The sequence below is a fragment of the Burkholderia sp. BCC1985 genome (assembly GCF_905339915.1).
Classification (GTDB): Bacteria; Pseudomonadota; Gammaproteobacteria; order Burkholderiales; family Burkholderiaceae; genus Burkholderia.
The window spans coordinates 1-47,790 of the sequence record NZ_CAJPGY010000051.1; the positions used below are offsets into that span (position 1 = coordinate 1).

The 47,790-nt window shown below is 67.4% G+C and carries 38 protein-coding genes and 1 riboswitch; of the genes, 19 read left to right on the forward strand and 19 right to left on the reverse strand.

Annotation, left to right across the window (positions count from 1 at the left end; genetic code table 11):
* Window positions 1–100 precede the first annotated feature (100 nt).
* Window positions 101–472, reverse strand: a complete 372-nt coding sequence (locus tag U4Z31_RS32005; protein WP_321812446.1) for a nuclear transport factor 2 family protein — start codon at window positions 470–472, stop codon at window positions 101–103.
* Between the two features lie 191 nt (window positions 473–663).
* A complete protein-coding gene (locus tag U4Z31_RS32010; protein WP_321812447.1) occupies window positions 664–1,683 on the reverse strand; it encodes an AraC family transcriptional regulator in 1,020 nt (339 codons plus the stop codon).
* A gap of 136 nt (window positions 1,684–1,819) precedes the next feature.
* Here U4Z31_RS32010 and U4Z31_RS32015 point away from each other — a divergent pair, with 136 nt between their 5' ends.
* The 3 genes from U4Z31_RS32015 to U4Z31_RS32025 are packed head-to-tail and all read left to right on the forward strand — an operon-like array spanning window position 1,820 to window position 5,497.
* Complete coding sequence (locus U4Z31_RS32015) at window positions 1,820–3,493, forward strand: acyl-CoA synthetase (RefSeq protein ID WP_321812448.1); 1,674 nt, start codon at window positions 1,820–1,822, stop codon at window positions 3,491–3,493.
* A gap of 27 nt (window positions 3,494–3,520) precedes the next feature.
* Window positions 3,521–4,288 (forward strand): 3-hydroxyacyl-CoA dehydrogenase, encoded by a 768-nt coding sequence (locus U4Z31_RS32020; RefSeq protein WP_321812449.1) that lies wholly within the window; start codon window positions 3,521–3,523, stop codon window positions 4,286–4,288.
* 18 nt (window positions 4,289–4,306) lie between these two features.
* On the forward strand, window positions 4,307–5,497 hold the full coding sequence (locus U4Z31_RS32025; RefSeq protein WP_321812450.1) for an acetyl-CoA C-acetyltransferase: 1,191 nt from the start codon (window positions 4,307–4,309) through the stop codon (window positions 5,495–5,497).
* Between the two features lie 88 nt (window positions 5,498–5,585).
* On the opposite strand, the gene lipA is transcribed toward U4Z31_RS32025, so the two are convergent.
* The 6 genes from lipA to U4Z31_RS32055 all read right to left on the reverse strand — a co-directional run bounded on the left by lipA (window position 5,586) and on the right by U4Z31_RS32055 (window position 13,877).
* Window positions 5,586–6,560 (reverse strand): lipoyl synthase, encoded by a 975-nt coding sequence (gene lipA, locus U4Z31_RS32030; RefSeq protein WP_415750317.1) that lies wholly within the window; start codon window positions 6,558–6,560, stop codon window positions 5,586–5,588.
* A 3-nt stretch (window positions 6,561–6,563) separates the two neighbouring features.
* Complete coding sequence (gene gcvT, locus U4Z31_RS32035; protein WP_124523610.1) at window positions 6,564–7,682, reverse strand: glycine cleavage system aminomethyltransferase GcvT; 1,119 nt, start codon at window positions 7,680–7,682, stop codon at window positions 6,564–6,566.
* A gap of 162 nt (window positions 7,683–7,844) precedes the next feature.
* Window positions 7,845–9,101: a serine hydroxymethyltransferase gene (gene glyA / locus U4Z31_RS32040; RefSeq protein WP_321812451.1), complete on the reverse strand. Its 1,257-nt coding sequence runs from the start codon at window positions 9,099–9,101 to the stop codon at window positions 7,845–7,847.
* Between the two features lie 93 nt (window positions 9,102–9,194).
* A complete protein-coding gene (gcvP, locus tag U4Z31_RS32045; protein WP_321812452.1) occupies window positions 9,195–12,059 on the reverse strand; it encodes an aminomethyl-transferring glycine dehydrogenase in 2,865 nt (954 codons plus the stop codon).
* An 11-nt stretch (window positions 12,060–12,070) separates the two neighbouring features.
* Window positions 12,071–12,445, reverse strand: a complete 375-nt coding sequence (gene gcvH, locus U4Z31_RS32050; protein WP_321812453.1) for a glycine cleavage system protein GcvH — start codon at window positions 12,443–12,445, stop codon at window positions 12,071–12,073.
* 229 nt (window positions 12,446–12,674) lie between these two features.
* Window positions 12,675–12,761, reverse strand: a riboswitch (glycine riboswitch).
* Between the two features lie 192 nt (window positions 12,762–12,953).
* Window positions 12,954–13,877: a LysR family transcriptional regulator gene (locus U4Z31_RS32055; protein WP_059534474.1), complete on the reverse strand. Its 924-nt coding sequence runs from the start codon at window positions 13,875–13,877 to the stop codon at window positions 12,954–12,956.
* Between the two features lie 50 nt (window positions 13,878–13,927).
* Between U4Z31_RS32055 and U4Z31_RS32060 the strand changes: the two genes are divergently transcribed.
* The 5 genes from U4Z31_RS32060 (at window position 13,928) to betA (ending at window position 20,028) form a co-directional block, all read left to right on the forward strand.
* Window positions 13,928–14,056: a hypothetical protein gene (locus tag U4Z31_RS32060; RefSeq protein ID WP_260427325.1), complete on the forward strand. Its 129-nt coding sequence runs from the start codon at window positions 13,928–13,930 to the stop codon at window positions 14,054–14,056.
* Entirely contained in the window at window positions 14,037–15,014 is a 978-nt protein-coding gene (speB, locus tag U4Z31_RS32065) for an agmatinase (RefSeq protein ID WP_321812454.1), read from the forward strand. The genes U4Z31_RS32060 and speB overlap by 20 nt, the downstream gene beginning before the upstream one ends.
* Window positions 15,015–15,127: 113 nt before the next feature.
* Window positions 15,128–16,636, forward strand: coding sequence for an aldehyde dehydrogenase family protein (locus tag U4Z31_RS32070; RefSeq protein ID WP_321812455.1), 1,509 nt, complete (start codon window positions 15,128–15,130; stop codon window positions 16,634–16,636).
* Window positions 16,637–16,796: 160 nt separating this feature from the next.
* Entirely contained in the window at window positions 16,797–18,302 is a 1,506-nt protein-coding gene (locus U4Z31_RS32075; protein ID WP_221622576.1) for a purine-cytosine permease family protein, read from the forward strand.
* 40 nt (window positions 18,303–18,342) lie between these two features.
* The gene (gene betA / locus U4Z31_RS32080) at window positions 18,343–20,028 is read left to right on the forward strand and encodes a choline dehydrogenase (protein ID WP_321812456.1); all 1,686 of its coding nucleotides are present in this window, start codon (window positions 18,343–18,345) and stop codon (window positions 20,026–20,028) included.
* A 35-nt stretch (window positions 20,029–20,063) separates the two neighbouring features.
* Here betA and U4Z31_RS32085 read toward each other — a convergent pair whose 3' ends face one another.
* Both U4Z31_RS32085 and U4Z31_RS32090 read right to left on the reverse strand, forming a co-directional pair.
* Window positions 20,064–20,762 carry a TetR/AcrR family transcriptional regulator gene (locus U4Z31_RS32085; RefSeq protein WP_321812457.1) on the reverse strand — a complete coding sequence of 233 codons (699 nt, stop codon included), beginning with the start codon at window positions 20,760–20,762 and terminating at the stop codon, window positions 20,064–20,066.
* A 131-nt stretch (window positions 20,763–20,893) separates the two neighbouring features.
* A complete protein-coding gene (locus tag U4Z31_RS32090; protein ID WP_185640908.1) occupies window positions 20,894–21,100 on the reverse strand; it encodes a hypothetical protein in 207 nt (68 codons plus the stop codon).
* A gap of 25 nt (window positions 21,101–21,125) precedes the next feature.
* On the opposite strand from U4Z31_RS32090, the gene U4Z31_RS32095 reads away from it, so the two are divergent.
* The 5 genes from U4Z31_RS32095 to hydA all read left to right on the forward strand — a co-directional run bounded on the left by U4Z31_RS32095 (window position 21,126) and on the right by hydA (window position 28,375).
* Window positions 21,126–22,406: a Zn-dependent hydrolase gene (locus U4Z31_RS32095; RefSeq protein WP_321812458.1), complete on the forward strand. Its 1,281-nt coding sequence runs from the start codon at window positions 21,126–21,128 to the stop codon at window positions 22,404–22,406.
* Window positions 22,407–22,535: 129 nt separating this feature from the next.
* The gene (locus U4Z31_RS32100; protein ID WP_321812459.1) at window positions 22,536–23,873 is read left to right on the forward strand and encodes an NAD(P)-dependent oxidoreductase; all 1,338 of its coding nucleotides are present in this window, start codon (window positions 22,536–22,538) and stop codon (window positions 23,871–23,873) included.
* Window positions 23,874–23,946: 73 nt separating this feature from the next.
* Window positions 23,947–25,263: an NAD-dependent dihydropyrimidine dehydrogenase subunit PreA gene (gene preA, locus U4Z31_RS32105; RefSeq protein WP_124921618.1), complete on the forward strand. Its 1,317-nt coding sequence runs from the start codon at window positions 23,947–23,949 to the stop codon at window positions 25,261–25,263.
* A gap of 99 nt (window positions 25,264–25,362) precedes the next feature.
* Window positions 25,363–26,871: an NCS1 family nucleobase:cation symporter-1 gene (locus U4Z31_RS32110; protein WP_044847211.1), complete on the forward strand. Its 1,509-nt coding sequence runs from the start codon at window positions 25,363–25,365 to the stop codon at window positions 26,869–26,871.
* Window positions 26,872–26,917: 46 nt separating this feature from the next.
* Window positions 26,918–28,375 (forward strand): dihydropyrimidinase, encoded by a 1,458-nt coding sequence (hydA, locus tag U4Z31_RS32115; protein ID WP_257775808.1) that lies wholly within the window; start codon window positions 26,918–26,920, stop codon window positions 28,373–28,375.
* A 98-nt stretch (window positions 28,376–28,473) separates the two neighbouring features.
* Here hydA and U4Z31_RS32120 read toward each other — a convergent pair whose 3' ends face one another.
* The 4 genes from U4Z31_RS32120 to msrB form a co-directional block, all read right to left on the reverse strand.
* Window positions 28,474–29,595 carry an aromatic ring-hydroxylating dioxygenase subunit alpha gene (locus U4Z31_RS32120; protein ID WP_321804222.1) on the reverse strand — a complete coding sequence of 374 codons (1,122 nt, stop codon included), beginning with the start codon at window positions 29,593–29,595 and terminating at the stop codon, window positions 28,474–28,476.
* Between the two features lie 221 nt (window positions 29,596–29,816).
* Window positions 29,817–30,560, reverse strand: a complete 744-nt coding sequence (msrA, locus tag U4Z31_RS32125; RefSeq protein ID WP_044847214.1) for a peptide-methionine (S)-S-oxide reductase MsrA — start codon at window positions 30,558–30,560, stop codon at window positions 29,817–29,819.
* Window positions 30,561–30,652: 92 nt separating this feature from the next.
* Window positions 30,653–32,524 (reverse strand): cytochrome c biogenesis protein DipZ, encoded by a 1,872-nt coding sequence (locus U4Z31_RS32130; RefSeq protein WP_321812460.1) that lies wholly within the window; start codon window positions 32,522–32,524, stop codon window positions 30,653–30,655.
* Between the two features lie 37 nt (window positions 32,525–32,561).
* Entirely contained in the window at window positions 32,562–33,092 is a 531-nt protein-coding gene (gene msrB, locus U4Z31_RS32135) for a peptide-methionine (R)-S-oxide reductase MsrB (RefSeq protein WP_321812461.1), read from the reverse strand.
* Between the two features lie 354 nt (window positions 33,093–33,446).
* Between msrB and U4Z31_RS32140 the strand changes: the two genes are divergently transcribed.
* From U4Z31_RS32140 to U4Z31_RS32165, 6 genes are all read left to right on the forward strand, one after another.
* Window positions 33,447–34,577, forward strand: a complete 1,131-nt coding sequence (locus tag U4Z31_RS32140; RefSeq protein WP_321812462.1) for an IS110 family transposase — start codon at window positions 33,447–33,449, stop codon at window positions 34,575–34,577.
* A 626-nt stretch (window positions 34,578–35,203) separates the two neighbouring features.
* Window positions 35,204–36,700: a HAMP domain-containing sensor histidine kinase gene (locus U4Z31_RS32145; RefSeq protein WP_321812463.1), complete on the forward strand. Its 1,497-nt coding sequence runs from the start codon at window positions 35,204–35,206 to the stop codon at window positions 36,698–36,700.
* Window positions 36,685–38,082 carry a sigma-54 dependent transcriptional regulator gene (locus U4Z31_RS32150; RefSeq protein WP_321812464.1) on the forward strand — a complete coding sequence of 466 codons (1,398 nt, stop codon included), beginning with the start codon at window positions 36,685–36,687 and terminating at the stop codon, window positions 38,080–38,082. The genes U4Z31_RS32145 and U4Z31_RS32150 overlap by 16 nt, the downstream gene beginning before the upstream one ends.
* Window positions 38,083–38,487: 405 nt before the next feature.
* Window positions 38,488–39,027, forward strand: coding sequence for a hypothetical protein (locus tag U4Z31_RS32155; protein ID WP_321812465.1), 540 nt, complete (start codon window positions 38,488–38,490; stop codon window positions 39,025–39,027).
* Window positions 39,028–39,068: 41 nt separating this feature from the next.
* Window positions 39,069–39,614, forward strand: coding sequence for a hypothetical protein (locus U4Z31_RS32160; protein ID WP_321812466.1), 546 nt, complete (start codon window positions 39,069–39,071; stop codon window positions 39,612–39,614).
* A 13-nt stretch (window positions 39,615–39,627) separates the two neighbouring features.
* Window positions 39,628–40,905, forward strand: coding sequence for an MFS transporter (locus tag U4Z31_RS32165; protein WP_321812467.1), 1,278 nt, complete (start codon window positions 39,628–39,630; stop codon window positions 40,903–40,905).
* A 249-nt stretch (window positions 40,906–41,154) separates the two neighbouring features.
* On the opposite strand, the gene U4Z31_RS32170 is transcribed toward U4Z31_RS32165, so the two are convergent.
* The 5 genes from U4Z31_RS32170 to pgi form a co-directional block, all read right to left on the reverse strand.
* Complete coding sequence (locus U4Z31_RS32170) at window positions 41,155–42,258, reverse strand: porin (RefSeq protein WP_321812468.1); 1,104 nt, start codon at window positions 42,256–42,258, stop codon at window positions 41,155–41,157.
* A gap of 348 nt (window positions 42,259–42,606) precedes the next feature.
* A complete protein-coding gene (locus U4Z31_RS32175; RefSeq protein WP_321812469.1) occupies window positions 42,607–43,638 on the reverse strand; it encodes a hypothetical protein in 1,032 nt (343 codons plus the stop codon).
* A gap of 62 nt (window positions 43,639–43,700) precedes the next feature.
* Entirely contained in the window at window positions 43,701–45,173 is a 1,473-nt protein-coding gene (gene zwf, locus U4Z31_RS32180) for a glucose-6-phosphate dehydrogenase (protein WP_124571993.1), read from the reverse strand.
* On the reverse strand, window positions 45,170–46,102 hold the full coding sequence (locus U4Z31_RS32185) for a carbohydrate kinase (RefSeq protein WP_321812470.1): 933 nt from the start codon (window positions 46,100–46,102) through the stop codon (window positions 45,170–45,172). Before U4Z31_RS32185 ends, zwf begins: the two co-directional genes overlap by 4 nt.
* 16 nt (window positions 46,103–46,118) lie before the next feature.
* Window positions 46,119–47,717 carry a glucose-6-phosphate isomerase gene (pgi, locus tag U4Z31_RS32190; RefSeq protein WP_321812471.1) on the reverse strand — a complete coding sequence of 533 codons (1,599 nt, stop codon included), beginning with the start codon at window positions 47,715–47,717 and terminating at the stop codon, window positions 46,119–46,121.
* Window positions 47,718–47,790 lie beyond the last annotated feature (73 nt).

The window sequence follows — 47,790 nt, forward strand, 5'->3', positions numbered from 1 at the left end:
GGCGCAGAAATGCGCGATCTCAGTGAATGTCAGGACGGCCGAACGATCAGATCGCAATCCCGGAGTCCTGCAGTTTGTCGATTTGCAGGCATGTCGCAGTTCAACCGATCTGCGATCCATGTCCTGCGACGACACGCCAGCCGCTGCCCGATCGGCGCCACAGGCGCGTGTAGGCGAACGTGCCGTTGAATGCGGTGCCGTCGAAACAACCGGCAAGCATGGCCTTCGTCGTGGTGAGGATCATCTCGCCGATCGCTTTTGCCTGCGTTTCCCCAATATCGAGTGTGTCGAGACGCAGCAGTTTCGCGCGATGGGCGGTCAGATCGTCGTGCTTCGAGATGACCTGTCCACTCCGAACGGTGAAGACCAGCTCGTCATCCAGCAACGTGTCCAGTGCGTCGACGTCGTTGGCGAGCATTGCCGCTCGAAGTGCGGTTTCATAGGGTTCGATGACTGCACGAACGGTATCCATATCGGGGCCTCGCATCAGCTCGAAGGATCAGGATTCCAAGCATGGTCGGCGGGCGTGCCGCGCTGCCGACAAACAGTACGGTGGTTGCGGGTTCGCAGCCCAATCGACTGCATGGCCGTCGAACGAGCAACAATCGCCTCCTCAAGCAGAGGAACACGGTTCTTCCATACCTTGCATGACGGCCTTACCCGTCAGCGCGCTCGCATCGAGCGTGGCGCCTGCGCCCCATTGACCTCCCGCCGAAACGCCCCCGGGCTCGTCCCCGTCCATTTCCGGAACGCACGATGAAACGCACTGGGCTCGGTAAAACCGAGTTCCGCCGCGATTTCCGCGACGCTGAGCGTTTGTCCGCGCAGCAGCGACTGGGCCAGCGCGCCGCGCAGTTCGTCCTTGATCAACGCGAAGCTCTGCCCCTCGCTGCGCAGGCGTCGCCGCAGCGTCGCGGGCGTCGTGCCGAGGCGCACGGCCAGCGTGTCGAAGTCCGGCCACTCGCTGGCCGGCAGCGCCTTCAGTCGTGCGCGCGTCTTCGCCACCCAGCCGGTGTCGTGCCGATAGCGCACGAGCAGGTTGCCGGGCGCGCCGCGCAGGAAGGTCTTCAGCGCCTGCCCGGAGCGGATCGTCGGCAGCGCGAGGTACATGGCGTTGAACGCGAGCCGGCTGTCGGGACGGTCGAAATGCACGGGCACACCGAAGAACTGGTGGTAGTCACCGCGCTGGTCGGGGCTCGGGCACGCGAAATCGATGCGCTGCAGCGGAATGCGCCGGCCGATCAGCCAGCAGGCGACGCCGAGCAGGATCAGCCAGAACGTCCGGTAAGCGAACGCCGAATACGGTGCGCCTGCCTGCGTGAGGACGATCTGCGCCTGGCCGTCGGCGACCACGAGCTCGCCGTGCGGTTCGTCGAGCACGACACGCAGGAACTGCAGCGCACGCCGCAGCGCCTTCTCGAGCGTGCCCGCGTGCAGCACGGCATGGCACAGCAGCGTGAAGCTGCCGCGCCGCATCGGGCGGGCCGCGAGCCCGAAGAATTCGTCATCGATCGCGCTGGCGATCGCCAGCCACAACCGGCCGTACTGCTGCGGCGTGACGGGCTCGCGCACGGCGGCCGGCAGGCCGGCGGCACGCAGCACGGCCTCGGTCGGCATCCGCCGACGGCGCAGGCTCTCGAGCGCATCCTCGACGAAACCCGGCGAGATCATCTGCGGCCCCATTTTTTCATGTCCTCCAGACATGGCAAAAGCGATCACGATTCTAGATTCTGTTTGTCATTGATTGCAATGTGACGGCTGTCTACCATCATCGATATACCCCCGGTTCGCCGGCGGTCATAACGAACAGGAGACACGCATGCGTGATGGAGCAACCGCCCGGGTGGTGCCGGCCTACGCCGACGCCGTGGCCGGCTTCCGTATCGAGACCGCCGCCGCACATCTGCACGGCGACCTGGAGCAGGGCCTGAACGCCTGCGTCGAATGCTGCGACCGGCATGCGGCGGCGGATCCGGATGCGATCGCGCTCGACTGGATCGACGTCGGCGGCCGGCACCGCAGCTTCACGTTCGCGCAGATGCAGGCGCTGTCGGCGCGGGTCGCGAACCTGCTGGTCGAGGAGGGCGTGAAGCCGGGCGACGTGGTCGCCGGCCTGTTGCCGCGTACGCCGGAACTCGTCGCGACGATTCTCGGCACGTGGCGCGCAGGCGCCGTCTATCAGCCGCTCTTCACCGCGTTCGGACCGAAGGCGATCGAGCACCGGCTGCGCATGAGCGATGCGCGTCTGGTCGTCACCAACATCGCGAATCGCGCGAAGCTCGACGAGATCGTGGATTGCCCGCGGGTCGCGACGGTGCGCGAGGCGGGCGACGCGCTGCCGGCGCGCGACATCGATTTCCGTGCGGCGCTCGACGTGCAGTCCGCGCTATTCGAACCGGTGCCGCGCAAGGGCACCGACCTGTTCATGATGATGTCGACGTCGGGTACGACGGGCCTGCCGAAGGGCGTGCCGGTGCCGCTGCGCGCGCTGCTCGCGTTCGGCGCATACATGCGCGACGCGGTGGACCTGCGCGCCGGCGATCGTTTCTGGAACATCGCCGATCCGGGCTGGGCATACGGCCTCTACTACGCGATCACGGGCCCGCTGCTGCTCGGCCACGCCACGACGCTGTACGAGGGCGGCTTCACGGTCGACAGCACCTACGACGTGATCGAACGGCTCGGCATCACGAGCCTCGCCGGTTCGCCGACCGCGTACCGGATGCTGATGGCGGCCGGCACGGAAGCGGCATCGCGCCTGAAAGGGCAGCTGCGGGTCGTCAGCAGCGCGGGCGAACCGCTGAATCCGGAAGTCGTGCGCTGGTTCCACGCGGCGCTCGGCGCACCGATCTACGATCACTACGGCCAGACCGAGCTCGGCATGGTCGTGAACAATCATCACGGGCTCACGCACGTCGTCCATGCCGGTTCGGCCGGCCTCGCGATGCCCGGCTATCGCGTCGCGGTGCTCGACGACACCGGTCGCGAACTCGGCCCCGGCGAGCCCGGCAACCTCGCGATCGACATCGCGCGCTCGCCGCTGCTGTGGTTCTCCGGCTACTGGCAGCAGGACACGCCGGCGATCGCGGGCGGCTACTACCGGACCGGCGACAACGTCGAGCTCGAGCCGGACGGCACCGTGAGCTTCATCGGCCGCGCGGACGACGTGATCACCTCGTCCGGCTACCGGATCGGCCCGTTCGACGTGGAAAGCGCGTTGATCGAGCATCCGGCCGTCAGCGAGGCCGCGGTGATCGGCGTGCCGGACCCGGAGCGCACGGAGATCGTCAAGGCGTTCGTCGTGCTGTCGAAGGGCTTCGACGGCACGCCGGCGCTGGCCGACGAACTCAGCCAGCACGTGAAGCGACGGCTGTCGGCCCACGCCTATCCGCGCGCGATCGAGTTCGTCGACGCGCTGCCGAAAACCCCGAGCGGCAAGATCCAGCGCTTCGTGCTGCGCAAGATGGAAGCCGAGAAGGTCGCTCAATCCTGACTATCGAATACTGACTACGGACTGCGAATGAACATCAAGGATCGCGTTTTTCTGATTACGGGCGCCGGTTCGGGCCTCGGTGCCGCGGTGGCGCGCATGGTGGTCGCCGAAGGCGGCAACGCCGTGCTGCTGGACGTCAACGAAGACGCCGGCGCGAGCCTCGCGCACGAACTCGGCACATCCGCACGCTTCGTGAAGACCGACGTGACGAGCGAAGCCGACGGGCAGGCCGCCGTTGCCGCCGCGCGCGCCGCGTTCGGCCGCATCGATGCGCTCGTGAATTGCGCGGGCGTCGCACCGGGCGAGAAGGTGGTCGGCCGCGAAGGCCCGCATTCGCTCGATCGCTTCGCACGTGCGGTATCGATCAACCTGGTCGGCACGTTCAACATGATCCGGTTGGCGGCGGATGCGATGTCGAAACAGGACGCCGACGCGGAAGGCGAGCGTGGCGTGATCGTCAACACCGCGTCGGTCGCGGCGTTCGACGGACAGATCGGGCAGGCCGCGTATGCGGCATCGAAGAGCGGCGTGGTGGGCATGACGCTGCCGATCGCGCGCGAACTCGCGCGGTTCGGCATTCGCGTGGTGACGATCGCGCCGGGCATCTTCGCGACGCCGATGATGGCCGGCATGCCGCAGGACGTGCAGGACGCGCTCGGCAAGAGCGTGCCGTTCCCGCCGCGGCTCGGCCGCCCCGAAGAATTCGCGGCGCTGGTGCGCCACGTCGCCGAGAATACGATGCTGAACGGCGAAGTCATCCGTCTCGATGGCGCGCTGCGCATGGCACCGCGCTGACACTGGAGGAATGCAATCATGACGACACAGGATCCGATCGTAATCGTCGGCGCGGCGCGCACGCCGATGGGTGGTTTTCAGGGCGACCTGGCCGCGGCCAGCGCGAGCGAGCTCGGCGCGGTGGCGATCCGCGCGGCGCTCGAGCGCGCGAACGTGCCCGCGGAGCGCATCGACGAAATCGTGTTCGGCTGCGTGCTGCCGGCCGGCCAAGGTCAGGCGCCGGCGCGGCAGGCCGCGCTGAAGGCCGGCTTGCCGCTGGGTACGGGCGCGACCACGGTCAACAAGATGTGCGGCTCCGGGATGAAAGCCGCGATGTTCGTGCACGACCTGCTGCTGGCCGGATCGGCGGACGTGGCGGTCGCGGGCGGGATGGAGAGCATGACGAATGCGCCGTACCTGCTGCCGAAGGCGCGCGCGGGAATGCGCATGGGGCACGGCCAGGTGCTCGACCACATGTTCCTCGACGGGCTCGAGGATGCGTACGACAAGGGCCGGCTGATGGGCACGTTCGCGGAGGATTGCGCGCAGGCTTACCAGTTCACGCGCGAGGAGCAGGACGCGTTCGCGATCGCGTCGCTGACGCGCGCGCAACGCGCGATCGCGGAAGGGCGCTTCGTGTCGGAGATCGCGCCGGTGACGGTGAAGTCCGGCAAGACGGAAGCCGTCGTGTCGATCGACGAGCAGCCGGGCAAAGCGAAGCTCGACAAGATTCCGACGCTCAAGCCGGCGTTCCGCGAAGGCGGCACGGTGACGGCCGCCAATTCGTCGTCGATTTCCGACGGTGCGGCCGCGCTCGTGATGATGCGCCGCTCGGAAGCAGACCGGCTCGGCCTTGCGCCGAAGGCGGTGATCGTCGGGCATTCGACCTACGCGAACAAGCCGGGCCTGTTCGCGACGGCGCCGATCGGCGCGATCCGCAAGCTGTCGGAGAAAACCGGCTGGAACCTGCGCGACGTCGACCTGTTCGAGATCAACGAAGCGTTCGCGGTGGTTGCGATGGCCGCGATGCGCGATCTCGACCTGTCGCACGACAAGGTGAACGTGCACGGCGGCGCGTGCGCGCTCGGCCATCCGATCGGCGCATCGGGCGCACGCGTGATGGTGACGCTGCTGGCCGCGCTCGAAGCGTATGGGCTCAAGCGCGGCGTCGCGTCGCTGTGCATCGGCGGCGGCGAGGCGACGGCGATCGCGATCGAGCGCGTCGCGTAACGCGCGCCGGGAGGACGCAGGCGGTCTGGCCCGGGGCCATACCGCCGCATCGGCGAAGCGCGTCACGTGCGCTTCGCCGAATTCGCCGTCATTCGACCGTTTCGCCTTTCGCCTGCAGGTCGGCGTGATAGGACGAGCGCACCATCGGCCCCGATGCGACCTGGCTGAACCCGAGCGCAAGCGCGCGCTGCCGCAACTGTGCGAATTCCGCGGGTGGAACGAAGCGCTTCACCGGCAGGTGGTGGCGGGTCGGCTGCAGATATTGGCCGAGGGTCAGCATGTCGACACCATGCGCGCGCAAGTCGCGCATCACCTGTTCGACCTCGTCGATCTCTTCGCCGAGGCCCAGCATCAGGCCCGACTTGGTCGGCACGTTCGGCGCAGCGGACCTGAATGCCTGCAGCAGGCCCAGCGAGTGCAGGTAGTCGGCGCCCGGCCGCGCCTCGCGATACAAGCGCGGCACGGTTTCCAGATTATGGTTGAACACATCCGGCGGGGATGCCGCGAGCAGGTTCAGCGCAACCTCGTGCCTGCCGCGAAAATCCGGCGTCAGCGCCTCGATCCGGAGTGCCGGGTCGATCCCGCGTGCGGCGCCGATGCAGGCCGCAAAGTGTGCGGCGCCGCCGTCGCGCAGGTCGTCGCGATCGACCGACGTGATCACCACGTACTTGAGCCTCATCGCTGCGATCGTTTCGGCGAGTCGTGCCGGCTCGTCCGGATCGAGCGGAAGCGGGCGGCCGTGCCCGACATCGCAGAACGGACAACGCCGTGTACAGATGGCGCCCATGATCATGAAGGTCGCCGTGCCGTGAGCGAAGCACTCGCCGAGATTCGGGCAACCGGCTTCCTCGCATACCGTATGCAGCTTCTGCTCGCGCAGGACCTTCTTGAGCGCCATCACCTCGCGCGAGCCGGGAAAGGCGGCACGAATCCATTCAGGCTTGCGCGGCATGTCGGCCGGTTCGGTCGCGACGATCCTCACGGGGATGCGAGCCATTTTTTCGGCGGCGGAGAGCCGGGTTCCGGCGGCCATCGGCGTGTTGCGGATATTCGTGTTCGCCATGGCTTACCCGCGGTAGTAGCGTTGCGCGACGAACGGGGTTCTCGCGACTTCCATCGGAACCGGTTTGCCGCGGACGATCGCATGCAGTGCCGTGCCCGGTGTCGCGAATTCGGCCGCGACATGGCCGATGGCCACCGGGCCGCCGTACGTCGGACCGAAGCCGCCGCTCGTCACCGTGCCGATCGAGCGCCCGTCGGCGTCGACGATGTCGGCGCCCTCGCGCACCGGCACCCGGTCTTTCACGACGAAGCCGACGCGTCTTCTTTTCACGCCCTCGGCGATCTGCCGCGCGACGACATCCGCGCCGGGATAGCCGCCGGCGCGTGCACCGCCAGGGCGTCGCACTTTCGAGAGGGCCCACAGCAGCCCGCCTTCGATCGGCGTGGTGCCGGTGTCGATGTCGTGGCCGTACAGGCACAGGCCGGCTTCGAGACGCAGCGAATCGCGCGCGCCGAGACCGATCGGCTCGACGGCAGGGTCGGCCAGCAGCAGGCGTGCGAGCGCTTCCGCCCGATCGGCCGGCACGGAGATCTCGTAGCCGTCCTCGCCGGTGTAGCCGGAGCGGCTGACCATGCACGCCGCGCCGGCCAGCTCGACACGCGTGCTTTGCATGAAGACCAGTTCGGCCAGGCGGGGCGCCAGGCGCGCCAGAATCGACGCGGCGGCCGGCCCTTGCAGGGCGAGCAGCGCGCGGTCGGCCAGCTCGACGACGTTACAGCGGTGGCCGATCCGTTCCCTCAGATGGCGGAGGTCGCGGTCCTTGCACGCGGCGTTGACGACCGCGATCAGCTCGGCGTCGCCGAGGCGGGTGATCATCAGGTCGTCGAGAATGCCGCCTTGCTCGTTCGTGAACAACGCGTAGCGCTGCATGCCCGGCGGGAGGTCGATCACGTCGACCGGCACCAGCGTTTCGAGCGCGGCGGCGGCATCCGGGCCCGACAGCAGCACCTGTCCCATGTGCGAGACATCGAACAGCCCGGCCTGCTCGCGCGTGTGAAGATGCTCTTTGAGTATGCCGAGCGGGTACTGGACGGGCATTTCGTACCCGGCGAACGGAACCATCTTCGCGCCGAGCTCGACGTGAAGGTCGTGAAGTGGAGTACGAGAAAGTGGGATCGTCATCGTTGTTCCGGATCAACAGGATTTTAGGAGATCGCGCGCGGCACAGCTTCGGAGTACGGAATGAACGACTGGAACGATCCCGTATCCGGAGGCGTGTCCCGTTCTCCGGAGCGACGTCGAAGTCGCTCCCGAAGAACGGTCGGGCAACGGCCCGAGCGGCCGTTACTTGCCGTATACCGGGAATGCGCCGCACAGTTCGGCGACGTGTCGCCGAACGCGGTCGATGACCGACGGGTTCTCGATATCGGCCAGGATGTCGCAGATCCAGCCGGCCACCGCGCGCGCTTCCGCTTCCCTGAAACCGCGGCTCGTCACGGCAGGCGTGCCGATGCGAATGCCGCTGGTGACGAACGGGCTCTGCGGGTCGTCGGGCACCGCGTTCTTGTTCACGGTGATGTGCGCGCGGCCCAGCGCCGCATCGGCCGCCTTGCCGGTCAGCCCCTGGCGGATCAGGCTGACGAGGAACAGGTGATTGTCCGTTCCGCCGGAGACGATGTCGAAGCCGCGTTTGACGAACGTATCGGCCATGGCCCGGGCGTTGGCGACCACCTGCTGCTGATGGATCCGGAACCCGGGCGACAGCGCTTCCTTGAACGCAACGGCCTTGGCGGCGATGACATGCATCAGCGGGCCGCCCTGGATGCCGGGGAACACGACGGAATTGAGCTTCTTCTCGATCTCCGGGTTCGTCCGGGCGAGAATCAGGCCCCCGCGCGGGCCGCGCAACGTCTTGTGGGTCGTCGTGGTGACCACGTCCGCGTGCGGCAGCGGATTCGGGTACGCGCCGGCCGCCACCAGGCCCGCGACGTGAGCCATGTCGACGAACAGGTATGCGCCGATGGCGTCGGCGATCTGCCGGAAGCGCGCCCAGTCCGCCACGCGGGAATAGGCGGAGAAGCCGGCCGTGATCAGTTTCGGCCGGTGCGCGGTCGCCAGCGCCTCGACCTGGTCGTAATCGATCTCGCCGGTTTTCGCGTTCAGGCCGTACTGCACCGCACGATAGAGCTTGCCCGAGAAATTCACATGCGCGCCATGCGTCAGGTGACCGCCGTGCGCGAGGCTCATGCCGAGTATCGTGTCGTGCGGCTCGAGCAGTGCCATGTAGACGGCGGCATTGGCCTGGCTGCCGGAATGAGGCTGCACGTTCGCGTAGCCGGCACCGAACAGCGCCTTTGCGCGATCGATCGCCAGCTGTTCGACAACGTCGACGAATTCACAGCCGCCGTAGTAGCGCTTGCCCGGATAGCCCTCGGCATACTTGTTGGTCAGCACCGAGCCTTGCGCCTGCAGCACGCGCCGGCTCGTGTAGTTTTCCGAAGCGATGAGCTCGATATGGTCTTCCTGGCGAATGCGCTCGCGTTCCATCGCCGTCCACAGTTCGTCATCGAAGCCTTCGATCCGCATGTCTTTGCTGAACATTTTTCCTTCTCCTGGTATCGGTGCGGCGCGCACGTCGGGTGCGCGGCCGCTCAAGCAGGGTTGAGTGTCGTTACGAGTGGGTCGGCCGGCGCGTCACGATCGATACGCTTCCATCGGCGGACACGAACACACGAGGTTGCGGTCGCCGTAGACGTTGTCGACCCGCGAAACCGGCGGCCAGTACTTGCCGCCTGCCGTCGCCGCGACGCCGAGCGGATAGACGGCCTGTTCGCGCGAATACGCGTGAGGCCAGTCGCCCACGAGTTCGGCCGCCGTGTGCGGCGCGTGCTTGAGCGGATTGTCTTCGGCATCCAGCGTGCCCGCTTCCACGGCTGCGATTTCGGCGCGGATCGCGATCATCGCGTCGATGAACCGGTCGAGTTCGGCCTTCGATTCCGATTCGGTCGGCTCGATCATCAGCGTGCCGGCGACCGGGAAGCTCATCGTCGGCGCGTGGAAGCCGAAATCGATCAGGCGCTTGGCGACGTCGTCGACGCTGATGCCGCTGCTGTCCTTCAACGGCCGCAGGTCGATGATGCATTCGTGCGCGACGCGGCCGTTCGGCCCCGTATAGAGAATCGGGTAGTGTGGCGAGAGGCGCGCGGCGATGTAGTTGGCGTTGAGGATCGCCACCTCGGTTGCACGCTGCAACCCGCGTGACCCCATCAACGTGATGTAGGTCCACGTGATCGGCAGGATGCTCGCGCTGCCGAGCGGCGCCGCGGACACCGCACCGATCCCCGGCACGCTGCCCTCCCGATGCCCGGGCAGGAACGGCGCGAGATGCGTCTTGACGCCGATCGGGCCGACGCCGGGGCCGCCGCCGCCGTGCGGGATGCAGAAGGTCTTGTGCAGGTTCAGGTGGGACACGTCGCCGCCGAACGCGCCCGGCCGGGCGAGGCCGACCAGCGCGTTCATGTTGGCGCCGTCGATGTAGACCTGGCCGCCGTGCGCATGGACGATGTCGCAGGCGTCGCGTACGCGGGCCTCGAACACGCCGTGGGTCGACGGATAGGTGATCATGATCGCGGCCAGCCGGCTGTCGTACCGGGCGGCCTTGGCGGCGAGGTCGTCGATGTCGACGTTGCCGTCGTCGTCGCAATCGACGACGACGACCTGCATGCCGGCCATCTGTGCGGATGCCGGGTTCGTGCCGTGCGCCGACGACGGAATCAGGCAGATGTCGCGCCGTGCCTCGCCGCGGCTCGCGTGATACGCGCGGATCGCGAGCAGGCCCGCGTATTCGCCTTGCGAGCCCGCATTCGGCTGCAGCGACACCGCGTCGTATCCGGTGATCGTGCACAGCATTGCCTCGAGTTCCCGCGCCAGCACGCGATAGCCGTCGGCCTGTTCGGCCGGTGCGAACGGATGCAGCCGGGCGAACGCCGGCCACGTGATCGGCATCATTTCCACGGTGGCGTTCAGCTTCATCGTGCAGCTGCCGAGCGGGATCATCGTGCGGTCGAGCGCGAGATCCTGGTCGGCGAGCCGGCGCAGGTAGCGCAGCATTTGCGTTTCCGAATGGTGGCTGTTGAACGCCGGGTGCGCGAGGAAGGCGCTCCGGCGCAGCAGCGGGGCAGGCAACGCATCGGCGGTGGCGGCGTCGACGGCCGCGAAGTCGGGAACGGCGCGCCCTTCGGAGAAGATCGACCAGAGCATGACGATATCGTCGGACGTGGTCGTCTCGTCGAGCGAGACGCCGATCCGGCGCGCGTCGATGGCGCGCAGGTTGACCCGGCGGGCCCGTGCCGCCGCGTGCACGGCATCGGTGCGAATGCCGCTGTCGACGGCGATGGTGTCGAAGCAGTATTCGGTTGGCACGGCATGGCCGAGCCGGCGCAGGCCCGCGGCCAGGATCGCGGTGAGGCGGTGGATGCGGCGCGCGATCGCGGTCAGCCCGTGCGGGCCGTGATAGGCCGCGTAGAAGCCGGCGATATTGGCGAGCAGTACTTGCGCGGTGCAGATGTTGCTGGTGGCCTTCTCGCGCCGGATGTGCTGTTCGCGCGTCTGCATCGCGAGGCGCAGCGCCGGGCGGCCGTGCGCGTCGATCGACATGCCGACCAGTCGTCCCGGCATCGTGCGCCTGAACGTGTCGCGCGTCGCGAAATAACCGGCGTGCGGGCCGCCGTAACCCAGCGGCACGCCGAAGCGCTGCGTGGTGCCGACCGCCACGTCGGCGCCGAATTCGCCCGGCGGCGCGAGCAGGGTCAGCGCGAGCAGGTCGGCGGCGACCACGGCCAGCGCGCCGTTCGCATGCAGGGTGCCGACCACGTCGCGGTAATCGTGGATGTCGCCGAAGGTGCCCGGATATTGCAGCAGCGCGGCGAAACAGCCGGTGGCGGACAGATCGCGGCGCGGATCTCCGACGACGATCTCGATGCCGAGCGGCTCCGCGCGCGTGCGAACGATCTCGATCGTCTGCGGATGGCAATCGTGCGCGACGAAGAAGATCCGGCTGTCCGACCGGGCGAGGCGCCGGCAGAACGTCATCGCCTCGGCGGCCGCGGTGCCTTCGTCGAGCATCGACGCGTTGGCGATCTCGAGGCCGGTCAGGTCGGCGATCATGGTCTGGAAGTTGAGCAGCGCCTCCAGGCGGCCTTGCGAGATTTCCGGCTGGTACGGCGTGTAGGCCGTGTACCAGGCCGGGTTTTCCAGCACGTTGCGCTGAATGACCGGCGGCGTGTGGGTGTCGTGGTATCCCATGCCGATGAACGAGCGGAACACCTGGTTGCGGCCTGCCAGTGCAGCCAGCCGGTCCAGCGCATCGGCTTCGGTGCAGCCGGGAGGCAGGGCGAGCGGCGCATCGCTGCGGATCGCCGCGGGGACGACCTGCTTCAACAGCTCGTCGACGGAGTCCACGCCGAGCACGGCCAGCATCGCGGCCTGTTCGTCGGCATCGGGGCCGATGTGGCGGCGGACGAACGACTCGCGCTGCGCGACGGAATCGAATGCGTTCATGGCCGTCTCCATCATTCGCCGATATAGGCGCGATACGCGGCGGCGTCCATCAACCCGGTCAGCTGCTCCGGGCTGTCGATGCGCATCCTGAAGAACCAGCCGTCGCATTCCGCCGAATCGTTGACGAGGCTCGGCGTGTCGCCCAGGGCGGCGTTCGCTTCCAGCACGGTGCCGGACACCGGCATCTTGACCTCGCCGGCGGCCTTGACCGATTCGACGGTGGCGGCCTCGTCGTACTGGGCAAAGGCGTCGCCTTCATTTGGCAGTGCGATATAAACCAGATCGCCCAGCTGCGATTGCGCGTGGTCGGTAATGCCGACGGTGGCGCTGCCGTCGTCTTCGACGCGCAGCCATTCATGGGATTCGGTGTATCGGACCTCGCTCATATGCTCTCTTCCTGACAGGGTTGCGTTGAGTGATGCGGCACACGCAAGCCGGAAGTGCACGGGCGGGAGGATGATCGACGAGTCGGCATCCGGACGAGACCGGGGCATTCCAGGCTGCGTGCCTGATGCCCCCTCTGTCCGTTTGCCTGAGAGATTGCGCGCCCCGGCGGGGCGCTTCTCCTTCGGCGAGGCTTGGTCGACGACCAGAGGCCTACTCTCCAGAGCGCTAATCGATGCGTCAGTCCTTTTGCCTGAGAGTTTCTGGGGCGATTCCCCTTCGGCGCCGCCGGACGGCGGTCTCTCCTGACACATCCCGATAGCTGGCGACAATCTAGTCGCACGCCCGCGGCGGTGTCAACACCCCGTTCGACCGCCCATGAGGCGAGGCAGATGCCGCGGCACGGCGCAGGCGCGCCGAAAACGACGCGCGGCATGGCGGAGCAAGGCCGCGCCGCGATCGCGGCCGGTCGATACTTCGGTGGAGACCGAAATGAATATCCGATATCGACTATCTGTCCGCCGGCGGGGGGCGGTTGCCCGACTGGGCCATCAGGTCGTCGAGGAACGCGCGAAGCACGGTCGGCTGCGCGGCGCCGCGGCGCGTGATCGACGAGAACGGCCACGCGGACGTGAGCTGTTCCGCGGCGAGCTGGCGCATCTGGCCGGCGTCGACCCACTGTCTCGCGTAGTGCCGCGGCAGAAAGCCGATATACGCGCCCGTCAGGATCAGGATCGCCTGTGCCTCGACATTGTCGACGGTCGCGGCCGCGCTGCCGCTCTCGAGCAATTGCAGGTCGCGCTGCTGCAGGAACGCGCGCGCGACCACCTGGCTTTGCCGGACGCGCTCGATCAGTGCGTCGCCGGTGGCGTCGGTCGAGAACAGCGGATGGTAGCGGCTGCAGTAGAGGCCGTCGGGCTCCTCGTACAGCTGCGTGTAGGACAGGCCGGCGACGGTGAGCGGGAAGTGGCCGATCGCGAGGTGCAGCCGCCCGTCGAGCACGCGCTCCTCGAGCTCGGCCGGCGTGCCGATGTAGATGTCGAGCTGGACGTCGTGACCGCGCGAGACGAACCGGCGCAGCGCGAGCGGCAGGATGCTGTCGGTGTCGGTGACCGTGTTGTCGATGATGCCGAGATGAAGCCGGCCCGAGATGCGCTGCTTGAGCGCATGTGTGTCCATGCAGAACGCTTCCACCGCGAGCGCGAGGCGCTGCGCGGATTCGTAGGTTGCGACGCCGTGTTCCGTCAGACGAAAGCCGCTGCGGCCGCGTTCGCACAATTTGACGCCGAGGCGCGTTTCGAGGCTCGTCATCTGCTCGCTGATGGTCGACTGGCTCACGTTCAGCGCGGCCTGCGCGGCGGAGAAACCGCCGCATTTCACGATGGTCATGAAAATCCTGAGCAGTTTCAGGTCGATGTCCTGCAGCTGTTTCACGTTCCGTTCTCCTCCGTCCGTCACATCGGAATATCCGATATGGACATCTGATGCCTGCTATTTTTCCGGAAAAAATTTTTGCCCATAGTGACCGCAAAGGCAAGCGCATGGACGGCCGTGCGCCGAAGACGAATCCGCATACAGATGGAGACGGAGACAATGCAGAACAACAGCTATGAAAAGGGCAGGCTCAACCTGCCGTTCGTCGGTCACTGCACCTTTGCGAAGGCGCCGGTGTGTCTCGACTGGGAGAACATAGACGCGGACGTCGCGATCCTGGGTGCGCCCAACGACATGGGCACCCAGTGGCGCTCGGGCGCGCGCTTCGGCCCGCGCGGCATTCGCGAGGCGTCGACGCTGTTCTCGTTCGGGCACGCGGGCGCGTACGATCACGAAGACGACTTGCTCTACCTGACCGAGGACCAGGTTCGCATGGTGGACGTCGGCGATGCGGACATCGTGCACACCGACATGGCCACGAGCAACGCGAACATCGAACTGGCCGTGCGCAAGATTCTCGCCGGCGGGGCGATGCCGGTAGTGCTCGGCGGCGATCATTCGGTGCATGCGCCGGTGATCAAGGCGTTCGAAGGCCGCGGGCCGATTCACATCGTGCATTTCGATGCGCACCTCGACTTCGTCGACGAACGCCACGGCGTGCGATACGGACACGGCAACCCGTTGCGCCGGGCCTCCGAGATGGACCATATCGCCGGCATGACGCAGCTCGGCATCCGCAACGTCTCGTCATCCAACCGCAGCGACTATGACGCGGCCCGTGCCGCGGGTTCCAACATCCTGTCCGTGCGCGATGTCCGGCGCCTCGGCACCGACGGCGTGCTCGAGCAGATTCCGCAGCGCGGCGCCTACTACATCACGATCGACATCGACGGCTTCGATCCGTCGATCGCGCCGGGAACCGGCACGCCGAGTCACGGCGGTTTCCAGTACTACGAAGTGCTCGAGATCATCCAGGCGCTCGCGAAGCGCAGCCACGGAAGCATCGTCGGCATGGACCTGGTGGAAGTGGCGCCGGCTTACGATCCGACCGGCACGACGTCGATCCTGGCCGCGCAACTGCTGATGAACAGCATCGGTTTCATTTTCCACGCGCGCAGCCTGGCCCGCGCCCGCTGAGACATTCATATCAGGAATCGGGCGCGACGTCTCGCGGGACGCCCGAAGTCACTACCGTACGGCCCGGGGGACCTCGCCGAGAGGCGCCGGGCAGGCTATCAAGGAAGATCAACATGGATGCCGTAGTCGCGCAATATCTCGATCGTCACGATGTTTCCCAGGCGACCCGCAACTTTCTCGCCAGGCCGATGAAGATGTTCATCGGCGGCGCGTGGGTGGACGGCAGCGACGGCCAGTTCAGCGCCGTCACCGAGCCGTCGACCGAGGGCGTCATCACGCAGATTCCGTTCGCGACGCCGGCCGATCTCGACCGTGCCGTCGCCGCCGCCCGACACCAGTTCGATCACGGCGAATGGCGCCGCCTCAAGCCGCTGGAGCGCGAGCGGCTGCTGCACCGGCTGGCCGACCTGATCGAGGCGCACGCGGACGAACTCGCGGAGATCGAGTCGATCGACATGGGCAAGTCCGTCGCGCAGGCCCGCGCGATCGACATCCAGGGCACGGTCGACACGTTCCGCTATTTCGCCGGCTGGGCATCCAAGCTGCACGGCCGCACGGTCGAGCCGTCGCTGCCGGGCAACTATCTGGCTTATACGCGCAAGGAGCCGATCGGTGTCGTGGGCGCGATCGTGCCGTGGAACTATCCGCTGCAGACCATGGCCTGGAAGCTGGCGGCCGCGCTGGCGGTCGGCTGCACGACGGTCGTGAAGCCGGCCGAACTCACGTCGCTGTCGACGCTGCGCTTTGCCGAACTGGTGCAGGAAGCCGGCATTCCGGACGGGGTGGTCAACATCGTGACCGGTCGCGGCAGCGTGATCGGCGCCGCGATGGCGAGCCACCCGGGCATCGACAAGCTGACCTTCACGGGTTCGACGCCGGTCGGGCGCGACGTCGGGCAGAACGCGGTGCGGCACATCAAGCGCGTGACGCTCGAACTCGGCGGGAAGTCCCCGGTCATCGTGCTGGATGACGCCGATATCGACGCCGCCGCGCAGGCCGTGGCCAACGGCGTGTTCTTCAACTCCGGCCAGGTGTGCGACGCGGGCACGCGGGCCTACATCCACCGCGACATCCATGACCGTTTCCTCGCGGCGCTCGCCGACTACACGGCGACGTTGAAGATCGCCCCCGGGCTGGATCGCGATTGCTTCATCAGCCCGCTCGTGTCGGCCAGGCAAAAGGACACGGTCCTGTCGTACATCGAATCCGGCATCCGGGAAGGCGCCGAATGCTACTACGGCGGCCGCGCCCATGTGGGCCCGGGGCACTTCGTCGAACCGACGATCTTCGCGCATTGCCGTCCCGACATGCGGATCGTCCGCGAGGAAATCTTCGGCCCGGTGCTCGTGACCGCGCCGTTCGACACGCTCGACGAGGCCGTGGCGCTCGCGAACGATTCGTCGTTCGGCCTGGCCGCCGCGATCTACTCGAACGACCTGGGCCGCGTGCACGGCCTGATTCCGCGGTTGCAGGCGGGCACGGTCTATGTGAATGCGCACAGCACCATCGATCCGGCGCTGCCGTTCGGCGGGTTCAAGACGTCCGGGTTCGGCAAGGACCTCGGGCCGGAGCAGCTCGACTATCTGATGGAGACCAAGTCAGTCTGCATCACGCTTCCCTGACCGGTTGCACGTGATGTGCCGCCTGCCGCCGGCATGCACGGCAAAAGCCTGCAGCCGGCCGAAGGCGGCCTGATTCCGATGCGAAATCTTCTCGACCCGTTCGTCCGGACCGGTCCGGGGAATTCGCTCTGCTTAGCCCTTTGCGATCATGGGGTACGACATGCAGGCAGAAACAAACGTATTGAAGGCGCCGCGCGGCGACCACGGTGCCATCGAGGCGCACTCGATCGACTTCGTCCCGGAAAGCGAGCGTACCGACCGGCTGGCCAGCCAGGGGCCGTTCTGGTTCGTCGGGAACTTCACGTTCTTCACGATGACGATCGGCTTCGTCGGGCCGAGCGTCGGTCTCGATTCGTTCTGGACCACCGTCTCGGGCACGCTCGGCATCATGTTCGGCACGCTGTTCATGGCGTTCCACGGCTCGCAGGGACCGCATCTCGGCTTGCCGCAGATGATCCAGTCGCGCGCGCAGTTCGGTTATCGCGGCGTCGTGCTCGTGCTGCTCGCGACGTTGTTCGTCTTCGCGGGCTTCAACATCGTCAACCTGGTATTGATGATGCAGGGCCTCAGGACGCTGTTCCATTGGGATCCGCTGCAGGTCGCGCTGGTCGTGACGGTGCCGGCCACGATCCTCGCGATCCTCGGACACGACTGGATGCACCGGACGTTCAAATGGTCGTTGTATCTTTCGCTGCCGCTTTACGGCCTCGTGACGCTGGCGGTGCTGGCCGGCTGGATCCATGACGCGCCGGCGGCGGCCGGTGCGCCGGTCGCGAAGCTGGGCTTCAACTGGACCGGCTTCATCGCGCAGTTCGCGGCGGCGGCCAGCTACAACATCGCGTATGCGCCGTACGTGTCGGACTATTCGCGCTACCTGCCGAAGAACACGCCGAGCGGCAGGCTGATCGCCGCGGTGTTCGTCGGGGCATCGCTGTCCGGCGCGTGGATGATCGCGGTGGGCGGATGGCTCGGTGCACACCTGCATGCGACCGATGTGCTCGTCGCGCTCCACGGCGTGGGTGCCGGAATCGCGCCGCAGCTGGGCACGGCGGTCGTGGCCATCACGATCGTCGCGTTCCTGCCGGTGATCGCGATGAACATCTACAGCGCGAAGCTGACGGCCATCACCAGCGTGGACTCGTTCCGGAAGGTGGAGCCGACCGCGAAGGCACGGATCGCGGCGATCGTCTTCGTCGTGCTGCTGCAGTTCGGCGTGGCGATGCGCATCTACGCGTCCGGTTCCGGCCTGTCGGTGCTCAACATCTATCTGGTGGTGATGCTGTATTTCCTGGTGCCGTGGACGGCAGTCAACCTGACCGACTACTTCTTCGTGCGCAAGGGGCGTTACGCGGTACCGCATTTCTTTCGCCCGCGCGACAGCCTGTACGGGAACTGGGGCGGACGCGGCCTGCTTTCGTACCTGATCGGGTTCGTGTCGATGGTGCCGTTCTTCTGCATCTTCGACGGCGACCGCGAGGTCTATGTCGGCCCGCTCGCGAAGGCGATGGGCAGTGTCGACCTGGCCTGGCTGGTGGGGCTGATCGTCTCGGCGCTCGCGTACTACGTGCTGTGCCGGTCGCTCGACCTGCGGCGCGAGGAAGCGGAAATCGCGCACATCGAAGCGCACATGCCGGAGTTCACCACCGGCGAGAAAAAGCGCGGCTGACCCGGCACGCCAGGATCATTCATCGAGCAGGATAATCAAGATGACTAAATACTACGACTACATCATTGTGGGCGCGGGGTCGGCGGGATGCGTGCTGGCGAACCGCCTGACCGAGGATTCGAGCGTCAGCGTGCTGGTTCTGGAGTACGGCGGAAGCGATCGCAGCGTGATCATCCAGATGCCGAGCGCGTTCTCGATGCCGATGAACACGAAGCGGTTCAACTGGCACTACGAGACGGCGCCGGAACGGAACCTGGACGGACGCCGCCTACATTGCCCGCGCGGCAAGGTGCTCGGCGGCTCGTCGTCGATCAACGGCCTGGTCTACATTCGCGGGCATGCGTGCGATTTCGACGAATGGGAATCGCTCGGCGCGCGCGACTGGGGATACCGCAACTGCCTGCCGTATTTCCGCAAGGCCGAGAGCTACAAGTTCGGCGGCGACGAATATCGCGGCGCGGACGGCCCGCTGAGCACCAACAACGGCAACAACATGCAGAACCCGCTGTACGGCGCATGGGTCGAAGCGGGGGCCGAGGCCGGCTACATCAAGACCGACGACTGCAACGGCTACATGCAGGAAGGGTTCGGCGCGATGCACATGACGGTCAAGAACGGCGTTCGGTGGTCGACCGCGAACGCGTACCTGCGCCCGGCGATGCAGCGACCCAACCTGACCGTTCTCACCCATGCGATGACGCGCCGGATCGTGATGGAAGGCAAGCGCGCGGTCGGCGTGGTCTACGAGCAGGGCGGCGTCCAGCACACGGTACGCTGCACGCGCGAAGTGCTGGTGTCGTCGGGGCCGATCGGCTCGCCGCATCTGCTGCAGCGCTCGGGGATCGGGCCGGCCGACGTGTTGAACAAGGCAGGGATCGAGGTCGTGCACGACCTGCCGGGCGTCGGCGAGAATCTTCAGGATCACTCGGAAATCTACATTCAATACGAGTGCAAGGAGCCGGTGTCGCTCAACGGCAAGATGGGGCTGCTCGGCAAGGCGATGATCGGCCTGCGCTGGCTGCTGTTCAAGGACGGGTTGGGTGCCAGCAACCATTTCGAGGCAGGCGGGTTCATCCGTTCCGAAGCAGGGCTGCGCTGGCCCGACATCCAGTTCCACTTCCTGCCGGCGGCGATGCGTTACGACGGCGACAAGCCGTACAAGGGGCACGGCTTCATGGTGCTCACGGGGCCGAACAAGCCCAAGAGCCGCGGGCACGTTCGGGTTCGCTCCGCCGATCCGTACGAGCATCCGGAGATCCGGTTCAACTATCTCGACCGCGAGGAAGATCGCGAGGGGTTCCGTCGCTGCGTGCGCCTCACGCGCGAGATCGTCGGGCAGCCGGCCATGGATCGCTTTCGCGGCGTGGAGCTGGCACCCGGCCCGGACGTGACGACGGACGACGAGATCGATGCGTTCGTGCGTGCCAACATGGAAAGCACGATGCATCCGTGCGGCTCGTGCCGGATGGGCGAGGACGCGATGGCCGTGGTGGATTCGGAATTGCGCGTGCGCGGCGTTCAGGGCCTGCGCGTCATCGATTCGTCGGTGTTTCCGACCGAGCCGAACGGGAACCTGAACGCGCCGACCATCATGCTGGCCGAGCGGGCGGCCGATCTGGTGCGCGGGCGGAAGACGCTCGCGCCGTCCGATGCGTCGGTCGGTTTCGTCGAGAACTGGGAAGCGCAGCAGCGCACGGGCGTTCCCAAGCGCAAGGTGGCCGCTTAAGCGCGGCGCACGGCGGCGCGCGTTCGGCGGTCACGTCACCGATCGCGCGCCGCCTCCGGCGACACCGCGCCGCACGCGCGGATCACGAGCTGCACGACCTCTTCGGTCGTCTCGGAAAAAGCCTTTTGCGTGAGCGCACGCTTGCCGCTCAGCGCGCGGATCTGCGCATCGAAATCCGCATAGTGCTGGGTGGTCGCCCAGATCAGGTACATCAACGCGTGCGGATCGATCGGCGCGAGCAGGCCGCGCGCGATCCAGCCTTCGATCACCTTCACGCGCGTGTCGAACCACGGCTTCACGCGCTCCGACAGGATGTCCTGCATGTGCGCGGCGCCGTGGATGATCTCGTTCGCCCATACCTTCGAGCCGAGCGGGCGCCGTCGCGACAGATCCATCTTCGCGCGCACGTAGCTGGCGATCGCTTCGACCGGATCGTCGCCGGTCTCGAACGATCCGGCCGCGCGGTGCCAGTCTTCGAACAGGTCGTCGAGCACACGGCGGTACAGCGCAAGCTTCGTCGGGAAGTAGTAATGCAGGTTCGCCTTCGGCAGGCCCGCGCGCTCCGCGATCATCGCGGTGCTCGCGCCGTCGAGCCCGCGCTCCGCGAACACGGCTTCCGCGCAGGCCAGCAGATGCGCTTCGTTGGACTCGCGGATGTGTGCCTTGCGTCGCCGCAAAGGCGTGCCCGTTTCGTCGTCGCCGATGGTGTCGGCGGCCGCCTGGTCATGTCTCATCGTTGCCCTCGCGCGGCATGCATGCCGCGTTGGGCTTCATTCTAGCCGCTGGTTCGCATCGAACGCACGCGCGAACACATCGGTGCGCGCGCGGTGCTGCGATGCGGTGGCACGTTTCTCGCTCGATCGATTCACGCAAGAAAGACATTGCGCTGCGCATTTTGATCGTCTAAAACCTGTCCAATCGGACAGGATTCGACGAGCGGCGGAACGTAGTGCCAACCCTGACGCCGTTTGATCGGACGAATCGCGCGAACGATGCGCATCTGCACCTCGCAGGTGCGGGTTTGCCCCGACGGCTGCAATGCGCGCACCGGCATCGGCCGGGATGACGGCATGACCGACCCCACAGGAGCGATACGAATGGACACGGTATCGGAAACAGTGAAGCGGGCAGGATTCGACACGTCGATCAAGGTCGACGGCAGGCGGTTGTGGGACAGCCTGATGGAGGTCGCGAAGATCGGCGCGACGCCGAAAGGCGGCGTCTGCCGCCTCGCGCTGACCGATCTCGACAAGGCCGGCCGCGACCTGATCGTCGGCTGGGCGAAAGCCGCCGGCTGCGCGGTGACGGTCGATGCGATGGGCAACGTGTTCATGCGCCGCGCGGGCCGCGTGGCCGACGCGGCGCCGGTCGTCACCGGGTCGCACGCGGACTCGCAGCCGACGGGCGGCCGCTTCGACGGCATCTACGGCGTGCTCGGCGGTCTCGAAGTGATTCGCACGCTGAACGATCGCGGCATCGAGACCGAACACCCGGTCGAGGTCGTGATCTGGACCAACGAGGAAGGCTCGCGCTTCGCGCCGGCGATGGTGGCGTCGGGCGTGTTCGCCGGCGTGTTTACGCTCGAGTACGGGCTGTCGCGCAAGGACGTCGACGGCAAGACGATCGGCGAGGAACTCGCGCGCATCGGCTACGCGGGCGACGTGCCGTGCGGCGGCCGCAAGCTGCACGCGGCGTTCGAGCTGCATATCGAGCAGGGGCCGATTCTCGAGGCCGAGTGCAAGACGATCGGCGTCGTGACGGACGCGCAGGGGCAGCGCTGGTACGAGATCACGTTCACCGGCCAGGAAGCGCACGCGGGGCCGACGCCGATGCCACGCCGCCGCGACGCGCTGCTCGGGGCGTCGCGCGTGGTGGACCTCGTCAACCGGATCGGCCTCGATCACGCGCCGTTCGGCTGCGCGACGGTCGGGATGATGCAGGTTCACCCGAACTCGCGCAACGTGATTCCGGGCCGCGTGTTCTTCACCGTCGATTTCCGTCATCCGGACGACGCCGTGCTCGCGAAGATGGACGCCGCGCTGCGCGACGGCGTCGCGCGCATCGCGGGCGAGATCGGGCTCGAAACCGAGCTCGAGCAGATTTTCTACTACGAGCCGGTCGCGTTCGATCCGGCCTGCGTAGCGGCCGTGCGCGACGCGGCCGAGCGCTTCGGCTACTCGCATCGCGACATCGTGTCGGGTGCGGGGCACGACGCGTGCTACCTGGCGCAGGTGGCGCCGACGTCGATGGTGTTCGTACCCTGCGTCGACGGCATCAGCCACAACGAGATCGAGGACGCGACGCCTGCGTGGATCGAGGCCGGCGCGAACGTGCTGCTGCACGCGATGCTGTCGCGTGCCTGCGAGCCGGCTTCATGACGGACGGGATATAGCGCGGCCGGCAAGCTGCGCACTGCGTGATATTGGCATTCCAAAGCATGACCGCCCCGACTGTGCATTCGCAGCCGGCGGGGACGGCTTTGTCTCCACCCAGTCGAAGGAACGCGTATGACCACCCAGCCAACCGGCGATATCGCCGCGCATCGCCTGTCGTCCACGCAACTCTCGTGCGAATTCGCCGATATCGCGCCGCTGCTCGATCCGACAGCCGCCGCGGCCGCCGCCAGCCGCTGCCACTACTGCTACGACGCGCCGTGCGTGCAGGCCTGCCCGACGCAGATCGACATCCCGGGCTTCATCCGCAAGATCGGCAACGGCAACCTGAAGGGCGCCGCGACCGACATCCTGTCCGCGAATCCGCTCGGCGGGATGTGCGCACGCGTGTGCCCGACCGAGATCCTGTGCGAAGGCGCGTGCGTGCGCAATCACCAGGATGCGCAGCCGGTCGCGATCGGCGCGCTGCAGCGCCACGCGACCGACTGGGCGATGGCGAGCGGCGCGGTGCGCTTCACGCGTGCGCCCGATACGGGGCGGCACGTCGCGGTGGTCGGCGCGGGGCCGGCCGGGCTCGCGTGCGCGCACCGGCTCGCGCTCGCCGGGCATCGCGTCACGCTGTTCGATGCGCGACCGAAGGCGGGCGGCCTGAACGAATACGGGATCGCCGCGTACAAGACCGTCGACGATTTCGCGCAGCGCGAAGTCGAGTGGTTGCTGTCGGTCGGCGGCATCGCGCTGGAGACGGGCGTCGCGCTCGGCCGCGACGTGACGCTCGACGCGCTGCGCGAGCGGCACGACGCGGTGTTTCTCGCGATGGGCCTCGGCGGCGTGCGCACGCTCGCGATCGACGGCGAGCAATTGACCGGCGTGATGAACGCGGTCGACTTCATCGAGCAGGTGCGCCAGGCCGACCCGCTGGAGAACGTGCCGGTCGGGCGGCGCGTGGTCGTGATCGGCGGCGGCAATACGGCGATCGACGCGTCCGTGCAGAGCCGCAAGCTCGGCGCGCAGCGCGTGACGATGGTGTACCGGCGCGGCGTGGACGCGATGAGCGCGACCTGGGCCGAACGTGAGTTCGCGCAGAAGTGCGGCGTCACGCTCGTCACGCACGCAAAACCGGTGCGCATCGCGGGCGCGAACGGGCACGTGACGGGCGTCGAATTCGAGGCCGCGTCGGGTGAGCGCTTCACCGTCGATGCGGACATGGTGCTGAAGGCGATCGGCCAGACGCTGGTGCCGGACGGTGTCGCGGCCACGCTGCTGACCGAGGACGGGTCGCGCATCGCGGTCGACGCGGACGGGCGTACGGCCTTGCCCGACGTGTGGGCCGGCGGCGATTGCGCGGCGACGGGCGGCATCGACCTGACGGTGCAGGCCGTGCAGGACGGCAAGCGCGCGGCGGCCGCGATCGACGCGGCGCTCGCGCAGCGCGACGCCCGGGCCGCGTGAGCGCGCGATACGCACCTGCACCGCGGACCTCGCGCGCACCACGATAAACGCTCTCACCGACACGGAGCCGAACATGGCCGACCTTCGCTGCACCATCGCAGGCATCACTTCGCCGAATCCGTTCTGGCTGGCCTCCGCGCCGCCGACCGACAAGGCATACAACGTCAACCGCGCATTCGAGGCGGGCTGGGGCGGCGTCGTATGGAAGACGCTCGGGCTCGATCCGCACGTCGTCAACGTCAGCTCGCGCTACGGCGCGGTGCAGTGGAACGGCCAGCGGATCGCGGGGCTGAACAACATCGAGCTGATCACCGACCGGCCGCTCGACGTGAACCTGAAGGAGATCGCGCAGGTGAAGCGCGACTGGCCCGACCGCGCGCTGATCGTGTCGCTGATGGTGCCGTGCAACGAGCGCGACTGGAAATGGATCCTGCCGCTCGTCGAGGATACGGGCGCCGATGCGGTCGAGCTGAACTTCGGCTGCCCGCACGGGATGAGCGAGCGCGGGATGGGCGCGGCGGTCGGCCAGGTGCCGGAATACGTCGAGATGGTCACGCGCTGGGTCAAGGAAGGCACGAAGCTGCCGTGTCTCGTGAAGCTCACGCCGAACATCAGCGACATCCGGATGGGCTCGCGCGCCGCGTACAAGGGCGGCGCGGACGGCGTGTCGCTGATCAACACGATCAACTCGATCGTCGCGGTGGATCTCGACCAGATGGCGCCGATGCCGACCGTCGACGGCAAGGGCACGCACGGCGGCTATTGCGGCCCGGCGGTCAAGCCGATCGCGCTGAACATGGTCGCCGAGATCGCGCGCGACCCGGAGACGCCGAACCTGCCGATCTCCGGCATCGGCGGGATTTCGTCGTGGCGCGACGCGGCCGAGTTCATGGTGCTCGGCGCCGGTAGCGTGCAGGTGTGCACCGCCGCGATGCATTACGGATTCCGGATCGTGTCGGATCTCGTCGACGGGCTGTCGAACTGGATGGACGAGAAGGGCTACGCGACGCTCGACGACATACGCGGCCGCGCGGTACCGAACGTCACCGACTGGAAATACCTGAACCTGAAGTACGACATCAAGGCGCGCATCGACCAGGACCGCTGCATCCAGTGCGGGCTGTGCCATATCGCATGCGAGGACACGTCGCACCAGGCGATCACCGCCGTGAAGGACGGCGTGCGGCATTTCGAAGTGGTGGACGCGGCGTGCGTCGGGTGCAATCTTTGCATGCATGTGTGTCCGGTCGAGCAATGCATCACGATGGAGCGGGTCGATGCGGGCGACTACGCGAACTGGACCACGCATCCGAACAACCCGGCGCGGGCTGATGCGGGTGCGAGCCCGGCGGAACCCGCAAAACACGAGAAGCACGCGAAGGCGGCCTGACCGACGTCCGGCGGCGCGGTATCGCCCGCGCTGCCGCTTGTGTCCTGTTCTGCCGGCATCGCACGATGCCGGCGTCGACGTTTACGTGGAGCGCATTCGATGAAACCAGCAGCGATTCCCGCCGAACCCGACAGCGCCGCGGCGCCGGCCGGCAGCCTGTACAACGACGACCTCGCGCCGACGACGGCGGCGCAGCGCACGTGGCGCTGGTATCACTTCGCGGCGCTGTGGGTCGGGATGGTGATGAACATCGCGTCGTACATGCTCGCGGCCGGGCTGATCCAGGAAGGCATGTCGCCGTGGCAGGCGGTGCTGACGGTGCTGCTCGGCAACCTGATCGTGCTCGTGCCGATGCTGTTGATCGGTCATGCGGGCGCGAAGCACGGGATTCCGTACGCGGTGCTCGTGCGGGCGTCGTTCGGCACGCAGGGCGCGAAGCTGCCCGCGCTGTTGCGCGCGATCGTCGCGTGCGGCTGGTACGGCATCCAGACCTGGCTCGGCGGCAGCGCGATCTACACGCTGCTGAACATCCTGACCGGCAACGCGCTGCACGGCGCCGCGCTGCCGCTCGTCGGCATCTCGCTCGGGCAACTCGCGTGCTTCCTCGTGTTCTGGGCGCTGCAGCTGTACTTCATCCTGCACGGCACCGATTCGATCCGCTGGCTCGAAAGCTGGTCCGCGCCGATCAAGGTCGTGATGTGCGTCGCGCTCGTGTGGTGGGCGACGTCGCAGGCGGGCGGCGTCGGCTCGATGCTGTCGGCGCCGTCGCAGTTCGTCGCGGGCGGCAAGAAGGCCGGGCTGTTCTGGGCGACGTTCTGGCCGGGCCTGACCGCGATGGTCGGCTTCTGGGCGACGCTCGCGTTGAACATTCCCGACTTCACGCGCTTCGCGCATTCGCAGCGCGACCAGATGATCGGGCAGTCGATCGGGTTGCCGCTGCCGATGGCGCTGCTGTCGGTGGTGTCGGTCGTCGTGACGTCGGCCACCGTCGTGATCTACGGCAACGCGATCTGGGATCCGATCGACCTGACGAGCCGGATGACCGGCATCGGCGTGGGCATCGCGCTCGTGATCCTCACGCTCGACACGATGTGCTGCAACCTCGCGGCGAACCTCGTCGGCCCCGCATACGATTTCTCGAGCCTGTGGCCGAAGGCGATCTCGTATCGCGCCGGCGGCATGATCACCGCGACGATCGCGATCGTGATGATGCCGTGGAAGATCCTCGCGACGACGGACGGCTACATCTTCACCTGGCTCGTCGGCTATTCGGCGCTGCTCGGGCCGGTCGCGGGCATCCTGATGGTCGACTACTTCCTGATTCGCGGCACGCGGCTCGACACGCGCGCGCTGTTCGACGAGCGCGGCGACTTCAGCTATGCGCGCGGCTGGAACCCGGCCGCACTGGCGGCGCTCGCCATCGGCGTGCTGCCGAACCTGCCCGGCTTCCTGCACACCGCATTCCCGGCGTCGTTTCCGAACGTGCCGGCGTTCTTCAACACGCTTTACACGTATGCGTGGTTCGTCGGCCTCGTGCTGGCGTCCGGCGTGTACGGCACCTGGATGAAGTGGCGTGCGGCGCAGCGCGCGCAGATCGCGAACGCGTGAGGCGCGAACGCATGCGGCACCCGACAGTCAACGAGGAGGCAACGACATGGCAATCCTGATTCGCGGCGGCACCGTGGTCGATGCGGACCGCACTTATCGCGCGGACGTACTGTGTGCCGACCCGCAGGACGGCGGCACGATCCTGCAGATCGCCGAGACGATCGACGCGCCGGCCGGCGCGACGGTGGTCGACGCGCACGACCAGTACGTGATGCCGGGCGGCATCGATCCGCATACGCACATGGAACTGCCGTTCATGGGCACGACGGCGAGCGACGATTTCTATTCGGGTACGGCCGCGGGGCTGTCGGGCGGCACGACGAGCATCATCGACTTCGTGATCCCGAGCCCGAAGCAGCCGCTGATGGACGCGTTTCACGAATGGCGCGGCTGGGCCGAGAAGGCGGCGGCCGACTACGGCTTCCACGTGGCCGTCACGTGGTGGGACGAATCGGTGCACCGCGACATGGGCACGCTCGTGCGCGAGCACGGCGTGTCGAGCTTCAAGCACTTCATGGCGTACAAGAACGCGATCATGGCCGACGACGAGGTGCTCGTGAACAGCTTCTCGCGTTCGCTCGAACTCGGCGCGCTGCCGACCGTGCACGCGGAGAACGGCGAGCTCGTGTTCCAGTTGCAGAAGGCGCTGCTCGCGCGCGGGATGACGGGGCCGGAGGCGCATCCGCTGTCGCGCCCGCCGGAGGTCGAAGGCGAGGCCGCGAACCGTGCGATCCGCATCGCGCAGGTGCTCGGCGTGCCGGTGTATATCGTGCACGTGTCGTCGAAGGACGCGGTCGATGCGATCACGCGCGCGCGCAGCGAGGGGCTGCGCGTGTTCGGCGAGGTGCTGCCCGGCCATCTGGTGATCGACGAGGCCGTGTATCGCGACCCGGACTGGACGCGTGCGGCCGCGCACGTGATGAGCCCGCCGTTCCGCTCGGCCGCGCATCGCGAAGCGCTGTGGCGCGGGCTGCAGGCCGGGCAGCTGCATACGACGGCGACCGATCACTGCGTGTTCTGCGCGTCGCAGAAGGCGATGGGCCGCGAGGACTTCACGAAGATCCCGAACGGCTGCGGCGGCGTCGAGGACCGCATGTCGGTGCTGTGGCATCACGGCGTGAATCAAGGCCGCATCACGCCGAACGAGTTCGTGCGGATCACGTCGACGAACGCCGCGCAGATCTTCAACCTGTATCCGCGCAAGGGGGCGGTGCAGGTCGGCGCCGATGCCGACCTGGTCGTATGGGACCCGGCCGCGACGAAGACGATCTCGGTGAAGACCCATCACCAGCAGGTCGACTTCAACGTGTTCGAAGGGATGACGGTGCAGGGCGTCGCGACCCACACGCTCACGCGCGGCGCGCTCGCGTGGGCCGACGGCGAGCTGCGTGCCGTGCGCGGTGCGGGCCGTTACCTGAAGCGGCCGCCCGCGGCCGGCTACTACGAGGCCGCGCGCATCGCGAACCGGCTGCGCGAGCCGCATCCGGTCGAGCGCGCCGGCTGAACGCGCACGAAACCGGCTCGAGGCCGGTTCGCAACGGGTTCGAAACGGGCTCGAAACGGGCTCGAAACGGGCTCGAAACGGGCACGCGCGCTGCGCAGTCAGCGCGCGTCGCCCGTGTTTGCCTCGCGGATCGGAATCACGGTCCGCGCGCCGCACTGGCGCAGCAGGTCGCGCAGTTCGTTGATGACCGGAAACACCTCGTGGTTCCAGTCGGCGCCTTGCCGGTCGTGCGCTTCCTGCTCGCGCTCGACGATCCAGCGATCCTCGCGGAAGATCCGCTCGGTGAACCAGACCAGCAGCGGCCACGCGAGATCGAGCGCGAACGGAATGCCCGGCTTGTGGATCGACAGCAGTCCGAACGTGCGGTTGGTGCGCTGTTGCGCGTCGAGCGGCACGTAGACGATCCACAGGTCCATCACGAGCGTGCCTTCGCTCGAGCGGATCTGCAGCGTCTGGTACGGGTAGCCCGTGCGCACCGTCATCACGCTCTTGTCGGCCTGGTCGGTCGGTTTCTTGCTGGCGCCGAACACGAGCGCCTCGCCGACCGGCTGCTTGCCTTCCATGCGTGCGAACGTGTAGTCGACCTCGACCCAGTCGTCGCCGCGCCGGCGGCCGACGCTGCGTGCGCGCATCTGTCCCATCTGCTTGCGATGCAGGAACTGATGGTTCATGTCCATCAGGTTCTCGTGCATGAACGAGTAGTGGCACTTGACCTCGCGACCGAAGCGGCGCGTCTTGTACGCGGGATCGTCCGCCGATTCCAGCGCGGGGAACGGGCGTTCGTCCGCGAGCGTCGCGTCGCCGGGGAACACGAAGATCAGCCCGTGCGCCTCGCGGCACGGATACGCGCGCACGCCGTTGGGCAGGCGCTCGCGGCCGAGGTACGGCACGTCGACACAGCGGCCGCTGTCGCACGCGTAGGTCCAGCCGTGGTAGCAGCAGCGCAGCGTTTCGCCGCTCACGACGCCCGCATGCAGCGGCACCTGGCGGTGCGCGCAACGATCTTCGAGCGCGTAGACGGCGCCGGATTCGGTGCGCACGAGCACGATCGGATCGCCGGCGAAGCGCACGCCGAGCGTCTTGCCGCGCTTGAGTTCGCGCGACCACGCGAGCGGATACCAGTGATCGGGATGGATGGGCACGCGGCGCAGGTCGCGCACGACCGAGCCACTGGACGGTTCTTCGAGAGCACTGCTGTCAGACAAAGGCACTGCGCGCATGCGTGACGCCTCCTGGCTGGCTGGAGAGTTCCGAGCGCCGCGCGGTGCGCGGCGGGGGACTGATCTGGAGAAGTCTACGCGAAGTTTGCCCGCGAAGCTGACCCGATGCGGGTTTGCCCGGCCCGGACAGCATGCGTTTCGTTGATGCAGCGCAAACGCGGCCGGCGGCGCGGGCCGGCCGGGTCAGCGCGCACACCGGCCGCCGCGGCGCCGGCGGTCCCTCACAGGCCGGCGTCGCGCCACAGCACCGCGTCGGCGCGGTACAGCGCCGGAAAGCGCTGCTTCAGCCCGGCGACCTTCGGCAGGTCGTTGAACGCGATGTACGGCGCGTCGGGATGCAGCTCGAGGTAGTTCTGGTGATACGCCTCCGCCGGATAGAAGCCCTTGTACGGCTCGACGCGCGTGACGACGGGCGCCGGGAACGTGTGCGCGGTGCCCAGCTGCGCGATGTAGGCGGTCGCGACCGCGCGCTGCTGCGCGGTGGTCGGGAAGATCGCGGAGCGGTATTGCGGCCCTTCGTCGGGCCCCTGACGGTTGAGTTCGGTCGGGTCGTGCGCGACCGAGAAGAACACCTGCAGCAACCGGCCGTAGGTGACCTGCGTCGGGTCGTAGACGATGCGCACCGATTCCGCATGGCCCGTCAGCCCGCTGCCGACCAGCGCGTAGTGCGCGGTTTCGGAGGCGCCGCCCGCGTAGCCGGCCGTGACCTGCTTCACGCCCTTCACGTGCTCGAACACGCCCTGCACGCCCCAGAAGCAGCCGCCGGCGAGCACGGCCGTTTCCTCATGGGAGGCGCCCGGGGTTTCGTCGAGCGTCGGCGCGGGCACGGTGCGCATCGGTTCCGCGGAACTGACGACGCGCTGGTAGCCGAACACGGCGGCGGCCGCGATGGCGATCGCGCCGATGCGGCGCAGCATGGCCGCCCGCCGCCGCGGTGCGGAATCGCGAGTGGATGTCGGAATCATGAGTTGCTCCTTCGAAATGCGGGACGGAATGAGGTGGACGCGAGGTGGACGGGAGGCGGCGCGCGTGACGGCGTCCGCCGCTGCGTGCGCGTTCAGCCGAACGTAAACGCATAGGCATCGACGCCGGGATCGAGAAACTCGATCGAGAACGTGCGGTCGGCGATCGCGCCCGTCTGCCGGACGAGCTGGTACAGGCGCTGGCCGGTGACGGTGCCGTAGCCCTGCGCATCGACGTCCGTGCCGTGTGCCGCGCCGGGCGCCGCGCCGTCGAGCGTCACGCGAAAGCGCACCGGCCTGCCGTTCGCGCCCGGGCCGAGCACGAGGTGCAGGTCGCGCGCATGGAAGCGGTAGACGATCCGGCCGGCCGGCGCGGCGAGCGTCGCGCGCTCGGCGCCGACCTGCCAGGTGCCGGCGAGGCCCCAGTCGTTCAGGTCGGGGTGTGCGGGCGCGTCGTAACGGTGTGCCGCGTCGCGCACGACGCCGCCCGGCGACGTGAAGTCGTCCGCGCGCGCATAGCCGACGTAGGTTTCGGGCGAGCGGACGTCCGCGCTGTCGGCCGCCGCGAGCGCGCCCTTCGCGGGGGCGCCGGCGAGCCCGAGCGGCACGTTCAGCGCTTCCGGGTGGCCGGCTTCGGCGAGCAGCGACTGGATCGCGCGTTCCGACTGCGCGTATTCGCCTTCGCCGAAGTGGTGGTGGCGGATCCGCCCTTGCGCGTCGACGAAGTAGTGCGCGGGCCAGTATTCGTTGCCGAACGCGCGCCAGATCGCATAGCCGTTGTCGATCGCGACCGGGTAGTCGATGCCCAGGTCGTGCACGGCCTTCTTCACGTTGCCGATGTCGCGCTCGAACGCGAACTCCGGTGCGTGCACGCCGATCACGACGAGGCCGTACGGCGCGTACTTGCGCGCCCAGGCGGCCGTGTACGGCAGCGTGCGCAGGCAGTTGATGCACGAATATGTCCAGAAATCGACGAGCACGACCTTGCCGCGCAGGCCGGCCGCGCTCAGCGGCGGCGAATTCAGCCACTGCACGGCGCCGTCGAGCGACGGCAGCGTGCCTTCGACGGGCAGCGCGGCCGATGCCTGCGGCGCCGGCGTCGTGCCGGCGGTGCGCATCATCGCGGCGCCGGCCGCCGGTGCATCACCGGACGTCGCGGCCATCATCGCGCCGCCGGGCGCGGCACCGTTGCCGCTGGCGGTATCGCTGGTCGCGGACGTCGCCGCCGGCGCGCCATGCGAGCGGCCGCCGAGCCGGTCGACGAGCTTCGTCTCGAGGCCGCCCGTCGTGACGGTCGACAACTGCGCGAGCGCCCCCGTGTCGAGGCCGAGCGCGATCGCGCCGACGCCGGCCAGCAGCGCCGCGCCGATCCCGCGCTTGATCCATTCGCCGGCGCCGAGCGAGCGCTTCATCGCGGCGAACACCTTGCCGCCGATCACGAGCGCGACGCCGAGCGACGTCGCCGCGCCGGCCGCATACGCAACCAGCAGCAGCGTCGTGCCGACGCTCGCGCCGCGCAGCGCGGCGCCGGTCAGCACGAGCCCGAGGATCGGACCCGCGCACGGCGCCCACAGCAGGCCGGTTGCGACGCCGAGCAGCAGCGACGACGCGGGGCCGGCCGGGCGGCCGTCGCGCTGCGCGAACCCGGTGAGGCGGTTGCCGGCCGCGACGAGCGGGCGCGTCAGGTGCTCGGCGAAGCGCGGCAGCAGCAGCGTCAGGCCGAACACCGCGAGCAGCACGATGGCGAGCCAGCGGCCGGCCTGGTTGGCCTGCGCGACCCAGCCGCCGCCGACGGCGGCGAGCGTCGCGACGACGGCGAACGTGAGCGCCATGCCGATCAGCAGCGGCAGGCCGGTACGCACGAACGGCTGGTCGGCGCGCGCGAACACGAACGGCAGCACGGGCAGGATGCACGGGCTCAGGATCGTGAGCATGCCGCCGAGATAGGCGAGGACGATGAGCAGCATGGAGCGGTCTCCGGTCGTTCAGGAAGGCGGCGGCCCGTCAGGCGGCGGCCGGGTGGAAGGCGAGCGCGAGCCCGTTCATGCAGTAGCGCAGGCCGGTAGGCGGCGGGCCGTCGTCGAACACGTGGCCGAGATGGCCGCCGCAGCGGCGGCAGTGCACTTCGGTGCGCGACATCCCGTACGACGGATCGAGCGCGGTCGCGACCGCGTGGTCGAGCGGCTTCCAGAAGCTCGGCCAGCCGGTGTGGCTGTCGAACTTGGTGTCCGACGAGAACAGCGCGAGGTCGCAGCCGGCGCACGCGAACGTGCCGTGGCGGTGCTCGCCGTTCAGCGGGCTGCTGTACGGCGGCTCGGTACCGGCGTCGCGCAGCACCGTGTATTGGGCGGCCGTGAGGCGGCGGTGCCATTCGGCGTCGCTGCGGGTGATCTCGAACGGGGCGGCCGTCGGTCCGGCGGCGGGCGGCGCGGCGAACGCGCGGCCGACCAGCGCACGACGGGCCGTGGACGACAGCGCCGCGAGTGCCGCAAGGCCGGTCGCGCCGGCGAACAGCAGATGTCTGCGGGTGGGCATGATGGGCTCCTGGAAGCAGGTCCTGAAAACATGCGCACAGAGTAGGTGGCGGGCGGTGTCGAAGTCCTCACGGAAAGTTAAATGAATCGTGATGATTGTCCGGGTGTTCCGGCCGGGTCCGACGAAATCCGTCTTAGCCCCGTCGGACAAGGGTTTGTGGGGAATCGGTGGTCCGCCCGATTCCGCCGAAATCCCGCACGAGCCGCAACTTTTTAGTGTCTTTTTAGGCAGTATGACTTCGCGTGAGGTAGAGGGCTGGCCTGCGGTGGGGAAGCAAACGCGGGTTAGCATTGCTGCCAGAGCCGCACGGTGTGGACGGTGCCACACCCGGCACTTTCCCGCACGGAGGCCAGCATGGAACACGATAGCACGCTGTACGTCGGTCTGGATGTTCACAAGGACTCGATCACGGTCGCGTACGCGCTCGGCTCGAACGAGGTGGAACTGCTTGGCAGAATCGGGACGACGCAGACGGACATCGATCGGCTGTGCAAACGTCTGCAATCCAAAGCACACTGTATACGCGTCGTCTATGAAGCGGGCCCGTGCGGATATGGGCTCTACCGTCAGCTCGCGAAAAAGGGATTTGACTGCATGGTGTGCGCACCGTCACTGATTCCTCGAAAACCTGGCGAGCGCGTCAAGACCGACCGACGCGACGCAGTCAAGTTGGCGCGGTTGCTTCGTACCGGCGACCTGTCAGCAGTGTACGTGCCTACCATAGACGATGAAGCGTTTCGCGATCTGGCACGTGCGTGGGTGAGCGCCAAAGACGATATGAAGCGTGCGCGGCAACGGCTAAAGGCCTTCCTGCTGTCGCATGGCGTGCGCTATACGGGCCGGGCCGACTGGGGGCCTGCGCACCGGCGCTGGCTGAGCGCATTTTCGTTCGACAACCTTTGGCAGCAACTGGCGCTTGACGAGCTTCGACGCGCAATCGAGGACCGGCTCGCGCAGTGTGATCGGCTCGAGGTTGCGCTGCGCGAGGCGGTGGCCAACTGGCGTTTTTATCCTGCTGTACTGGGCTTACAGGCCATGCGCGGTGTGCAGTTCACCACGGCAGTGGGCATGCTCGCCGAATTGGGCGATCTTTCACGCTTCGCGCACCCGCGCCAGTTGATGGCCTGGCTTGGCGTTACTCCGTCAGAACATTCCTCCGGCAACAAACGTCGCCAGGGCAGCATCACCAAAACGGGTAACGGCTATGCAAGAAAGTTGTTAGTCGAGGCCGCCTGGAGCTACCGGCACCCGGCACGTGTGAGCCCCGAGATCCAGCGGCGACATGAGGGTCTTCCCAAGCCCATCATAGATCGCGCCTGGGACGCGCAGATACGACTGTGCCGGCGTTATCGCAAGCTCGTCGCTCACGGAAAGGAAAAGAACATCGCTGTGGTCGCGGTCGCCCGCGAGCTCGGTGGGTTCATCTGGGACATCAGCCGGTTGGCGATGTCGCTCGCCGTACCGCGCGAGGTGCACGTGGCGTAATGCAGCGCCTGAGTCCCCTTGACCTCACTTTAACCATTGGAGGAAGAGTTTCCTGAAGGCGGCGTAGCCCGGCACGCGAGTAACCCGCGAGAACACTACGCAACGGAGAACATCCGACTTGCGAATTTAGATGGCGGCAGGCTCGTTGGGCGGACCTCTGTAATGCGGTAATCAACCCGCGAATATCAGTGTGATCCACCGTCGAGTTTTACTGCTACGTCGCCCTCAGGAAATTCGTGTGACGTGTACTCGAGAAGCTGAAAACCGATCCCCATTGACACGCGAAGTCATATCAGTGTTCGCGCCGGGACGCGTGGAATCAAATTTGAGGGGCCGGAGCGGGAAGCCTTGCAGATATTGGCTCACGGCGCGGGCACGATTCAAAGTTAAATGAATCGTGATATATCGATCGCCGTCACCACCCGGGGTCGTTACGCCGAAGCGCATCACGCAATCTCATCCGCGCTTGGCGCATTTCGGCAGATCGAGAATCCGCCGATCGTCCCGTTGAAAATACGGAGGATCGGCCGGATACCGCGAGGTAGCGGACCGCGCCGCGGCCTTGCCCGGTCGCGTCATCATGTTCTTTACATTATCCTTCTGTCTCCGACCGCCCGCCCGATCCGATGAAGCGTCCGCCGTTTTCCACTCAACTCATCATGCTCTGGGCGCTCGTCGCGGCGCTCTGCGCGACGCTTGTCGCGGTGGTCTGGATCATGGCCAGTTCCGCCGAAGGGCAACAGATCGCCGACGCGCGGGCCGCGGGCGAAGCGTCCTGCGAAGCGGTCGCCTCGCGTTACGACGCTTCTTCCGCCTCGCCCGGCGCCGGATCCGGACCGGAACTGATGCACGCGATCCTCGACATCGTTCTGGCCCGCGCACCGGACATGGAGGGCGGATTCTGGAGATCCGGCGCGGCACCTGCCGAGGGCGGTTTTCTCGCGTACTCGTTTCCCACCTATCAGGGCAGCGGCATCAAGCGCGACGTTCCGGAAGCGGAAATGCCGCTGATCCTCCGGACGCTGCGCGCCGCGGTCGCGACGCACGCCACGACCGCGAACGTTGTCGAAGGCGCGCAGGATGCCGTGATTGCGGCGGCATGTCCGGTACGCGCCGGATCGGGGCTGTTCGTGTGGATGCTGACGCGTGCGCGCCCGCCGCTGGGCCGTCACGGGGAACTGCTGGCAACGGGCCTCGCCGCCGTGCTCGCCGTGATTCTCGCGATCGCGGCGGCGCTGGTCGTCGCGCTGCGCCGATGGAAGCGCAATCTGGCACGGATCGAGAGCGGGCTCGGGCGGGACGGTCGCGAGCATCCCCTTCCGTACGTCGGCGAACCCGATCTCGACCGGGTCATCGATGCGTTCAACGAGCGGGCGCGCCGCGCCGACCGGTTGCAGCAGCAGGCCGTCGAACTCCGTACGCGCCTCGCGCAGGCCGAGCGCTTCGGCATGCTGGGCAAGCTGGCCGCGCAGGTCGCGCACGAGATTCGCAATCCGATGGGCGCAATGCGGCTGAAGGCGGAAAACGCGCTGGCCGGCGATGGCGGGCGGCAGCAGGATGCATTGCGCGTGATCCTGGCGCAGATCGAGCGCATCGATGCGCAACTGTCAGGCCTGCTCGCGCTGACGCAGCCGGTGCGCGCGCATGCGACACGGGTCGACGTCGATGCGTGGCTCGTACACGCGATGGACGCGCACCGCGAGCTTGCCCAGCGGCAAGCGATCGACTTGACGTTGTCGCTCGAGGGTCACGTCGAACGACTTGCGCAGCCGGCGGATTTTCCCGCATTCGATCCCGACCAGATGCGGCGGGCGCTCGACAATCTGGTGCTCAACGCGCTGCGCCATGCCGGCGACGGCGGCGCGGTCACGCTCGCCGCCGCGCGTCGTGCCGTTGCCGGGCGTGACTGGCTGAGGATCACCGTGTCGGACAGCGGACCCGGGGTTCCCGCCGCGCATCGCGAGCGGATTTTCGAGCCGTTCGTGACGGGGCGTGCGGACGGCACCGGCCTTGGCCTTGCCGTCGTCCGCGAAGTCGCCGCCGCGCACGGCGGGCGGGCGTGGCTTGACGATGTACCGCGCGGTGCATCATTCGTTATTGAAATCCCATGGCAACCCTCCTGATAGTCGACGACGACGCGGCATTTCGCGACGGCCTGGCCGAGACGCTGGCCGATCTCGGTCATCGGGTCGTCGAAGCCGCAACCGGGCGGGCGGCGTTGAGCACGCTGCGCGACGGCGGCCGCATCGATTGCATCTTTCTGGATTTTCGCCTGCCGGACCTGGACGGGCTCGCCGTCCTCGCGCAGTTGCGCGGCGATCCGGCACTGGCCGCCATTCCGGTCGTGATGCTGACGGCCCATGCGACCAGCGACAACACGATCGACGCAATGCGGCTCGGTGCGTTCGATCACCTGACGAAACCGATCGGGCGCCGCGACATCGCGCAACTGCTCGCGCGCATCGTTTCCGCGAACCAGCCGCCGGCGGCTGCCGAGCCGCACGGCGGCGGGTTCGCGCACGAACCCGCATCGAACCGCCCGCGGCTGCTGGGCGTGAGCGCGGCGATGCGCGACGTGCAAAAGCAGATCGGCCGCGCGGCGACGAGCGACGCGACCGTGCTCGTCACCGGCGAGACGGGTACGGGCAAGGAGGTGGCGGCCCGCGTGCTGCATGCCGCGTCGATGCGGCATGCCGGACCGTTCGTCGCGGTCAACTGCGCGGCGATCCCGGCCGATCTGCTCGAAAGCGAGTTGTTCGGGCATCGCCGCGGGGCGTTCACGGGCGCGCACGCGGATCGCGCCGGGCGGCTCGTCGAGGCCGACGGGGGCACGCTGTTCCTCGACGAGATCGGCGACATGCCCGCAGCCATGCAGGCCAAGCTGCTGCGCGCGCTGCAGGAGCGCCAGGTGACCCCGCTCGGTGCGGATCGCCCGACCGGCATCGACATTCGGGTGGTGGCCGCGACGCACCGCGATCTCGCGGCGGCCGTCGCGAACGGCACGTTTCGCGAAGACCTGTTTTATCGGCTGAACGTCATTCCGCTGCACCTGCCGCCGCTCGCGGAGCGCGTGGCCGACGTCCTGCCGCTTGCCGCGCATTTCCTGGCGTGCGCGGCAGGCGCGCGCCCGTTGCACCTGACGAACGACTCCCAGCGCGCATTGCTCGATCATCGCTGGCCGGGCAACGTTCGGGAATTGCGCAACGTGATGGAGCGGGCCGCCGCGCTGGCGCCCGGGCCGGCCATCGGCGCGACCGATCTCGGGCTCGGCGACTTACAGAAGCTTCAGTCCGGCAGCGACGCGCTCGCGCTGCCGGCCGGGCTGTTCGACATGCCGCTGCCCGATGCGCTGGCGGCGGTCGAGCGCGCCGCGATTTTGCGCGCGCTCGAGCGCGCGAATGGCAATCGCGCGGAGGCGGCGCGACAGCTCGGCATCGGCCGTCAGTCGCTCTATGCGCGCATCGCGCATCTGGGTATCGAACGGGGTATCGAGCGCGACGACTAATGGTGCCGTCGAGGCTGTCGGCATTGCCGACAACCGGTGGGGAAACGTGTCGCGAAACCCGACACGTTCCGGGCGGTGCGTCGTCCGATGCCCCGCCTGGCGGGCGCGCGCATGCTGGCACGCGGGTTGCAGATAACGATGCATCGCAACCCTTTGCCGGAGCCCGTCATGATGTCGCATCCTTTCGCCAGCCGCTCGCGGCCGCCGCGCCGCACGGCCATTCACCGTACCTGCCGTGGACTGTGCGCCGTCGCGTTGATTGCCGCTGCGACGGCGAGCGCGGCGCAGATGCCGCCCCCGCCGGGTGCCGATGCGCCACCCCCGCCCCCGCCCAGGGCCGGCGTCGTGCCGCCTCCGCCGCCCTTGGCTGCCGTTCCCGGCAACGACATCGCACCGGATGCACTCGTGTCCGGCACGCTTTCGCGCCTGACGATCAACCCGGAAGGTGCGGTCGACGGCTTCGTGCTGACCGACGGGACGCTCGTTGGCGTGCCGCCGCATCTCGGCACGCAGCTGATCGCGCTCGTGCGGCCGGGCGAGCGCGTAACGGTGGCCGGCGAACGTCGCTTCGGCGACGACATCCAAGCGCGCGTCGTGCGCAATGATCGCACCGGCGCGTCGCTGTCCGACCAGCCGCCTGCGCCTGTCGCGCCGGTGCCGCCCGCGCTGCGCGGCGTCAATCTCGCCCGGCTCGGCGTGTCCGGCGTCGTGCGCCGCGTGACGCGCGCGCCGCGCGGCGAGCCGGACGGCGTCATGCTCGACAACGGCGCGATCGTCAAGCTGACGGTGCCGGCCGCCCAGCAGTTCGGCGGGCTGCTCGTGCCCGGTGCGCGCGTTGCGGCGGTCGGCTACGGCACGCGCAATGCCTATGGCGAAGCGCTGCAGGCCACGGCGTTCGGTTCGCCGGGCCATGTCGTGAATCTCTATGACGACGTCGCGCGCTGATCGCGCGACCGCCTTCCCGCAATTCATTAAGGAATCCTGCCATGCACTGGATCGATCCCGCCTGCCTGCCCGAAACGCGCGGCCGCGTCACTCAGTTCCTGCTCAACCCCCAAGGGGAAATCGACGGCCTGATCCTGAACGGCGACTTTCAGATTCACGTGCCGCCGCATCTGGGCCGCGAGCTGGTCCGCCATGTCGAGGTGGGTGACCGCATCCGCGTGCGCGGCGTCAAGGCGCGCGATGCCCGGATGATCGCGGCCGTGCAACTGACCGGGCGCGACGGTGTCGACCTCGTCGACAACGGGCCCGCGCACGCCGCACCGCGGCTGTCGCACGCCGCCCGCAAGACGATGGAGATGAGTGGCGAAGTCGCGTTCACGCTATACGGCCCGAAAGGCGAGTTGAACGGCGCGTTGCTGACGAACGGTGTCGCGCTACGTATGCCGCCGCATGCGGCAGCGGAATTGAGCGACTATCTGCGTGCCGGAGTCCATGTCATGGCGTGGGGGCATGGCGTCGTCACGCCGTACGGTGCCGTGCTCGAGGTGAACGAGATCGGCGAACTCGTCGACGCGGACGACGAATGAACGCGCGTCGATCATGAGACCGGCGCGCGCGCTCGAGGCGCTCAATTTCTTTCTGGCCGACGTGCAGGCCGGCATCGGCCCGTTCGTCGGCGTCATCCTGCTGTCGCGCGGCTGGAGTGCCGATGCGATCGGCTCGGTCATGGCGCTGGCCGGGTTTGCCGCGATGGCCGCGACGCCATTCGCCGGGGCGCTCGTCGATGCGCTGCGCGCGAAGCGCGCGCTGATCGTCGCGGCGACGGCCGCGACGACGCTGGCATCGCTGGCGCTGATGGTTGCCGACGACTATCCGGTGGTGGCGGTGTCGCAGATCCTGGTCGCAGTCAGCGGCGCGGTGCTGGCGCCGGCCGTCGCGGGCGTGACGCTCGGTATCGCCCGCCCGCAGGGCTTCGACCGGCAGTTCGGCCGCAACCAGATGGCGAGCCACGCGGGCAACGTCGCCGGCGCGGCGCTCGCCGGGTGGCTCGGCTGGCATGCGGGATTCGACGCGGTGTTCGCGCTCGTCGCGGTCTTCACGATCCTCGCGATCGCGAGTACGTTGGCGATTCCCGGGCGGGCTATCGACCACGCGTGCGCGCGTGGCCTCGACGCGGAACCTGCGGCGCCGCGAACGAATGGCGCGTATCGGGATGCGTGCGGAGATGCGTGTGCGGGAACGGCGACGTCGCGCGTCGGCGGCTTGCGCACGCTGGCCGCGAACCGGCCGCTGGTCGTGCTCGGCGCGTCGCTCTCGCTGTTCCATCTCGGCAACGCCGCGATGCTGCCGCTCTACGGGATGGGCGTGGTCGCCACCCATCGCAGCAACGCGACCGTGTTCACCGCGCAGACCATCGTCATCGCGCAGCTCGTGATGGTCGCGGCGGCGTGGCTCGCGCCCCGGCTGATTCGCGCGCAGGGTTACTGGCGCGTGCTGCTGCTTTCCTATCTGGTGTTGCCGGTGCGCGGCGTGCTTGCCGCGATGCTGATGAGCGAGGCGGGCGTCTGGCCGGTGCAAGTGCTCGACGGTATCGGTGCCGGCCTGCAAAGCGTCGTCGTGCCGGCGCTCGTCGTGCGCCTGCTGCACGGTTCCGGCCGCGTGAACGTCGGGCAGGGCGCCGTCGCGACCGCGCAGGGTATCGGCGCGGCGCTCAGTCCGGCGCTGGGCGGCGTGCTCGCGCAGCACTTCGGTTATCCGACCGCATTCGTCGTGCTGGGCGCCGTGTCGACGGGCTCGCTCGTGCTCTGGCTCGGCCATGCGCGCTCGCTGAGCGGCGTGTGCGGCAAGCCGGGCGATCTGTCGGCCACGTCGTCATGAACGTGCTTTCCCTCGTCATGCCATTCCCGGCCTGCCCGTGAATTCCGTTTCGCTTGCCTGGCTGATTTCCGCGTCACCACGGCGGGGGGCGTCATGCGTCCGGGCGGCTGGCCCGGCGCGCATTCCGATCGATTCCAGGCCCGGCATTCTGTCGATGCGTGCGGTGCGATGGCCTGACGGCGCATCGCACCCGGACGCGGTGCCAGAAGCGGCATGGCATGGCGCTTCTAGCCCGTGTGCGAGATCGCATCAGAACAAATGCTGGATGCCCGCATAGACACCCGTCTGGCTATGCCCGGGTGTCGGATTGTCGTTGTAGCCGCCGCCGGCGATCGGGCCGCCGGCACCCGCCGCGTTCGACTCCAGACCAAAGTTCGCGTTCTTGCTGTTGCGAACGGTAGCAATCTGCATGTCGAAGAGCGTGCGCTTCGAGATATTGTATGTGCCGCCCACCGTATAGATGTTGGCGTTGCCGCCGCCGTGGTTTGCGTTGACGTGATAGACGGCACCGGTCAAGGCCGCAGCCGGTGTCGCCTGCCACGTGACGCCGCCCCAGACCTGCTGCGTCGACGTAATCCCGTTGTTGGCGGTCGGCGCGCCGTTCGCGTGCGAGGCCTGATAGGCCGCCTGCAGCTTGAACTGGCCGAGGAATACGTTCACGCCCGCGAAGTACTCCCGGGAATAGTTGAACACGTCCGAGAACTTGCCGTTGACGTCGCGCGCCTCGTCGTAGATGCCGCGCACCTGGAAGTACGGATTCGTGTAGGTCAGTTGCAGGCCGTCGGCACGACCTTGTGCGGTCGTGCCGTTACCATTCCAGCTGGTGGCGTTCGACAGCGAATACTGGCCGTACACGTCGAAACCGAAGAAGCTCGGCGACTGGTACGAAATGTTGTTGCTCGTCTTGTTCCAGTTGCGCCCGCGCACGAGCGAACCGGACGACCAGGACGTCTGACCGAGCGGATCGAAGTCCCACAACCCGTTCGAAATCGAGAGCTCGCGGCCGAGCAGCAGCGTGCCGTAAGCGTCGTTGGAAAAACCGACCGTTGCCCAGCGATCCCAGATGGAGCCGGTGCCGCCGAGGTTGCCGTTCATCGCATTGAACGAGCCTTCGAGGTGGAAGACCGCCTTGTTTCCACCGCCGAGATCCTCGGAGCCCTTCAAGCCCCACAGGCTGGTGCCCCAGTCGCCGCTTTCGGCACGCCAGCGGCTCGTCGTGCCGCCGTTGCCGTTGGCAATGCCGCTCAGGTACTCGATGCCGGCGTCGAGGCGGCCGTAGAGCGTGACACTGCTTTGTGCGTGGGCGACGATGCCTGCGGACATCAACGTGGCGGCGAGTATTGCTTTTTTCATAATTGGCTCCAAACCTGTCAGAAAGAAAACGTGTGACTGCGGCACAACAGACCCGGTCAGTTTTTTTATTGAATAAATTAAGGAAAACGAAATTATCTGTCGTGAAAAACGGATCGCGTATCAACAGGGAAAGTGAAATGTTCTTCGCTTGCGGCATGTCCAGCCGGGCAAACTGGACGAAAAGGTCTCCTTGGTCGGTATTGATGTGGGACGAAACTACGGGCGAGTCACGTAGTACAACTAATTCATATATGAAATGCCGGACGGTCTGACGCTCATGAAGCCGGGCTTGCCCGGCGCTCCTTGCGGACGATCTGCAGCGCGATCGGTCCGATCCACGATGCACGCCTAACGTGCGGCGAGCACCTCGAATCGGTAGGCGATTTCAGTTGGCGTGTCAGGATTCAATGCAAGTGCCGTCCGGACCCCGCGGGAATTGATCGGATTGGGCGCGAGCGATGCCGCACGGCCAAGCTCGAATGCGCTCGCGACCGGCTCGATGCCGACGCAGAGGTTGCGGCTGTTCCACGGCGCATACGCACGTCCGCGGTTGCTGATCCACAACAGCAGCGACGGCAGCGCATCGGCATCCCAGGTCAGGCGATAGCGTGCGCCGGCGACGGCGTCGGTCATCGTGACGGAACCGTCGATTCCGCAGAGCTGCAGGATTTCTTCCGTGGGCTGCGCGAGCGGTAGCTGGTCGAATGCACCGAAGCCGCCCTCGCCGAGCGGTACGCGCTCGAGTGATTCGAACGTCGCGCCGGCCAGCGCGCTCGATACGCGCGGTTCCGGACCTGCCGGGTGCACCATGCCGAAACGGTACGTGCCGGGCTCGATTCGAAATGCGCCGGTGAGCGTCGGCAGCGCGAGATTCGGATGCAGACCGATGGGGCAGCGAGCCGACTTGCGTGCTTCGATACGGAGAACGATGTCGAAGGCAGCGCAAGCCGGATCGGCGCGCACGATGCGAGTCAGTCGTGCGATCGACGAGGTCTCGGGGTATTCGATTTCAATTTCGATCTCGTGCGCGGTTTGCCTCACGAGTGACCACACGCCGGTACAGCCGTAGCCATGCTGAAGGTCGTCGCTGGTGTCGAGTGCGACGTCATCCGGGACGATCGGCGTTGCGGCGGCCTTCCGCCAGCCGGGGGGCAGTAGGTCGGGAGAGTAGGGAACACCGAATGGCACGCACGGGAATTCGCTTCGCATGACGCCCAGCAGCCCGGCGGGTTGCGGCTCGGCCTGGCCGAGCCACGGCGCTTCGTAAAACGGACGGATCGTGCGGCCGCCTTGCTGTAATGCAACGCCGCCGAGCATACCTCCTGCTGCATGGAGATCGAACGCGCCGTGCGCCCATTTGAGATGCCAGACTGTATCCATTGCTTCGTCAGGTGTAGTCGGAGAAAACGCTTCCACGATAGGAAGAGGCATGCCGGAGCGGATCAGTTCTCTTCCTCGCTCCAGCAGGTGCCGTATCTCGCCAGCAACGCGCTGGCCTGCGCAGGCCCCCAGTTTCCGGCCGAATAGGGTTTGGGCGCCGCTTTCAGGTCGAGAATCGGCGCGACCCAGCGCCATGCGGCTTCCTGTTCGTCGCGACGCACGAACAGCGCGAGCCGGCCGGCGATCACATCGAGCAACAGGCGCTGATACGCCTCCATCCGGTCTTGCCGAAAGAAGCGGTCGAACGCGAGATCGAGGTAGACGCCTTGCAAGGTCATGCCGAGCCCCGGCCGCTTCGCGAGCGTGCTCAGGCGAATCGATTCGTCCGGTTGCAGCTGGATCGTCAACCGGTTCGAGCCTGCCAGCAGCGCCGTCGGACCGAGCGTCGAATGCGGCGGGCGCTTGAACGTGACGACGATTTCAGCCACGCGTCGCGCCAGCCGCTTGCCGGTGCGCAGAAAGAACGGCACGCCGGCCCAGCGCCAGTTTTCGACCTCGGCCTTGAGCGCGACGAACGTCTCGGTCGGACTGTCGGCCCGGATCCCGGATTCGTCGAGGTAACCCGGTACCGACTCTCCGCGGACCACCCCCGCGCGATACTGTCCGCGCACGACGCTCTGATGCAAGGCTTCCTCGGTGAGCGGCTTGAGCGCGCGCAGCACGCGCAGCTTCTCGTCGCGCACGGCGTCGGCTTCCATCGACTGAGGCGGTTCCATGGCGACGATCGCAAGCAACTGCAGCAGATGGTTCTGCACCATGTCGCGCAGCGCGCCGGTCTGGTCGTAAAAGCCACCGCGCCCGCCGACGCCGAGTTCCTCGGCAACCGTGATCTGAATGTTGTCGATCCATTCGCGGCGCCACAGAGGCTCGAACATCACGTTGGCGAACCGCAGCGCGAACAGGTTCTGCACGGCTTCCTTGCCGAGGTAATGATCGATCCGGTAGATCTGCTCTTCGGAAAAAATCTGGCCGACCGCATCGTTGATCGCCGTCGACGACGCGAGATCGTAGCCCAACGGCTTTTCGAGCACGATTCGCGAGGTCGGCGGGGCGAGCCCTGCCTGCGCGAGTGCGCGGCAAATCGGCACGAACAGCGATGGCCCTGTCGCCAGATAGAAGATCTGGCGCGACGACGCCGGCGAGAGCGCGTCGGCCAGACGCGAGAACGTGCCGGCCTGGCTTGCGTCGAGCGCCACGTACGAGAGCCGTTCGCGGAAGCCGCGCCACGCGCTTTCATCGAACCGGGCCTGCGTCAGATGCGGTCGCACCGACACGTCGACCCAGTCGAGGTAGCCGGCGGTATCGAGTTCGTTCTGCGCAACCGCGATGATGCGTCCCGCGGGGGCGAGCAGGCCATCGCGGTGAGCGGAGTAGAGCGCCGGCAGGATCTTGCGCATCGCAAGATCGCCGGTGCCGCCGAACAGCACGAATTCGAACGGAGCCTGGGTATCGGAGAACGGGAGGTGCGCATTCATGGAGTTTCGCTCGTGGCTGCGTTGGCCGATTCGATCAGCGCATGTACTTCGGCCGCCGTCGGCGCATAGGCGCCGGCGTGCGACGCGACGAGCGCCGCACAGGCGGCGGCGAATCGAAGATGTTCCGTCGCGGGCGCGTCCGGGCGCGTCAGCAGGCTCGCCATCCAGCTGCCGACGCACGCGTCGCCGCAGCCGACCGTGTCGGCGACCGTGACCTTGAAGCCCGGCTGAACCAGCGTTTCATCACCGGCGAAGAGTTCCATGCCGGCCGCGCCGCGCGTGACGAGCACCGCTGCCTGCAGCGCCCACGCACGGATTTGCGCGAGTGCGGCTGCCTCGTCGAATTCCGGGAACAGACCGGCGAGATCCTCGTCGGACACCTTGATGTAGTCCGAGAGACCGATCATCGTGCGCAAGGTGTCGCGGTACGACGGGTCGGCCATCGGCGCACGAAAGTTGGGATCGAACGAAATCCGCTTGCCGGCGGCGCGCGCCGCGAGCGCAATGTCGATCAGACGCGAGACGAGGGGCTCGCGCACCAGGCCGAGACAGCCGAAATGAATGATTTCGGCGGCGTCGAGCCAGTCCGAAGGCAACGCGGCGGGATCGAACGCTAGGTCGGCGCTATTCTCGCCGATGAAGAAATATTTCGGCGGCCGCGTCTCGACCACCATCGCAAGCAGCGGCGGTCGGTCGACCTGCTGCGTGAAGCGCATGTCGAGGCCGGCTTCGGCGCTCTTTCGCATGAGCTCGTCGCCGAATATGTCGGCGCTCACGGCACCGGCAAAGCCGGTCGGCGTGCCGAGGCGCGCGCCGACGCGCGCGACGTTCCAGCATGCGCCGCCGGCAACGCTGTGCCAGCGGTTCGTGTCGTCTCGAATGAAATCGGTCAGGGCTTCGCCGAAGATGACCAGTCGCGGTAGCTTCATCATGGGATTCGGGAGATCAGGCCGCAGCGTGGCGCCGCGTCTTGAAGCGGTTGATCAGTTGGTTGGTCGAGCCGTCGTGCGAGTGAATCTGCGCGGGGGTGAGTAACTCGCCTTCGATCGCAACCGCGAGCTTTTTGCCGAGTTCGACGCCCCATTGATCGAACGAATTGATCCGCCATACCACGCCTTGCACGAATACCTTGTGTTCGTACAACGCGATCAGCGCGCCGAGGGATGCCGGATCGAGCGTGTCCAGGCAGATCGTGTTCGTGGGCCGGTCGCCTTCGAAATTGCGATGAGGTTCGGTCGTCGAGCGCGATCCGTTCATCAAGGCCTCCGACTGCGCGAAACAGTTTGCGACGAGGACGGCATGGTGATGATCGAACACGTGATGCGGCCGCATGCACACGATGAAGTCGGTCGGGATGATCGCGGTGCCCTGGTGCAGGAGCTGGAAGAACGCGTGTTGTCCGTTCGTACCGGGCTCGCCCCAGATGACCGGGCCGGTCGCGTAATCGACGCGCTCGCCGCCGAGCGTCACCGATTTGCCGTTGCTTTCCATGTCGAGCTGCTGCAGATACGCGGGCAACCGGTGCAGATAGTTGTCGTATGGCGCGATCAGCTGGCTCGTCGTACCGAGGAAGTTCTGATGCCAGATGCCGATCAGGGCGAGCAGGACGGGCAGGTTGCAGGCAAGCGGTGCTTGCGCGAAGTGACGGTCCATCGCGTGCGCGCCGTCGAGCAGTTGCTCGAACGCGTCCATGCCGGCCATGATCGCGATCGGCAACCCGATGGCGGACCACAACGAGTAGCGTCCGCCCACCCAGTCCCAGAACGCGAACATGTTGCCGGTATCGATGCCGAATTCCGCAACGGCCGTGGCATTCGTCGAAACGGCGACGAAGTGGCGGGCGATCGCCGCGTCCGGCGCGCCGCTGTCGAGCAGCCAGGCGCGGGCGGTATGGGCGTTCAGGAGCGTCTCGCGGGTCGTGAACGTCTTCGACGACACGATGAACAGCGTCGTCTCCGGGTTCACGCGCTTGAGCACTTCGGCGATGTCGGCTGCATCCACGTTCGACACGAAATGCATCGTCAACCGTTCGTGCGCGTAAGGCTTGAGCGCCTCGCACACCATCTTCGGCCCCAGGTCCGAGCCGCCGATGCCGATGTTGACGACGTCGGTGATCTGGCGGCCCGTGTGGCCGCGCCATTCACCGGAGCGAACCGCGTGGGAGAAGCGCCGCATCCGGGCCAGCACGTCGCTGACCTGCCGCGACACGTCGACGTCGTCGACGATACGCGGCGTACCCGAACGGTCGCGCAGCGCGACGTGCAACACCGCGCGGTTCTCCGTGCGGTTGATGCGCTCGCCGGCGAACATCGCGTCGCGATACGCATCGACGCCCGCCTCCTGGGCGAGGGCGATCAGCAGGGCGATGGTTTCGTCGTCGACGGGGTTCTTCGAGTAATCGACGAAAAGCCCGGCCGCCTCGAGGCTGAAGCGCGATGCGCGTGCCGGGTCGCGGTCGAATCGTGCGCGAATCGAGACGCCGGACAACGCGTCCCGATGGCTGGCGAGCGCGCGCCACGCGCGCGTTTGGGTGAGTGAGGTCATGGTCGTGTCAGGCCTGGGATGCGTTGGGACGGGTCAGTGCGAGCTCCAGCCTTTGTAAGCCTTCACGTTGTCG

Bases quoted from the DNA above. Each gene is read 5' to 3' on its own strand.
- U4Z31_RS32060 (WP_260427325.1), top strand. From the start codon at position 13,928: ATGCCTGCTATTTTTCCGGAAAAAATTTTTGCCCATAGTGACCGCAAA.
- U4Z31_RS32100 (WP_321812459.1), top strand. From the start codon at position 22,536: ATGACCACCCAGCCAACCGGCGATATCGCCGCGCATCGCCTGTCGTCC.
- U4Z31_RS32025 (WP_321812450.1), top strand. From the start codon at position 4,307: ATGACGACACAGGATCCGATCGTAATCGTCGGCGCGGCGCGCACGCCG.
- U4Z31_RS32120 (WP_321804222.1), bottom strand. From the start codon at position 29,595: ATGCGCGCAGTGCCTTTGTCTGACAGCAGTGCTCTCGAAGAACCGTCC.
- U4Z31_RS32010 (WP_321812447.1), bottom strand. From the start codon at position 1,683: ATGGGGCCGCAGATGATCTCGCCGGGTTTCGTCGAGGATGCGCTCGAG.
- pgi (WP_321812471.1), bottom strand. From the start codon at position 47,717: ATGACCTCACTCACCCAAACGCGCGCGTGGCGCGCGCTCGCCAGCCAT.
- U4Z31_RS32150 (WP_321812464.1), top strand. From the start codon at position 36,685: ATGGCAACCCTCCTGATAGTCGACGACGACGCGGCATTTCGCGACGGC.
- U4Z31_RS32175 (WP_321812469.1), bottom strand. From the start codon at position 43,638: ATGGATACAGTCTGGCATCTCAAATGGGCGCACGGCGCGTTCGATCTC.
- U4Z31_RS32110 (WP_044847211.1), top strand. From the start codon at position 25,363: ATGAAACCAGCAGCGATTCCCGCCGAACCCGACAGCGCCGCGGCGCCG.
- U4Z31_RS32145 (WP_321812463.1), top strand. From the start codon at position 35,204: ATGAAGCGTCCGCCGTTTTCCACTCAACTCATCATGCTCTGGGCGCTC.
- U4Z31_RS32090 (WP_185640908.1), bottom strand. From the start codon at position 21,100: ATGCCGTCATCCCGGCCGATGCCGGTGCGCGCATTGCAGCCGTCGGGG.
- U4Z31_RS32015 (WP_321812448.1), top strand. From the start codon at position 1,820: ATGCGTGATGGAGCAACCGCCCGGGTGGTGCCGGCCTACGCCGACGCC.
- U4Z31_RS32070 (WP_321812455.1), top strand. From the start codon at position 15,128: ATGGATGCCGTAGTCGCGCAATATCTCGATCGTCACGATGTTTCCCAG.
- gcvP (WP_321812452.1), bottom strand. From the start codon at position 12,059: ATGAACGCATTCGATTCCGTCGCGCAGCGCGAGTCGTTCGTCCGCCGC.
- U4Z31_RS32165 (WP_321812467.1), top strand. From the start codon at position 39,628: ATGAGACCGGCGCGCGCGCTCGAGGCGCTCAATTTCTTTCTGGCCGAC.
- U4Z31_RS32170 (WP_321812468.1), bottom strand. From the start codon at position 42,258: ATGAAAAAAGCAATACTCGCCGCCACGTTGATGTCCGCAGGCATCGTC.
- gcvH (WP_321812453.1), bottom strand. From the start codon at position 12,445: ATGAGCGAGGTCCGATACACCGAATCCCATGAATGGCTGCGCGTCGAA.
- speB (WP_321812454.1), top strand. From the start codon at position 14,037: ATGCAGAACAACAGCTATGAAAAGGGCAGGCTCAACCTGCCGTTCGTC.
- U4Z31_RS32085 (WP_321812457.1), bottom strand. From the start codon at position 20,762: ATGAGACATGACCAGGCGGCCGCCGACACCATCGGCGACGACGAAACG.
- msrA (WP_044847214.1), bottom strand. From the start codon at position 30,560: ATGATTCCGACATCCACTCGCGATTCCGCACCGCGGCGGCGGGCGGCC.
- msrB (WP_321812461.1), bottom strand. From the start codon at position 33,092: ATGCCCACCCGCAGACATCTGCTGTTCGCCGGCGCGACCGGCCTTGCG.
- gcvT (WP_124523610.1), bottom strand. From the start codon at position 7,682: ATGACGATCCCACTTTCTCGTACTCCACTTCACGACCTTCACGTCGAG.
- U4Z31_RS32130 (WP_321812460.1), bottom strand. From the start codon at position 32,524: ATGCTGCTCATCGTCCTCGCCTATCTCGGCGGCATGCTCACGATCCTG.
- zwf (WP_124571993.1), bottom strand. From the start codon at position 45,173: ATGAATGCGCACCTCCCGTTCTCCGATACCCAGGCTCCGTTCGAATTC.
- U4Z31_RS32140 (WP_321812462.1), top strand. From the start codon at position 33,447: ATGGAACACGATAGCACGCTGTACGTCGGTCTGGATGTTCACAAGGAC.
- hydA (WP_257775808.1), top strand. From the start codon at position 26,918: ATGGCAATCCTGATTCGCGGCGGCACCGTGGTCGATGCGGACCGCACT.
- betA (WP_321812456.1), top strand. From the start codon at position 18,343: ATGACTAAATACTACGACTACATCATTGTGGGCGCGGGGTCGGCGGGA.
- U4Z31_RS32160 (WP_321812466.1), top strand. From the start codon at position 39,069: ATGCACTGGATCGATCCCGCCTGCCTGCCCGAAACGCGCGGCCGCGTC.
- U4Z31_RS32020 (WP_321812449.1), top strand. From the start codon at position 3,521: ATGAACATCAAGGATCGCGTTTTTCTGATTACGGGCGCCGGTTCGGGC.
- U4Z31_RS32095 (WP_321812458.1), top strand. From the start codon at position 21,126: ATGGACACGGTATCGGAAACAGTGAAGCGGGCAGGATTCGACACGTCG.
- glyA (WP_321812451.1), bottom strand. From the start codon at position 9,101: ATGTTCAGCAAAGACATGCGGATCGAAGGCTTCGATGACGAACTGTGG.
- U4Z31_RS32185 (WP_321812470.1), bottom strand. From the start codon at position 46,102: ATGAAGCTACCGCGACTGGTCATCTTCGGCGAAGCCCTGACCGATTTC.
- lipA (WP_415750317.1), bottom strand. From the start codon at position 6,560: ATGGCGAACACGAATATCCGCAACACGCCGATGGCCGCCGGAACCCGG.
- U4Z31_RS32005 (WP_321812446.1), bottom strand. From the start codon at position 472: ATGGATACCGTTCGTGCAGTCATCGAACCCTATGAAACCGCACTTCGA.
- preA (WP_124921618.1), top strand. From the start codon at position 23,947: ATGGCCGACCTTCGCTGCACCATCGCAGGCATCACTTCGCCGAATCCG.
- U4Z31_RS32075 (WP_221622576.1), top strand. From the start codon at position 16,797: ATGCAGGCAGAAACAAACGTATTGAAGGCGCCGCGCGGCGACCACGGT.